58 protein-coding genes (2 of these 58 cut by a window edge) are annotated in these 53,495 nt (G+C 66.7%); 28 read left to right on the top strand and 30 right to left on the bottom strand.

The window, feature by feature from the left end; all coding sequences use genetic code 11:
• The 8 genes from ACTDI4_RS17570 to ACTDI4_RS17535 form a co-directional block, all read right to left on the bottom strand.
• Positions 1 to 755, bottom strand: partial view of a ribose-phosphate pyrophosphokinase gene (locus tag ACTDI4_RS17570; RefSeq protein ID WP_442842374.1) — the 5' portion only. It extends 181 nt beyond the left edge of the window; only the first 755 of its 936 coding nucleotides appear in the window; the start codon lies at positions 753 to 755; the stop codon falls past the left edge of the window.
• Between the two features lie 114 nt (positions 756 to 869).
• Complete coding sequence (locus ACTDI4_RS17565) at positions 870 to 1,418, bottom strand: hypothetical protein (RefSeq protein WP_442842373.1); 549 nt, start codon at positions 1,416 to 1,418, stop codon at positions 870 to 872.
• Between the two features lie 68 nt (positions 1,419 to 1,486).
• A complete protein-coding gene (locus tag ACTDI4_RS17560; RefSeq protein WP_442842372.1) occupies positions 1,487 to 2,638 on the bottom strand; it encodes a M24 family metallopeptidase in 1,152 nt (383 codons plus the stop codon).
• Complete coding sequence (pgeF, locus tag ACTDI4_RS17555; protein ID WP_442842371.1) at positions 2,638 to 3,435, bottom strand: peptidoglycan editing factor PgeF; 798 nt, start codon at positions 3,433 to 3,435, stop codon at positions 2,638 to 2,640. The genes ACTDI4_RS17560 and pgeF overlap by 1 nt, the downstream gene beginning before the upstream one ends.
• Positions 3,436 to 3,548: 113 nt before the next feature.
• On the bottom strand, positions 3,549 to 4,637 hold the full coding sequence (locus tag ACTDI4_RS17550) for a class I SAM-dependent methyltransferase (RefSeq protein ID WP_442842370.1): 1,089 nt from the start codon (positions 4,635 to 4,637) through the stop codon (positions 3,549 to 3,551).
• Positions 4,634 to 5,488 carry a prolipoprotein diacylglyceryl transferase gene (gene lgt / locus ACTDI4_RS17545; RefSeq protein WP_442842369.1) on the bottom strand — a complete coding sequence of 285 codons (855 nt, stop codon included), beginning with the start codon at positions 5,486 to 5,488 and terminating at the stop codon, positions 4,634 to 4,636. Before lgt ends, ACTDI4_RS17550 begins: the two co-directional genes overlap by 4 nt.
• A gap of 100 nt (positions 5,489 to 5,588) precedes the next feature.
• Positions 5,589 to 5,888: a type II toxin-antitoxin system RelE/ParE family toxin gene (locus tag ACTDI4_RS17540; RefSeq protein WP_442842368.1), complete on the bottom strand. Its 300-nt coding sequence runs from the start codon at positions 5,886 to 5,888 to the stop codon at positions 5,589 to 5,591.
• A complete protein-coding gene (locus ACTDI4_RS17535) occupies positions 5,885 to 6,151 on the bottom strand; it encodes a type II toxin-antitoxin system ParD family antitoxin (RefSeq protein ID WP_442842367.1) in 267 nt (88 codons plus the stop codon). The genes ACTDI4_RS17540 and ACTDI4_RS17535 overlap by 4 nt, the downstream gene beginning before the upstream one ends.
• A 142-nt stretch (positions 6,152 to 6,293) precedes the next feature.
• Here ACTDI4_RS17535 and ACTDI4_RS17530 point away from each other — a divergent pair, with 142 nt between their 5' ends.
• From ACTDI4_RS17530 to ACTDI4_RS17515, 4 genes are all read left to right on the top strand, one after another.
• Positions 6,294 to 6,602, top strand: coding sequence for an accessory factor UbiK family protein (locus ACTDI4_RS17530; RefSeq protein ID WP_442842366.1), 309 nt, complete (start codon positions 6,294 to 6,296; stop codon positions 6,600 to 6,602).
• 319 nt (positions 6,603 to 6,921) lie between these two features.
• Positions 6,922 to 7,422, top strand: coding sequence for a YbjN domain-containing protein (locus ACTDI4_RS17525; protein WP_442842365.1), 501 nt, complete (start codon positions 6,922 to 6,924; stop codon positions 7,420 to 7,422).
• Positions 7,423 to 7,436: 14 nt separating this feature from the next.
• Positions 7,437 to 7,796, top strand: coding sequence for a tRNA-binding protein (locus tag ACTDI4_RS17520; protein ID WP_442842364.1), 360 nt, complete (start codon positions 7,437 to 7,439; stop codon positions 7,794 to 7,796).
• A gap of 205 nt (positions 7,797 to 8,001) precedes the next feature.
• The gene (locus tag ACTDI4_RS17515) at positions 8,002 to 9,198 is read left to right on the top strand and encodes a TMEM43 family protein (protein ID WP_442842363.1); all 1,197 of its coding nucleotides are present in this window, start codon (positions 8,002 to 8,004) and stop codon (positions 9,196 to 9,198) included.
• Here the strand turns inward: ACTDI4_RS17515 and ACTDI4_RS17510 are convergent.
• From ACTDI4_RS17510 to ACTDI4_RS17500, 3 genes are read right to left on the bottom strand one after another with little or no spacing between them, the layout of a single operon-like run.
• Positions 9,182 to 10,594, bottom strand: a complete 1,413-nt coding sequence (locus ACTDI4_RS17510) for an ATP-binding protein (protein ID WP_442842362.1) — start codon at positions 10,592 to 10,594, stop codon at positions 9,182 to 9,184. The two genes, ACTDI4_RS17515 and ACTDI4_RS17510, sit on opposite strands and share 17 nt — an antisense overlap.
• Positions 10,595 to 10,649: 55 nt before the next feature.
• Positions 10,650 to 11,369 (bottom strand): response regulator, encoded by a 720-nt coding sequence (locus ACTDI4_RS17505; protein ID WP_442842361.1) that lies wholly within the window; start codon positions 11,367 to 11,369, stop codon positions 10,650 to 10,652.
• 16 nt (positions 11,370 to 11,385) lie between these two features.
• Positions 11,386 to 11,898: a MarR family winged helix-turn-helix transcriptional regulator gene (locus ACTDI4_RS17500; RefSeq protein ID WP_442842360.1), complete on the bottom strand. Its 513-nt coding sequence runs from the start codon at positions 11,896 to 11,898 to the stop codon at positions 11,386 to 11,388.
• Between the two features lie 257 nt (positions 11,899 to 12,155).
• Here ACTDI4_RS17500 and ACTDI4_RS17495 point away from each other — a divergent pair, with 257 nt between their 5' ends.
• From ACTDI4_RS17495 to ACTDI4_RS17485, 3 genes are all read left to right on the top strand, one after another.
• A complete protein-coding gene (locus ACTDI4_RS17495; RefSeq protein WP_442842359.1) occupies positions 12,156 to 13,049 on the top strand; it encodes a branched-chain amino acid aminotransferase in 894 nt (297 codons plus the stop codon).
• A 143-nt stretch (positions 13,050 to 13,192) separates the two neighbouring features.
• Positions 13,193 to 13,501 carry a hypothetical protein gene (locus ACTDI4_RS17490; RefSeq protein ID WP_442842358.1) on the top strand — a complete coding sequence of 103 codons (309 nt, stop codon included), beginning with the start codon at positions 13,193 to 13,195 and terminating at the stop codon, positions 13,499 to 13,501.
• 116 nt (positions 13,502 to 13,617) lie between these two features.
• Positions 13,618 to 14,259, top strand: a complete 642-nt coding sequence (locus ACTDI4_RS17485; RefSeq protein WP_442842357.1) for an MBL fold metallo-hydrolase — start codon at positions 13,618 to 13,620, stop codon at positions 14,257 to 14,259.
• Between the two features lie 97 nt (positions 14,260 to 14,356).
• Here the strand turns inward: ACTDI4_RS17485 and ACTDI4_RS17480 are convergent, their stop codons facing one another.
• From ACTDI4_RS17480 to ACTDI4_RS17470, 3 genes are all read right to left on the bottom strand, one after another.
• Positions 14,357 to 14,785 carry a BA14K family protein gene (locus ACTDI4_RS17480; protein ID WP_442842356.1) on the bottom strand — a complete coding sequence of 143 codons (429 nt, stop codon included), beginning with the start codon at positions 14,783 to 14,785 and terminating at the stop codon, positions 14,357 to 14,359.
• A 319-nt stretch (positions 14,786 to 15,104) separates the two neighbouring features.
• Positions 15,105 to 15,317 (bottom strand): cold-shock protein, encoded by a 213-nt coding sequence (locus tag ACTDI4_RS17475; RefSeq protein WP_006202521.1) that lies wholly within the window; start codon positions 15,315 to 15,317, stop codon positions 15,105 to 15,107.
• A 246-nt stretch (positions 15,318 to 15,563) separates the two neighbouring features.
• Positions 15,564 to 15,776 (bottom strand): cold-shock protein, encoded by a 213-nt coding sequence (locus ACTDI4_RS17470; RefSeq protein WP_442842355.1) that lies wholly within the window; start codon positions 15,774 to 15,776, stop codon positions 15,564 to 15,566.
• Between the two features lie 520 nt (positions 15,777 to 16,296).
• On the opposite strand from ACTDI4_RS17470, the gene ACTDI4_RS17465 reads away from it, so the two are divergent.
• From ACTDI4_RS17465 to ACTDI4_RS17455, 3 genes are all read left to right on the top strand, one after another.
• Positions 16,297 to 17,934, top strand: coding sequence for a tetratricopeptide repeat-containing sulfotransferase family protein (locus ACTDI4_RS17465; protein ID WP_442843387.1), 1,638 nt, complete (start codon positions 16,297 to 16,299; stop codon positions 17,932 to 17,934).
• Positions 17,935 to 18,104: 170 nt separating this feature from the next.
• Complete coding sequence (locus ACTDI4_RS17460) at positions 18,105 to 19,721, top strand: GMC family oxidoreductase (protein WP_442842354.1); 1,617 nt, start codon at positions 18,105 to 18,107, stop codon at positions 19,719 to 19,721.
• Entirely contained in the window at positions 19,718 to 20,929 is a 1,212-nt protein-coding gene (locus tag ACTDI4_RS17455; RefSeq protein ID WP_442842353.1) for a mandelate racemase/muconate lactonizing enzyme family protein, read from the top strand. Before ACTDI4_RS17460 ends, ACTDI4_RS17455 begins: the two co-directional genes overlap by 4 nt.
• 503 nt (positions 20,930 to 21,432) lie before the next feature.
• Here ACTDI4_RS17455 and ACTDI4_RS17450 read toward each other — a convergent pair.
• Positions 21,433 to 22,365, bottom strand: a complete 933-nt coding sequence (locus ACTDI4_RS17450; protein ID WP_442842352.1) for a diacylglycerol/lipid kinase family protein — start codon at positions 22,363 to 22,365, stop codon at positions 21,433 to 21,435.
• A gap of 216 nt (positions 22,366 to 22,581) precedes the next feature.
• Here ACTDI4_RS17450 and ACTDI4_RS17445 point away from each other — a divergent pair, with 216 nt between their 5' ends.
• The 5 genes from ACTDI4_RS17445 (at position 22,582) to ACTDI4_RS17425 (ending at position 27,569) form a co-directional block, all read left to right on the top strand.
• Positions 22,582 to 22,839 (top strand): SemiSWEET family sugar transporter, encoded by a 258-nt coding sequence (locus ACTDI4_RS17445; RefSeq protein WP_442842351.1) that lies wholly within the window; start codon positions 22,582 to 22,584, stop codon positions 22,837 to 22,839.
• A gap of 125 nt (positions 22,840 to 22,964) precedes the next feature.
• Entirely contained in the window at positions 22,965 to 26,162 is a 3,198-nt protein-coding gene (gene uvrB / locus ACTDI4_RS17440; protein WP_442842350.1) for an excinuclease ABC subunit UvrB, read from the top strand.
• Positions 26,163 to 26,259: 97 nt separating this feature from the next.
• Positions 26,260 to 26,685, top strand: coding sequence for a VOC family protein (locus ACTDI4_RS17435; RefSeq protein WP_442842349.1), 426 nt, complete (start codon positions 26,260 to 26,262; stop codon positions 26,683 to 26,685).
• Positions 26,686 to 26,696: 11 nt separating this feature from the next.
• Positions 26,697 to 27,050, top strand: a complete 354-nt coding sequence (locus tag ACTDI4_RS17430; RefSeq protein WP_442842348.1) for a DUF1428 domain-containing protein — start codon at positions 26,697 to 26,699, stop codon at positions 27,048 to 27,050.
• A gap of 123 nt (positions 27,051 to 27,173) precedes the next feature.
• Entirely contained in the window at positions 27,174 to 27,569 is a 396-nt protein-coding gene (locus tag ACTDI4_RS17425) for an acyl-CoA thioesterase (protein WP_442842347.1), read from the top strand.
• A gap of 8 nt (positions 27,570 to 27,577) precedes the next feature.
• On the opposite strand, the gene ACTDI4_RS17420 is transcribed toward ACTDI4_RS17425, so the two are convergent.
• Positions 27,578 to 27,949, bottom strand: a complete 372-nt coding sequence (locus ACTDI4_RS17420; protein WP_442842346.1) for a winged helix-turn-helix transcriptional regulator — start codon at positions 27,947 to 27,949, stop codon at positions 27,578 to 27,580.
• Positions 27,950 to 28,034: 85 nt separating this feature from the next.
• Between ACTDI4_RS17420 and ACTDI4_RS17415 the strand changes: the two genes are divergently transcribed.
• The gene (locus ACTDI4_RS17415; RefSeq protein WP_442842345.1) at positions 28,035 to 28,634 is read left to right on the top strand and encodes an NADPH-dependent FMN reductase; all 600 of its coding nucleotides are present in this window, start codon (positions 28,035 to 28,037) and stop codon (positions 28,632 to 28,634) included.
• 76 nt (positions 28,635 to 28,710) lie between these two features.
• On the opposite strand, the gene ACTDI4_RS17410 is transcribed toward ACTDI4_RS17415, so the two are convergent.
• From ACTDI4_RS17410 to ACTDI4_RS17395, 4 genes are all read right to left on the bottom strand, one after another.
• Positions 28,711 to 30,021: a hemolysin family protein gene (locus ACTDI4_RS17410; RefSeq protein ID WP_442842344.1), complete on the bottom strand. Its 1,311-nt coding sequence runs from the start codon at positions 30,019 to 30,021 to the stop codon at positions 28,711 to 28,713.
• Positions 30,022 to 30,090: 69 nt separating this feature from the next.
• Positions 30,091 to 30,792, bottom strand: a complete 702-nt coding sequence (locus tag ACTDI4_RS17405; RefSeq protein WP_442842343.1) for an LssY C-terminal domain-containing protein — start codon at positions 30,790 to 30,792, stop codon at positions 30,091 to 30,093.
• A gap of 41 nt (positions 30,793 to 30,833) precedes the next feature.
• Positions 30,834 to 31,805: an extensin-like domain-containing protein gene (locus ACTDI4_RS17400; RefSeq protein ID WP_442842342.1), complete on the bottom strand. Its 972-nt coding sequence runs from the start codon at positions 31,803 to 31,805 to the stop codon at positions 30,834 to 30,836.
• A gap of 100 nt (positions 31,806 to 31,905) precedes the next feature.
• Complete coding sequence (locus tag ACTDI4_RS17395) at positions 31,906 to 32,718, bottom strand: extensin-like domain-containing protein (protein WP_442842341.1); 813 nt, start codon at positions 32,716 to 32,718, stop codon at positions 31,906 to 31,908.
• Positions 32,719 to 32,897: 179 nt separating this feature from the next.
• Here ACTDI4_RS17395 and ACTDI4_RS17390 point away from each other — a divergent pair, with 179 nt between their 5' ends.
• Positions 32,898 to 33,248 (top strand): DMT family protein, encoded by a 351-nt coding sequence (locus ACTDI4_RS17390; protein ID WP_442842340.1) that lies wholly within the window; start codon positions 32,898 to 32,900, stop codon positions 33,246 to 33,248.
• A gap of 182 nt (positions 33,249 to 33,430) precedes the next feature.
• A complete protein-coding gene (gene greA / locus ACTDI4_RS17385; RefSeq protein ID WP_442842339.1) occupies positions 33,431 to 33,904 on the top strand; it encodes a transcription elongation factor GreA in 474 nt (157 codons plus the stop codon).
• On the opposite strand, the gene waaC is transcribed toward greA, so the two are convergent.
• From waaC to ACTDI4_RS17365, 4 genes are all read right to left on the bottom strand, one after another.
• Positions 33,897 to 34,865 (bottom strand): lipopolysaccharide heptosyltransferase I, encoded by a 969-nt coding sequence (gene waaC, locus ACTDI4_RS17380; RefSeq protein ID WP_442842338.1) that lies wholly within the window; start codon positions 34,863 to 34,865, stop codon positions 33,897 to 33,899. The genes greA and waaC overlap by 8 nt on opposite strands.
• The gene (gene waaF / locus ACTDI4_RS17375) at positions 34,862 to 35,869 is read right to left on the bottom strand and encodes a lipopolysaccharide heptosyltransferase II (protein ID WP_442842337.1); all 1,008 of its coding nucleotides are present in this window, start codon (positions 35,867 to 35,869) and stop codon (positions 34,862 to 34,864) included. Before waaF ends, waaC begins: the two co-directional genes overlap by 4 nt.
• Positions 35,842 to 36,792, bottom strand: a complete 951-nt coding sequence (rfaD, locus tag ACTDI4_RS17370; protein ID WP_442842336.1) for an ADP-glyceromanno-heptose 6-epimerase — start codon at positions 36,790 to 36,792, stop codon at positions 35,842 to 35,844. Before rfaD ends, waaF begins: the two co-directional genes overlap by 28 nt.
• A gap of 86 nt (positions 36,793 to 36,878) precedes the next feature.
• Entirely contained in the window at positions 36,879 to 37,760 is an 882-nt protein-coding gene (locus tag ACTDI4_RS17365) for an alpha/beta hydrolase (RefSeq protein ID WP_442842335.1), read from the bottom strand.
• A 283-nt stretch (positions 37,761 to 38,043) separates the two neighbouring features.
• On the opposite strand from ACTDI4_RS17365, the gene rfaE1 reads away from it, so the two are divergent.
• From rfaE1 to ACTDI4_RS17350, 3 genes are read left to right on the top strand one after another with little or no spacing between them, the layout of a single operon-like run.
• Entirely contained in the window at positions 38,044 to 39,537 is a 1,494-nt protein-coding gene (gene rfaE1, locus ACTDI4_RS17360) for a D-glycero-beta-D-manno-heptose-7-phosphate kinase (protein ID WP_442842334.1), read from the top strand.
• A 4-nt stretch (positions 39,538 to 39,541) separates the two neighbouring features.
• Positions 39,542 to 40,114, top strand: coding sequence for a D-sedoheptulose-7-phosphate isomerase (locus ACTDI4_RS17355; protein ID WP_442842333.1), 573 nt, complete (start codon positions 39,542 to 39,544; stop codon positions 40,112 to 40,114).
• A 16-nt stretch (positions 40,115 to 40,130) separates the two neighbouring features.
• A complete protein-coding gene (locus tag ACTDI4_RS17350) occupies positions 40,131 to 40,724 on the top strand; it encodes a D-glycero-alpha-D-manno-heptose-1,7-bisphosphate 7-phosphatase (RefSeq protein ID WP_442842332.1) in 594 nt (197 codons plus the stop codon).
• 25 nt (positions 40,725 to 40,749) lie between these two features.
• Here ACTDI4_RS17350 and ACTDI4_RS17345 read toward each other — a convergent pair whose 3' ends face one another.
• Positions 40,750 to 41,250: an Lrp/AsnC family transcriptional regulator gene (locus ACTDI4_RS17345; RefSeq protein ID WP_442842331.1), complete on the bottom strand. Its 501-nt coding sequence runs from the start codon at positions 41,248 to 41,250 to the stop codon at positions 40,750 to 40,752.
• Positions 41,251 to 41,485: 235 nt separating this feature from the next.
• Between ACTDI4_RS17345 and trxB the strand changes: the two genes are divergently transcribed.
• On the top strand, positions 41,486 to 42,460 hold the full coding sequence (gene trxB / locus ACTDI4_RS17340; RefSeq protein ID WP_442842330.1) for a thioredoxin-disulfide reductase: 975 nt from the start codon (positions 41,486 to 41,488) through the stop codon (positions 42,458 to 42,460).
• An 80-nt stretch (positions 42,461 to 42,540) separates the two neighbouring features.
• The gene (locus ACTDI4_RS17335) at positions 42,541 to 43,437 is read left to right on the top strand and encodes a LysR family transcriptional regulator (RefSeq protein ID WP_442842329.1); all 897 of its coding nucleotides are present in this window, start codon (positions 42,541 to 42,543) and stop codon (positions 43,435 to 43,437) included.
• Here the strand turns inward: ACTDI4_RS17335 and ACTDI4_RS17330 are convergent.
• Positions 43,431 to 43,940, bottom strand: coding sequence for a methyltransferase family protein (locus tag ACTDI4_RS17330; RefSeq protein WP_442842328.1), 510 nt, complete (start codon positions 43,938 to 43,940; stop codon positions 43,431 to 43,433). The genes ACTDI4_RS17335 and ACTDI4_RS17330 overlap by 7 nt on opposite strands.
• 684 nt (positions 43,941 to 44,624) lie before the next feature.
• Complete coding sequence (locus ACTDI4_RS17325; protein ID WP_442842327.1) at positions 44,625 to 46,676, bottom strand: elongation factor G; 2,052 nt, start codon at positions 46,674 to 46,676, stop codon at positions 44,625 to 44,627.
• 190 nt (positions 46,677 to 46,866) lie between these two features.
• Between ACTDI4_RS17325 and ACTDI4_RS17320 the strand changes: the two genes are divergently transcribed.
• A complete protein-coding gene (locus tag ACTDI4_RS17320) occupies positions 46,867 to 47,265 on the top strand; it encodes a (R)-mandelonitrile lyase (protein WP_442842326.1) in 399 nt (132 codons plus the stop codon).
• 20 nt (positions 47,266 to 47,285) lie between these two features.
• On the opposite strand, the gene chrA is transcribed toward ACTDI4_RS17320, so the two are convergent.
• Both chrA and ACTDI4_RS17310 read right to left on the bottom strand, forming a co-directional pair.
• On the bottom strand, positions 47,286 to 48,500 hold the full coding sequence (gene chrA, locus ACTDI4_RS17315) for a chromate efflux transporter (protein ID WP_442842325.1): 1,215 nt from the start codon (positions 48,498 to 48,500) through the stop codon (positions 47,286 to 47,288).
• Between the two features lie 168 nt (positions 48,501 to 48,668).
• The gene (locus ACTDI4_RS17310; RefSeq protein WP_442842324.1) at positions 48,669 to 49,871 is read right to left on the bottom strand and encodes a pyridoxal phosphate-dependent aminotransferase; all 1,203 of its coding nucleotides are present in this window, start codon (positions 49,869 to 49,871) and stop codon (positions 48,669 to 48,671) included.
• 200 nt (positions 49,872 to 50,071) lie between these two features.
• Between ACTDI4_RS17310 and ACTDI4_RS17305 the strand changes: the two genes are divergently transcribed.
• The 4 genes from ACTDI4_RS17305 to ACTDI4_RS17290 all read left to right on the top strand — a co-directional run bounded on the left by ACTDI4_RS17305 (position 50,072) and on the right by ACTDI4_RS17290 (position 53,226).
• Entirely contained in the window at positions 50,072 to 50,980 is a 909-nt protein-coding gene (locus tag ACTDI4_RS17305) for an EAL domain-containing protein (RefSeq protein ID WP_442842323.1), read from the top strand.
• Complete coding sequence (locus ACTDI4_RS17300; protein ID WP_442842322.1) at positions 50,977 to 51,849, top strand: EAL domain-containing protein; 873 nt, start codon at positions 50,977 to 50,979, stop codon at positions 51,847 to 51,849. The genes ACTDI4_RS17305 and ACTDI4_RS17300 overlap by 4 nt, the downstream gene beginning before the upstream one ends.
• Before the next feature lie 90 nt (positions 51,850 to 51,939).
• Positions 51,940 to 52,548: a glutathione S-transferase family protein gene (locus ACTDI4_RS17295; protein ID WP_442842321.1), complete on the top strand. Its 609-nt coding sequence runs from the start codon at positions 51,940 to 51,942 to the stop codon at positions 52,546 to 52,548.
• A 51-nt stretch (positions 52,549 to 52,599) separates the two neighbouring features.
• Positions 52,600 to 53,226 (top strand): glutathione S-transferase family protein, encoded by a 627-nt coding sequence (locus ACTDI4_RS17290; protein ID WP_442842320.1) that lies wholly within the window; start codon positions 52,600 to 52,602, stop codon positions 53,224 to 53,226.
• Positions 53,227 to 53,441: 215 nt separating this feature from the next.
• Here the strand turns inward: ACTDI4_RS17290 and ACTDI4_RS17285 are convergent, their stop codons facing one another.
• Positions 53,442 to 53,495, bottom strand: partial view of a cold-shock protein gene (locus tag ACTDI4_RS17285; protein ID WP_442842319.1) — the end only. Its footprint extends 159 nt past the window's final position; only the last 54 of its 213 coding nucleotides appear in the window; the start codon falls outside the window, past its right edge; its stop codon occupies positions 53,442 to 53,444.

Raw genomic sequence — 53,495 nt, 5'->3', positions numbered from 1 at the left:
CCCGACAGCACGCCGTGGGTTATGTAGGCGGTGACGCTGGTGGCGCCCTTTTCCAGCAGCGCCTCGGCGGCATTGCACAGCGTGCCGCCGGAATCGACGATGTCGTCGATCAGGATGCAATCCTTGCCGCTGACGTTGCCGATGACGTTCATGACCTCGGACTCGCCCGGACGCTCGCGGCGCTTGTCGACGATGGCGAGCTGGGCGTCGAGGCGCTTGGCCAGCGCGCGTGCGCGCACCACGCCGCCGACATCGGGCGAGACCACGGTGAGATTGGCCAGTTGCTTGTATTTGGCCTTCACGTCGCGGGCCATCACCGGCACCGAAAACAGGTTGTCGGTGGGGATGTCGAAGAAGCCCTGGATCTGGCCGGCATGCAAGTCGAGCGTCAGAACGCGGCTGGCGCCGGCGCGGGTGATCATGTTGGCGACCAGCTTGGCCGAGATCGGCGTGCGGCCGGAGGCGCGGCGATCCTGCCTGGCATAGCCGAAATAGGGGATCACCGCCGTGATGCGCCGGGCCGAGGAACGCATGAAGGCGTCGATCATGATGAGCAGTTCCATCAGGTGATCGTTGGTCGGGAAGGAGGTGGATTGCAGCACGAACACGTCCTCGCCGCGCACGTTCTCCTGGATCTCGACGAAAATCTCCTGATCGGCGAAGCGCCGGACGGTGGCCTTGCCCAGCGGAATGTTGAGATAGCGGGCGACCGCCTCTGCCAGCACCCGATTGGAATTGCCCGCGAAGAGTTTCATGCACCGATTGTCCGATGGAAGGAATTTGACGGCCTTTTAGCGGCCCTGAACGGTATTGCAAGCGCTCCGGTCACAAATCCACCTGCAAATCCCAATTAAACTCGGATCGAGAGCTTAGCCGGTGCTCCCAGCCAGCCATGTGGTGAACTGGTCGACGGTCGAATCGGCGATCGACTGCATCGTCGCCGGCGCCACCGCGGCCCAGCCTTCGGCGCCGTTGGCGGAGGCGGTCTTGGCCTGTCCGTTGATGCGATGCAGCCGGTTGCCCGACGGGTCGTAGACGTCCCAGACATAGATGACGGTGGTTTCCTTGCCTTCCGTCATGGTCGAGAAATAGCCCTTCAGCACATGCGTGGCGGCCGCCGCCGGGTCCGAGCTGCCCGCCAGCCTGATGCCGTGCTCGCGGGCGCGCAGGTTCAGCCGCTCGGTCAGCGGCGCCGCGGCCTCGACCGGCGCGCCGACGATCGGCGCGATCTGCAATCGCGTCCTGGCGGCGACGGCGGCGACCGTGGCGGCGGACGGCTTCGGAGTTTGCGCGACGGTGCCCGTCGCCACCTCGGCAGCGCCCGATGCGGCCGCGCCGGGCTGGGGCGCGATCGCCGAGGGCTCGAGCACGCTGGAACTGTTGCAGGCGGCCAGCGCCAGCGCTGCGAATAAAGACACACTCGTCGCAAGCGATCGGCTCGGCAACGCAAGAACTCCCTGGCGGCGATCGTCCTTCGTCACCGCATTCACCGCACGATCAAGTCGAGATCATGGCGCGACAGCGGCTTCGGTTCCGATTCGGTGGTGAGGTAGGTGCGACCGAGCGTCATGGCCGTTTCGGCCTCGGAATCCATGATGATCATATGCGCGAACAAGGTCATGTTGGGCGCGATCGGCTCGGCATTGCCCTGGTAGAACATCGGCGTGTCCATCCAGGACGGGCTGAAGCGCGCGCCCAGCGAATAGCCGCAGGCGTTCAGCCTGTTCTTGGTCAGGCCGTGAGCCTCCATGGTGCGGGCGTGCGCGTCGAAGACGTCGCCGAAAGTGTTGCCCGGCGTCATCACCTTCTCCACCGCCAGAAGCGCGGCGCGCGCCGCCTCGAACAGTTCCTGATGGCGCTTGGAGACCTTGCCGGTCAGCACCGTGCGCATCATCGCGGCGTGATAGTGGTGGTAGACGCCGGCCCATTCGAGCGTGAGCTGGTCGTTCTTGTTGAGCTTGCGCCGGCCCGCCTTGTAGCGGCACAGAAGCGCGTCGGCGCCCGAGCCGATGATGAATTCGTTGGCCGGGTAGTCGCCGCCGCCGGCCAGGATCGTGCCCTGCATGGCGGCCAGGATGGCGGACTCGTCGCCGCCCTGCTTGATGAGGGGAAGGGCCGCGTCCAGCGCGTCGTCGGCAAGGCTTGCCGCCTTTTCCGCCTTGGCGATCTCGGCCGGGCTCTTGAACAGGCGCAGCCGGTTGACGATGCGCGAGGCGTCCACGATCTGTCCGAAGGTCTGCAACTGCTCGTCCAGCCGCCGGCCGTCATAGGCCGTCAGGCCATGCGTGTCGTATTCCACCCCGATGCGCGCGCCCAGGAGGTCGAGGTCGTTGAGCAGGTTGCGCAGGTCGATCGCCGGGTTGGCGTCGGCGCGGTCGGTCCATACGACGATGTTTTCGATGGTCGAGGTGTGGCGGGCCTGGCGCAGGTCGGCCGAGCGGGTCAAAAGCACCATCGAGCCGTCCGCCTTCACCACCAGGCACTGGAAGAAGCAGAAGCCGAACGTGTCGTATCCGGTCAGCCAGTACATGCTTTCCTGCGCGAACAGCAGGATCGCGTCCAGCTTCTTCTCGGCCATGTCGATCATCAGCCGGTCGCGCCGGGCATCGAATTCCGAACGTTCAAAATGAAGCGCCATCAGCCCCGCTCCTCCAAAACTATCGCAGATATCTGTCGCCCGTAGTCCGGCTCGCCGCGATGCGTGCCGCGCCGATAGGAGTAGAAAAGGTCCTCCTCGGCATAGGTGCAGCGGTCGAGCTTTCCAGCCCGCACGCCGGCCTTGCGCAGGCGATCGACCGTGTAGAGGTTCAGGTCGAACATGGCATGGCCGTCCCTGGGCGAGGGGGCGAAATAGCGCTCGTTGGCCGCATCCGCCTCGACGAAGCGGGCCACGAATTCCGGGCCGACCTCGTAATTGGCCGGGCCGATCGAGGGGCCGAGCACGGCCATGATGCGATCCCGACTGGCGCCCAGGCTCACCATGGCGTCCACCGTATTTTCCAGAACGCCGGTCAAGGCGCCCTTCCAGCCGGCATGGGCGGCGCCCACCACGCGGGCGGCGGCGTCGGCGAACAGCACCGGCCCGCAATCGGCGGTCGAGGCGCAGACCGCGATGCCCGGCCGGTCCGTCACCAGGGCGTCGGCCTTCGGCCGGCTTCCGGGAAATGGCTCGCGCACGATCACCACGTCGGGAGAATGTACTTGGTGGGCGGTGAGCAGATGCGCCGCCGGCACGCCCATCCATTCGGCCACGCGGCGGCGGTTCTCCGCCACCAGCGCGGGATCGTCCGCAGAGCCGGGGCCGGTGTTCAAACCGCGATAGATGCCGCCGGAGACACCGCCGACGCGGGTGAAGTAGCCGTGGCGGATGCCCTCGGCCTTCGCCTCGTCAAGCAGGGGGGACCGGATCGGATCGGGCTTGAGGTGAGTCGACATGGCTGCGTTTTTGTCTCCGTAGCCCGTTTCGTCAAGCACAGTCTCGCCACGTTCTCGGCGGCGGCCCGATGCTGGCCGCGAGGCGGGAGAGTGCGGCATGGGGCTCGGAAAAGTCAATTGCCGCCGTCGAAGGGGGCCACGGCGACACCTTTCGGCAGCACGGCCATGACCTTGAAAAGATCGCCCATGGCCTGCGGGCCGGCCAGCCGCTCGACCGCATCGGATATGCGTTCGCGCCCGGCTTCGCCGGCAGTCCCGCCGAGCCTGCCCGCCCGTTCGAGCAGGCCCAAGGCGAGCAGGAAGGCGCCCTGCGTCGTCAGGCCGGCGTGAAGCCCTTGCGCGCGCGCGGCGGCCGCCAGTGCGGCAAAATCGACATGGGCGGTCAGGTCCGCCTCGCCGGGGCTTTGCAGAACGTCTTCGTGCCGATGCCGGCGGAGCGCCTGGAAGGTGTCGCCGACGCCCGGTTCCAGATAGCCGTAGTCGATGAACAGCCCGGCGCCGCCATGCCGCGCCAGGCGTTCGGCGATCGCCGCCATCAAGGCCGAGCGGGCGGGCGCCATTTCGGCCACCGCTCCTTCCGGCGCCTCGTCCGCGCCGGGCGGCAGAAGGGCAGGGTCGAGCGAAGCCGCGCCGGCGAAGAAGCGCAGGCCGCCGGTCTCGTCCAGGCCGACCACGCGCTCGCGCCAGCCTCCGCCCATGCGCACGAACTGGCGGATGGGGATGGCGTCGAACAATTCGTTGCCGACGATGAGCAGCGGCGCCTCGGGCAGCGTGGCGATCGTCTCATGCCAGCCTATCCCCGCGCCGGCTTCGGCAAGCGTCGCCTTCTGGACCTCGGCCAGGCGAGGGCTGGTCTCGATCATGGCAAAGGTCGCGCTGCCGGCGAAGCCGGGGTCCAGCCTCATCAGGGTGCGCAGCATGTCCTTCATCAGCGTGCCGCGGCCGGGGCCGATCTCGGCCAGCGTCACCGGGTTCGGCCGGCCGAGCGCCTGCCAGGCCTGGTAGAGCCACACCGCCACCAGTTCGCCGAACATCTGGCTGATCTCGGGCGCGGTGACGAAGTCGCCTTCGACGCCGAAGGGCTCGCGGGTGGTGTAGTAGCCGTCCTGCGGGTCGAACAGGCAGGTCGCCATATATTCGCTGACCGGGATGGGGCCGGTTCCGGCGATGAGTTCGGCGATGCGCGCCTGCAGCCGCGTCATGTCGGCTGGCGTTCTGCGGGCTGCCGTGCCGGGGCCACGGGCCGTGCCGTGGCCATCGCCCAGATGCCGAACAGCACCATCGGCACCGACAGCACCATGCCCATGGTCAGCCAGCCGGTGCCGAGCAGATAGCCGAGCTGGGCGTCGGGCTCGCGGAAGAATTCCACGAAGATGCGCGACAGGCCATAGCCGCAGACGAAGGCGCCGCCGACGAAGCGCGGCGTCTTCAGCCTCAGGCGCGAATGGGTGAGGAAGCGCAGCACCAGAAACAGCACCAGCCCCTCCAGCAGCGCCTCGTAGATCTGGCTGGGGTGACGGGGGAACGGCCCGCCATTGGGGAATATCACCGCCCACGGCACGTCGCTGACCCGGCCCCAGAGTTCCGAATTGATGAAATTGGCCAGCCGCACCAGGCCGAGCCCCACCGGCACGCCGGCGGCGACCACATCGATCAGCGACCAGGGGCGGATGCCGCGCGAACGGGCAAACAGCACCATGGCCAGGATGGTGCCGAGCAAGCCGCCATGGAAGGACATGCCGCCCTGCCAGACGGCGAATATGTCGAGCGGATTGGCCAGATAGCGCGGCAGATCGTAGAACAGCACATAGCCGGTGCGCCCGCCCACCACCACGCCCACGGCCGCCCAGACCACGAAGTCGTCGAGGTCCTGCGGCTTCATCGGCAGGGCGCCGTCCGGCCACAGGCGCGGGTTGGTGACGAGGCGCTTGCCATACCACCAGGCAAACAGGATGCCGACGATGTAGCCCACCCCATACCAATGGATGGCCAGCGGCCCGAGATGGACGATCACCGGGTCGATGTTGGGGAAGGGCAGGGCGGCGATCGGCACGGGCGGTTCTCCGGATCAGGGGGCGGGGCCGGCCTCCCCGCCGACGCATTTGCAACAAACCATGCGGCAGGGTGTCGGCAGGGTCAATGCGGCGGTTGCGTCAGTCCTCGGGAAAGAGCAGGCGCTCGTGCTCCATGGCGCCGTGCAGCACCCGCACGATCTCCACGGCCTCGGCGCCGATGCGGTAGAAGATCAGGTAGTTTCCATGCACCCGCCGACGGATGCCGGCGGATTCATGATTTTCGAGAAGCGGGAAGGCTTGCGGCATGTCCTGCAAGCCCAGGCATTTGGTCCGAATTTCTCGAACGAAGCTCACCGCGCGAAAGGGGTTGGACAGGGCGATATAGTCGCCGATCGTCTCGATATCGACCTCGGCCGCTTCGGAGAAGACGATCCTCATCCCGCCTTCTTTGCCTGGGCCAGGTTCAGATATTTCGCTTCAAGGCGGTCGAGCACCTCGCCGGCGGGCTTTACTCTGCCCGCATCGGCATCTGCGATGCCCTTGGCCAGCGCGGCGTCGAGCGCGGCAAGGCGTGCCTCGCGCTCCTGCACCAACCGCACGCCTTCGCGCAGCACCTCGCTCTTGGAATTGTAGCGGCCCGTGCTGACCAGTTCATTGACTACGCCTTCCAGATGGGCGCCCAGATCCGCGCTGATGGCCATGGTTCGGCTCTCCCTGCTTGCCAGTACCAATAATAGTTATTGCTTTGGCGGGCCCGTGCAAGTGCCGCGTCCGTCGTTCCGGTCGGCGCTTGCATTCCGTGCTCACGGCCACTACGTCATTTTGGTCAATCGAGGTCTTGCCATGTCCACCGGAACGAACCGCATTCTCGACGAATTCGCCAAGCTGGTGACCGATGCGGCGGGCGCCGCGCAAGGCGTGCGACGCGAGGTGGAGACCGCCTTCCGCGCCCAGGCCGAGCGGCTGCTCAATTCCATGGACCTCGTCCAGCGCGAGGAATTCGACGCGGCTCGCGACATGGCCGTCAAGGCGCGCGAGGAAAACGCGAAGCTTCTGGCACGCATCGAGGCGCTGGAGGCGCGACTGTCGGGTGCTTCCGAGGCCGCTTCGGATGGTTCGGCGGCTTCGCCGAAGCCGCGCGCAAAAAAATAATCGTTAACCTTTTCCACAAGGCCCGGCCACGAAAAGCGCTTTGGGGTGAATCGCTTACCCCTGATCGGACCTGCGCCGCCGCCGCGGCTGTCCACATGCGAATTGCGCCTCATCAAAAATTGGGCTGGTCACGCGACTCCCGATCAATAGACTGAATTTGCTGCATGATTCGGGGCACGGATAATGCAGCCGGGCGGTGGGGTCCGGTCATGGGGTGTAGCGTCGAGCAGTCCAGGCCGTCCGGGTTCTAGAAAAATCGGTTCGTTGTGCGTGCGTTTCTGGAGCGAGACGGCGCTCCGCGAACGACAGGAAGAATTCCATGGAACTCCTCGAACTCGAAATTGCGCGCGAGATCCATCCGGTGGATGTGATCGAACAGGTGGCGCATAACAACGACTGGTCCTTCGAGCGGGCCGGCGACGACGAGATTTCGGTCTCGGTGGCCGGAACCTGGACCGACTATCACGTGTCCTTCTCCTGGATGGAGGATTTCGAGGCGCTGCATCTGGCCTGCGCCTTCGACATCAAGGTGCCGGAGAACCGCGCCCTGGAAGTGATGCGGCTGCTTTCGCTCATCAACGAGCAGATGCTGTTCGGCCATTTCGACCTGTGGGAGCAGGAGGGCGCGATCATGTTCCGCCAGTCGCTGCTGCTCGCCGGCGGGGTGGAGCCCTCCAGCCAGCAGGTCGAGGTGCTGCTTTCCTCGGCGCTGGAAGCCTGCGAATGCTATTTCCAGGCGTTCCAGTTCGTGGTCTGGTCGGGCACGTCGGCCAAGGACGCGCTGGCCAGCGTTCTCTTCGAGACCTACGGCACGGCGTAAACGGATAATTGCAGATGAGTTCGGGCAGCGGGCGAAAGCCCGAAATCACCTATGCGGACTTCGACAAGGTCGACATCCGCGCCGGCACCATCGTGGAGGCCGAGCCCTATCCGGAAGCGCGCAAGCCGGCCATCAAGCTGAAGATCGACTTCGGCCCCGAGATCGGCGTGAAGAAGTCGTCGGCGCAGATCACGCGCTACTATTCGCTCGAGACCCTGGTCGGACGGCAGGTCTTCGCGGTGGTGAATTTCCCGCCGCGCCAGATCGGCAAGTTCATGTCCGAGGTGCTGACGCTGGGTTTCCCGGACGGCGAGGGCGAGGTGGTGCTGGGCGCCATCGAGCGGCGGGTGCCGGACGGCGGCCGGCTGTTCTGAGGTCCCAGGCTCTCCACGCTTCCTGCCGATATCGGGCAACTGCATGCCCTTTGATCCGGCCTTTTGCTGCGTAAAGGCCGGCCCGACCCTGCTCCATTCATACTTCCTAAAAAGCCTTGCGATAAGGCAGGCCAGATCGCCGGGCACGGCGACAGGGGGGAGAGCGCGGGCGTGGCTGCCCGCCTCGCAATGGGGGACGGCTCGGGTGAGCAACAGTTTCAGCAAGACGACATCCGTTTCGTGGATCGAGCGCATCAAGCAGTCGGTGATCGGCGTGCTGATCGGGTTCGTCCTCGTTGTGGGAGCGGTGGTGCTCCTGTTCTGGAACGAGGGCCGCGCGGTAACGACCGCCCGCTCGCTGGCGGAAGGCGCGGGCGTTGTCGTTTCGGTGTCGAGCGATGCCGTCGATCCCGCCAATGAAGGCCGGCTGGTTCATGCCAGCGGCAGGCTTTCCACACAAGAGATGGTGCAGGACGATGACTTCGGGGTGGAGGCCGAAGGCGTTCGCCTGTCGCGAACGGTCGAAATGTACCAGTGGCGCGAGAAGACCAGCAAGGACACCAGGAAGAAGCTCGGCGGCAGTGAGGAAACCGTCACCACCTATAGCTACGCCACCGAATGGTCGAGCCGGCCGCTCGAATCCTCGGAATTCGAGCAGGCCGAAGGCCACGAGAATCCGCCGATGGAATTCGAATCCGACACGTTCCAGGTGCGACAGGCCCAACTCGGCGCCTTCGCGCTGGGCAGGGCCGTGCTCGATGAGATCGGCGGCGGTCGGGCAATGAAGATCCCGTCCGCGTCGCTGTCCGACATCGAGGCGGTCTATGAAGGATCGCAGAGACTGTCGATCGACGACGGCGCGATCTATCTCGGCGACAACCCGAGGAAGCCGGCCGTCGGCGACTACAGGATACGCTACGACCTGGTTCCCCTGGATACCATCAGCGTTGCCGGGCGACAGGCCGGAAGCGGCTTTGCGCCGTACCGGACCACGGCCGGCGACGAGCTGCTGCTCGTGGAGAACGGAACCGCGTCCGCAAGCGAGATGTTCGCCCATGCGGCGCGTGACAACAATCTGCTCGGCTGGATCATCCGGGCCGCCGGCCTTTTTCTGCTGGCGGTCGGTTTCACCATGGTGATGGAGCCGATCGGCGTGATCGCGGACGTGGTTCCCCTGATGGGCGACATCGTGCGCCTGGGGACGGGGCTGGCGGCGCTCGTCTTCACCGTCCTCGTCGGCGGCGGCGTCATCGCCATCGCCTGGTTCTATTACAGGCCCGTGGTGGCGATCTGCGTGCTGGCCGGCGGCGCGGCGCTCGCGTTCGCGCTGGTCCGCTACCGCAAGGGCCGTGCCGGCGCACGCCCCGGCCCAAGCGTTCCTGACCCTATGCCGGCACCTTGATGACGGCTCTCAGCCCGCCCAGCGGGCTGTCTTCCAGCGTGATGTCGCCGCCATGGCTGCGGGCGATGTCGCGGGCGATCGAAAGGCCGAGGCCGGTGCCGCTGGCGTCGAGGTTGCGCGCCGCGTCCAGGCGCACGAAGGGCTTGAACACCTCCTCGCGCTTGGCCGGCGGAATGCCCGGTCCGTCGTCATCCACGGTCACCACCAGTGTGCCGTTGCCGTGGACCGCGCTGACCTCGACCGCCTTGGCATAGCGGAAGGCGTTGCCGGTCACGTTCGACAGCAGCCGCGCGAAGGCGTTCGGCCGCACCAGCACCTGGCTGTTGCCGGTGATGGTCGTGGCCAGCTTGCGCTTGCGCAGCCTTGCCTCCTCGCCCAGCTTGTCGAAATAGGCCCGCAGGTCGAAATGCTCGGCGTCTTCGGCATTGTCGCCGCGCGCGAAGGCGAGATAGCCTTCCAGCATGGACTGCATGTCCTGCACGTCCTGGTTCAGCGCCTCGATGTCGGCCTTGCCGCGAGCCAGCGCCAGTTGCAGCTTGAAGCGGGTCAGGATGGTTCTCAGGTCGTGGCTGACGCCGGTGAGCATGGCGGTGCGCTGCTCGATCTGGCGCTCGATGCGCTCGCGCATCTGCATGAAGGCGAAGCCGGCGCGCCGCACCTCCTCGGCGCCGCGCGGGCGGAAGTCGGGCGGCATGGGCCGGCCCTTGCCGAAGCTCTCAGCCGCCTCGGCCAGCGTCAGGATCGGTTTGATCTGGTTGCGCAGGAAAGGAATGGCGATCATCAGCAGCACCAGCGAGGTGCCCACCATCCAGATCAGGAAGATGTGGGTGTTGGAGGCGTAGGCCTGGCTGCGGCGGACGAAGACGCGCAGCACCTTGTTCTCCAACTGGATGCGCACTTCCACGATGTTGGAGTTGCCGACCGTGTCGATCCAGAACGGTCGGTTGATTTGGCGGGTGATCTCCGACGACAGCGTCTGGTCCAGGATGGAAAAGAATGGCCGGGGGCCGGGCGGGGGCAGCGGGTCGGGCGGCAGAAGGTCGACCTTGAGCAGCAGGCGGTCCTGGGCGATGCGGATGATGTTGGCGTAGTCGGCGTCGTGCGGATAGGTTTCCATCAGGTCGATGACGGCCGAGATGTCGCGCACCACGGCTTGCGATAGGCGCAGCGTCACGGTCTGCCAGTGGCGTTCCATGAAGACGAACGCGATCACCGATTGCAGCAGGAACATCGGCGCGATGACGATGATGAGCGAGCGGGCATAGAGCCGCTTGGGCATGTAGAGCGAGACGAGCCGCCAGAAACGCCGCCACATGCCGCGCGTGGCCGCTGCCCAGCGCATCAGGCGCGTGGCGCGGCCATTCGTCTGCTGGCCCTGCAATTGCGTGGTCGCCATCTGCCCGCCGGTCCGAGGAACATCGCGCGGATCGCCTGTGTCCGCTCCCCGCATCCTATTCCACGCTGAGCCGATACCCAATACCGCGCACGGTCTGGAGCCAGACCGGATTGGCCGGATCGCGCTCGATCTTGCGGCGCAGCCGGTTGATCTGCACGTCGATGGTGCGCTCGCCCACTTCCGAATCGTCGCCCACCAGTTCGTGGCGGGGGATCGTCTCGCCGGCGCGGGCGGCGAAGATCGCCAGGATATCCTGCTCGCGGTCGGTAAGCTTGAGCAGCTCGCCGCCGCGCTTCAGTTCCCGCTTGGCGATCTGGAAGGTGTAGGGGCCGAAGACGAGCAGCTCGACCTTGGGCGTGGTCGCCGGGCCGCCGCGCCGCAATATGTTGTTGATACGCAGGATCAGCTCGCGCGGGTCGAAGGGCTTGGGCAGATAGTCGTCGGCGCCCGCCTCCAGCCCGGTGATGCGATTGTCGGTTTCCGAAAGCGCCGTCAGCATCAGGATCGGGACGTCCTTCTCCTCGCGCAGCGACTTGGTCAGGTCGACACCGCTTTCGCCGGGCATCATCACGTCGAGCACCAGGAGGTCGAAGTCGAGGCCGCGCAGCTTGCGCCGGGCTTCGTCGGCGTTGCCCGCCACGGTGACGCGGAAGCCGTTCTCGGTGAGATACTGCTTCAGCAGATTGCGGATGCGGGTGTCGTCATCGACCACCAAAAGGTGCGGCGCGTCGTCGCCGATCGTGAATGGGTTGTCCATCTTCTCATTGCTTTCCATGGGCGTCTCCATGGCCTCAGGCCGGCTTCTTGGGCAGAATGTCGATCTGCGCCCTGAGTTCCGGATCCACCATAGCCTTGAGGAAGTGCTCGATCAGGGCGCGATCTGCAACACCGCTGTCCTGCAATGCCCCACGGATGCGGCGCGACTGTGGCCGCGCCAGCGCCAGCGCCAGCGCGCGCCCCCTGGCGGTGGGGTACAGCTCGCGCTGCCGGCGGTCGCGGGGCCCCTGCACCTGCACGATGTGGTCGGTGTCGATCAACTGCTTCAGCACCCTGGCCAGAGACTGCTTGGTGATCTTCAGCACGTCGAGCAATTCGGCAACCGTCAGGCCGGGCCGGCGGTTGACGAAGTGGAGGACCCGGTGATGGGCGCGGCCGAAGCCGTAATCGGCAAGAATCTGGTCCGGGTCGGACGTGAAATCGCGATAGGCGAAGAACAGCAGTTCGATCAGCGTGAAGTCGATGCCGTCCTCGTCGGCTACCGCCGTCCTGATCGGTTTTTCGTCCGCGATGCTGCTGTCCGTCATGATGTTCCCGGTATGGCGCCAATTAAGTCAGTATTGTTGACATAATTTGGGGGCGATGATAATTTCTGGCAAGCTTTAGGGCCGATTGCGACCGAAAAGGCAAGGTGGAGGCGGTTTTTCGGAACTTCCTGAGTTTGCCACGTTCCGGTGCGGGCCTACGCTTCGGAAGCCGGCCGCCCGGGTCCCGACCTCGCCGCGACTGAACAAACGCAACCCTGCAACGACATGCGGGCGGCCGCCCGCCCTGGGAGGTTATGATGGCATCCGTTCCCTTCGATCAGCTCGACGGCTTCATCTGGATGAACGGCGAATTCGTCCAATGGGGCGACGCCAAGATCCATGTACTCACCCATGGCCTGCACTATGCCAGCGCCGTGTTCGAGGGCGAGCGCGCCTATGGCGGTGAAATCTTCAAGCTGACCGAGCATACCGAGCGCCTGCATGAATCCGCGCGCATCCTCGGTTTCCGGATCCCTTATTCTGTGGCCGAGATCGACGACGCCTGCCGCGAACTCTTGAAAAGGCAGGGCTTTCAGGACGCCTATGTGCGGCCGATCGCCTGGCGCGGCAGCGAGCAGATGGGCGTTTCGGCGCAGAACAACCGCATCAACTGCGCCATCGCCATCTGGCAGTGGCCGAGCTATTTCGACCCGGCGCAGAAGCTCAAGGGCATCCGCCTCGACATCGCCGAATACCGCCGCCCCGATCCGCGCACGGCGCCGTCGAAGTCGAAGGCCGCCGGCCTCTACATGATCTGCACCATTTCCAAGCATGCCGCCGAGGCCAAGGGCTATGCGGACGCCATGATGCTGGACTGGCGCGGCCAGGTGGCCGAAGCCACCGGCGCCAACATCTTCTTCGTCAAGGGCGGCAAGATCCACACGCCGACGCCGGACTGCTTCCTCGACGGCATCACCCGCCGCACCGTGATCGGCTTGGCGCGCGACCGCGGCCTGGAAGTGATCGAGCGTGCGATCCAGCCGGAGGAACTGGAGGGCTTCGAGCAGTGCTTCCTCACCGGCACGGCTGCGGAAGTGACGCCCGTCTCGGAGATCGGCCCGTACCGATTCGAGGTCGGCGAGATCGCAAAGACGCTGATGAACGACTATTCGGCAGCCGTGGAGCCCCGGCACGCCATCGCGGCCGAATAGAAAAATCGAGCGATTTCAATAACAAGGGCGGCCCGCAGGCTGCTCTTTTCATTTGGGGCGGCGCGCAATTGACATTGCCTCCATTCGGCGTCTCATGATTGCGCCGGCCGCGGCAGGCCGGCGTCAACGGAGGGAACGGCGACATGGAAACACTTCTTCCAATCATCGTGCAGGTGGTGACAGGCATCATCGGCGGCCAGGCGGTCGGAGCCGCGCTCAAGCAGGCGGCGATGGGCCAGCTTGCCAAGGTCCTCAGCGGCGCCATCGGTGGCGTGGCCGGCGGTGCCATCCTGAACAGCATCCTCGGCGGCAGCATCGATCCGGCGGCGGTCGCCCAGGCTGCGCAGGGGCTGGGGGCTTCGCTCAATCTCAACAACATCGTGGGCGGCGTCGGCGGCGGCGCGATCCTGACGGCGATCGTCGGCGCGGTCATGAACTCGATGAAGAAATAGGCTGTCCGGCCTTCGGCACGCGAGTGGGCGGCTGCGGCCGCCCATTCGTTTTCTGGCATGGTGGACGCGGCGCCCGGCTCAACCTAAATGAGCCGAAACAAACAGGACATCGCCAAATGGGTCAGCTCAATGCCGGCATCGTGCCGGTCACGCCATTCCAGCAGAACTGTACGATCCTGTTCGACACCGACACCAGGGAGGGCGTCGTGGTCGACCCGGGCGGCGACGTGGGCCAGATACTCGCGGCCCTGAAGGACAACGACATCGAGGCGGGCGCGATCTGGATCACGCACGGCCATATCGACCATGCCGGCGGGGCCATGGAACTGAAGGAGGCGCTGGGCGGCGTCGAGATCGTCGGCCCGCATGAGGCGGACAAGCCGCTGCTGGCCAATCTGGAAGAGCAGGGCAGGCGCTATGGCATCGCCGGCGCCCGTAACTGCACGCCGGATCGCTTCCTCGCCGAGGGCGAGACCGTTTCCTTCGGCGACCACCTGTTCGAGGTGTTCCACTGCCCCGGCCATGCGCCCGGTCATGTCATCTACTATAACCGCGCCGCGAAGTTCGCTCATGTCGGCGACGTGCTGTTCCGCGGCTCCATCGGGCGCACCGACCTGCCGGGGGGCGATCATGCGGCGCTGATCCGCTCGATCAAGGAAAAGCTGCTGCCGCTCGGCGACGACATCGGCTTCCTGTGCGGACACGGTCCGGGCGGGCGGTTCGGCGAGGAGCGGCGCACCAATCCCTTCCTCGTCTGACGCCGCAAAAAGAAGACGCCATCCGAAGGGGATGGCGCCAGTTTGTCAGGGCAGGGGAGGATGCGGCCGGAGCGGTCTCGCCCCGGCGAAAAGCGGCTCAGTTGGCGACGCAGAAATGCTCCTGCCCGTCATAGCCGACGAAAGTGCCGGTACGGGCGTTGAAGCTGCGGTAGCGGTTCGAGCAATAGTCGTACCAGTCGCGGGTCCAGGGCTCGAGGCCTCCCGCATAATACTGGCGCACGACCCGCACCGGCGCGCGGCGCACCACATAGGCAGGCCGATCGTAATAGTCGTAGTCGTAGCCGACCGGGCCGTCATAATAGGGCGGCGGAGGCGGCGGCTGCGAGGCGAGCGCCCCGCCGATCAGCGCGCCGGCGGCCAGCCCGGCAATGCCGGCGGCAACGGCATCGCCGTTTGAATGGTGATGGCGCCAGCGCCAGTCGCCCGCATTGGCGGCCGGCAAAGCCGCCAGGCTCATGGCGCCCACGCCAGTGCAGACAATGGCGGTCTTGAGGAAGCGGTTCATGGCGGTCTCCTTCGCGCCGGGCCGCCTCGCGCTGCGTCTCCGCAGCGGCCGGCCTGGTCTTGAGGGCATTAATAGGAGTCCGTGGCTGAACGGTGGCTGAACGAAAAGGTTCCGGGGCGTGACGCGGCGCAAAGGTTGCACGCAAAGGCCGCTCGTCACGGCCGGGCAGGGGAGGAGCGTGCCCGATGCGATGCGGCGGCGCTTCGATCTCGAGCCTCGGGTCGGCAAGCCGCCCTTCGACTCACGCTCCAAAAAAAATCAGCGCGCCGGCTTCTTGCCGAAGCCGCCGCGCAATCTCGATCCGCAGATGGATCGGGTGTCAGCCGATCGAAAGATTGACCGCTTTGGGACCCTTGCCGCGCTTGTCCGGTTCGGTGTCGAATGTCACTTTCTGCCCATCCTCAAGCCCGGGGAGCCCGGACGCCTGCACGGCCGAAATGTGGACAAACACGTCCTTTGCCCCGTCGTCCGGTGTAATGAAGCCGAACCCCTTGGCGTGATTGAAGAATTTGACGGTGCCGGTCTGCGGCATGGGAAACTCCTTTGAACCCCATCAGTCCAGTTCCGGGCCGGCGGGTGCCCGGAATGGAAATTTGTCGTTTATTTTCCGACCATCGGCAAGAGAAACTTTTGCGCGGCGGCCGTGCCCGCCCAGGCCTTCCAAAGGACCGCGCCAAAGGCCGGCGACGCCCTTTCCCGACGGGCTGCGAACACAAAAAAAGCGCGGCGGAAACCGCCACGCCTGTGCATGCCGCCGCACATGCCCGGGGACGATCGATCAGTCCGCGCGGAGGTTGACCGCCTTGGGGCCCTTGCCCATGCGGTCGGGCTCGACGTCGAACGTCACCTTCTGGCCGTCGACGAGCGTGCGCAGGCCGGATGCCTCGATCGCGGAAATGTGGACGAACACGTCCTTGGCGCCGCCGTCAGGCGTGATAAAGCCGAAGCCCTTGGTGGCGTTGAAGAATTTTACGGTGCCGGTCTGGGACATGGGAGAACTCCTTCACCCGTTCAGTATCTGGTCCTGCCGCCGCTCGCGCCGGAAGGCAGGTTCCGGTGGTTGCTTCGGCGGCCGCACATTCGCGAACGGCAAAACCCCCGCCGAAACGGGGCCGTCAGAGATTCAGACTATCGGGGAAAGGGTCGCGCAAAACGTTCCAGTCTCCGGGTCGCAAATGCCCGAACCCCACATTTATCGCACGAAAACGTGAAGGTTGCAAGACTCAGGTGGTACTGCTGCTACTTCAGGCCCTGTACGCCGCAGCGCCAAGATTGGCATCGGCCAGATGGCATGACCCATAGGCACAGTGCCATGCCGCCCGCCAAATGCCATGAAATCCAGGCAGGACGCCCCGGAACGAAACTCTTGAAACTTAACGCCGGCTGGCCTACGCCGAGGCGAGGCTTCCGCAAGCTATGGCAGGTTTCCCATCAACAGGGCTTTGAGACGACGAGAAGGCGCCAGGGGCGGCGGGGCGCAACCGCCGCGCGGCGGCGGGCTCGACGCGGCGGTGCGGCAGGCGCTGGCGCTCCACCAGGCCCGGCGGTGGGCGCAGGCGGAAGAGCTTTACCGCCAGGTGCTCAAGGCCAGGCCCGATCACGCGGCGGCCGCCCATTTCCTCGGCCTGCTGCTGCACCAGACCGGCCGCAGCGGCGACGGGCTGGCGCTCATCGAGCAATCCGTGCGCGTCGAGCCGAAGAATGCGGACTTCCTGAACAATCTGGGCACGGTGCTGCGCGATCTCGGGCGGGCCGCCGCTGCCGCCGACCATTTCCGCCGGGCCGTGGCCGCCCGGCCCGACATGCTGGCCGCGCGCGACAATCTCGGCACCGTGCTGAAGCTGGAAGGCCGTTTCGAGGCGGCGGAAGAGGTGTTCCGCGGCACGATCGGCCGCAATCCGTTCCATGTGCGGGCGCGGCTGGGCCTTGGCGACACGCTGCAGGAGGCCGGGCGCCTCGATGCGGCGCTTGCCGTGTTCGAGGAGGCGCTGGCGATCCGGCCGAAGGATGCCGAGGTGCTGCACGCCTATGGCGTCGGGCTCATGGAGAAGGGCCGGCTGGCGGAGGCGGCGGAGATGTTCCGCCGCGCGCTGGCCGCCGATCCCGCAATGGCCAGGGCCTGGCAGATGCTTTCGCAGGTCAAGCGGCAGGAAAAGGCGGACGGGGAACTCGCCGCCATGGCGGCGCTGCACGCCAGGGCGCCTGAAAACAGCCTGGAGCGCATGCAGCTTTCCTTCGGGCTGGGCAAGGCGCATGACGACCTCAGGCAATATGAGCGCGCCTTCGACTATGTTGCCGAAGGCAACGCCATCCGCCGCAAGGGCATCGCCTATGATGGCGAGCGTACCCGCCGCGAATTCGAGGCGATGAAGGCGACGTTCAGCAAGGCGTTCTTCGAGCATCGCAGGCCGAGCGCGATCGACGACGACACGCCCATCTTCGTGGTCGGCATGCCGCGCTCGGGCACGACGCTGGTCGAGCAGATCATCGCCAGCCATCCCAAAGTGTTCGGCGCGGGCGAGCTGACCATCCTGAAGACGGCCGTGGGCAAGGGCTTTCCGCTCGACATGAAGGGCGGTTTCCCGGCCGGCATCGCCGACATGCCCGACAAGGCCTTCGCCGACGCCGGCCACGACTATCTGGACATGCTGCATGCCCGCTATCCGGGCTTCCGCCACGTCACCGACAAGATGCCGGGCAACTTCATGCTGATCGGCTTCCTGCACATGATGCTGCCGAAGGCGAAGATCGTGCATTGCGCGCGCAACGCGGTGGCCACCTGCCTGTCGATCTTCAAGACGAATTTCCGCGGTGACGGCCATCTCTACAGCTACGATCTCGGCGAATTGGCCGACTTCCACAACCTCTACACGGACATGATGGCGCATTGGCGCGACGTGCTTCCCGGCGTGGTGCACGATGTGCGCTACGAGGATTTCGTCGCCGACCAGGAAGGTCAGTCGCGGGCGCTGATCGAATATCTCGGCCTGCCGTGGGACGATGCGGTGCTTTCCTTCCACGAGAACCAGCGGCAGGTGCGCACGGCCTCGGCCGCGCAGGTGCGCCAGCCCATGTACAAGGGCTCGGTTGATCTGTGGACGCGCTACGGCGACAAGCTGAAGCCGCTGATCGAGAAGCTGGAGCTTTGACGGTGCGGTCTTTCCGCATGGGCGGAAGGACGCCATCGTCAAAGGGCGATCCCCGATAGGACGGCCCGGGCGTCCGTCGTTTTTTTCACAAGCGGTGCCGGAAGCCCGGATGACGGGGCCCCGGCTCTGCCGCTAGGCTTGCGGAAATTTCCGCTCGCCCCGGCAGGCCCATGCAGACTTACGACTTCGTCATCGTCGGCGCCGGTTCCGCCGGTTGCGTGCTGGCCGAACGGCTTTCGGCCTCGGGCCGTTTTTCCGTGCTGGTGCTGGAGGCCGGCGGCAGCGACCGCCGCTTCTACGTGCAGATGCCGCTGGGCTACGGCAAGACCTTCTTCGACCCCGCGGTCAACTGGAACTATAAGACCGAGCCCGATCCCGGCCTGGCCGGCAATGCCGACCACTGGCCGCGCGGCAGGCTGCTGGGCGGGTCCAGCTCGATCAACGCCATGGTGTGGGTGCGCGGCGCGCGCGCCGATTTCGACGCCTGGGCCGAGGCGGGCAATCCCGGCTGGGGCTATGACGACGTGCTGCCGGCCTTCAAGGCCATCGAGGACAACGAAGCCGGCGCCGATGAATGGCGCGGCACCGGCGGGCCGGTACATGTCACCGACAACCGCAAGAAAGTGCATCCGCTGACCGGGCGCTACCTTGCCGCCGCGCGCATGGCCGGCCTGCCGCTCAATCCGGATTTCAACGGCGAAAGCCAGGAAGGCGCCGGCGTCTACCAGATCACCACCAGGAACGGCCGGCGCATGTCGGCCGCCCGCGCCTTCCTGCGCCCGGCGATGCGCAGGAAAAACGTGCGTGTCGAGACCGATGCGCATGTGACGAAGATCCTGTTCGAGGGCACGCGCGCCGTCGGCGTGGAATATTCCCGGAACGGCAGGACGATGCAGGCGCGCGCCGGCCGCGAGGTCATCGTCTCGGCCGGTTCGGTGAACTCGCCGCAATTGCTCCAGCTTTCCGGCATAGGCCCCGCGGAACTGCTGTCGGGGCTCGGCATACCGATCGTCCATGCGCTGGAAAATGTCGGCCGCAACCTGCAGGACCATCAGGGCATCAACTACACCTGGAAGGGCAGGGTGCCGACGCTGAACCAGATCCTGCGCCCCTGGTGGGGCAAGGCGCTGGTCGGTGTGCGCTACCTGCTGCTGCGCTCGGGCCCGCTTTCGATGTCGATGAACCAGGGCGGCGGCTTCTTCCGCACCGATGCGGCGCAGCCGCGCCCCAACATGCAGCTCTATTTCCAGGCGTTTTCCACGGTGATCCCCAGGAGCGGCGAGCGGCCGATCCTGTCGCCGGACCCCTGGCCGGGCTTTTCCATCGGCCTGTCCAACTGCCGCCCGTCGAGCCGCGGCGAGATCATGATCCGCTCGGCCGATCCGTTCGAACAGCCGCGCATCTCGCCCAATGCCTATTCCACCAATGAGGACGTGTCTGAAATGCTCGACGCGGTAAAGTTCCTGCGCCGCATCGCGGCGCAGGCCCCGATGGCCGAGATCATCGAGGAAGAGGTCCTGCCCGGGCCGTCCATTACCTCCGACGACGATCTGATCCAGGATTTCAGGAAGCGTTCCGGCACGGTCTACCATCCCGTCTCCACCTGCCGCATGGGGCCGGACCCCGCGCGCGCCGTGGTCGATGCGCGGCTGCGCGTGCACGGCATGTCGGGCCTGCGCGTCGTCGACGCGTCGATCTTTCCCGACAACATCGCCGGCAACACCAACGCCGCATCGATCATGACGGGGTGGAAGGGCGCCGAAATGGTGCTAGAGGACCATTCATGAAAATCACGGACGTAAAGACCTTCGTCGTCGGCAATCCGCCGCCGGGCATCGGCGGCAAGTATTTCATCTTCGTGAAGCTGACGACCGACAGCAACGTGGTGGGCTATGGCGAGGCCTACAACGCCACCTTCTCCGCCCATGTCACGGCGAAGATGATCGAGGACATGGCCGAGCGCTATCTCGTCGGCCGCGACCCTCATGACTTCGAGACCCTGTTCCGCCGCTGCTATTCCTCCGGCTTCACCCAGCGCCCGGACGTTTCCGCCATGGGCTGCTTCTCGGCGCTGGAGATGGCCTGCTGGGACATCGTGGGCAAGGAAGCGGGCAAGCCGGTGTACAAGCTGCTCGGCGGGCAGGTGCATGAGAAGCTGCGCACCTACACCTATCTCTATCCGCACACCGGCAGCGTCCACACCGAGGACGTGCATGGCAGGAACGTCTACAACGATCCCGACATGGCGGCCGAATGCGCGGCGCAATATGTCGATCAGGGCTTCACCGCCGTGAAGCTCGACCCCGCCGGCCCCTACACCGCCTTCGACGGCCACCAGCCGCGCCTGACCGACATCGACCTGTCCGCCCGCATGCTGAAGGCGATCCGCGAGGCGGTGGGCACGAAAGCCGACATCCTGTTCGGCACGCATGGCCAGTTCACGGCGTCGGGCGCGCTGCGCATGGCGGCTGCCATCGAGCCCTACGATCCGCTCTGGTTCGAGGAGCCGGTGCCGCCCGACATGCCGGAGGTGATGGCCGAAGTGGCGCGCGGGACGAGGATTCCCATCGCCACCGGCGAGCGGCTGGCGACGAAGTTCGAGTTCGCCCGCGTCATCGAGAACCGCGCGGCAGGCATCCTGCAGCCCGACCTCGGCCGCTCCGGCGGAATATTGGAGACGAAGAAGATCGCCGCCATGGCGGAAGCCTGGCACATCCAGATCGCCCCACACTGCTATTGCGGGCCGATCGTCGGCGCGGCCAATATCCAGCTCGCGGTGACGCTGCCCAACTTCCTGATCCTGGAATCGCTCAAGCAGTGGGACGGTTTCCACGAGACATTGTTGAAGAAGAAGATCGAATGGCAGGACGGCTACGTCATTCCGTCGAAGGAGGCCGGGCTCGGGGTCGAACTGGACGAGGCGGTGTGCGAGGCCCATCCCTATGACGGCACGGCGCTGCATCTGGAAATGGCGCAGGACCCGCTGATGCCGTGACGGCTAGGTCAGCGTCTCCGTAGCGAAGAACGGCTGTCCGGTATCGGTCAAATGTTCCGGAATGGATCCCGGCTCGCGGTCGCTATCGCTCCCTTGGCCGGGATGACGCGGTGTTGGCGTCACCCCGGAAGCGAGCCGAACGAAGTGAAGGCGATGCTATCCGGGATTCATTCCGGAACCTCTCCAAGCACTCCATGGCCGTCAGCATATACCGTTTCCCCCTCGTGCCTGCCTGAACTAGGGTCAGGACCTGTTAATTCGGTTGGAATGGTCGGAGCGGATTTGTGCGGATGCGCGAAGCAGGGCCGCAGGAAGGCTTGAGCCTTTCAAGGCCTTGCGACAAAGCAGCCCGTGCAAATCCGCCCGATCCGAAGGACGATCGAGCTGGCGTCGATCTGCCGCGTCAAAGTCCTCGACCGGGGGAACCACCCCGCTCTTCGGACTTTTCCTCGCATCTCTTGCCATCTCGAACGCCATTCCAACCAAATTAACAGGTCCTGACCCTAGTATCGCAGCGTCAGCGCGCCGGGCAGCATCTCGAACATGGCCGGGATGCGGCCGGGCGATTCCCCGTCTATGTCGACCAGCGCGGCATCGTCGTCGCTCATCGGCTCCACCGTCACCTTGCGGCCGCGCAGGATGGTGATGGCCGGATGGTTGCGGTGCTGGCCGCCATAGACGAGGCGGATGTCGCGGATCAGCCCCAGCTTGCCGGCGGCCCGCAGGATGACGACCTCGAACTGGCCGTCGTCGAGCACCGCGTCGGGCGCCACCATCATGCCGCCGCCGAAGAACCTGCCGTTGGCCACCGCCACCAGCGCCATGCGCGCCTCCACCGGCTCGCCGTCGTCTATGGAAATGCGCACATGCTGGAAGCGGTAGCGCATGAACTCGGCCACCGTGCGCCAGTAGAACAGCGCCTTGGCCGAGACCCTGCCCTTGCGCCTGTCGGCATTCACCGCCCGGTCGGTCGCGCCGGAAAGACCGAGGCTGGCAATGTTGATGAAATGGCGGCTGGCCAGCGCGCCGTGATCGTCCACATAGGAGATGCGGCCGGCATCGATCTTCCTGCCCTTCGCCTCCGCGATGCGCGCCACCAGCGCGTCCATGTCATGCGGAAGGCCCAGCCCGCGCGCGAAGTCGATGGCCGTGCCGTAAGGGATCAGCGCCAGCTCGGCGGTCCCGCAGCCTTCGTCCGCCGCCTGCAACAGCCCGTCGGCCACCTCGCTGGCGGTGCCGTCGCCGCCGGCCGCGATGACCAGGCCGAACCCGTCGGCGGCGAAATCCAGCGCCAGCCGCTCGGCGTCGCCGCCGACCTGCGTCTGGCGCAGTTCTGTGTCGCCGAAATGCCGGCGCAAGGCAGCGGCCATCCGCGGCCAGTCGCGCTTCAGCCGGCCGCCGCCGGCAACGGGATTGAGGATCACCCCCACTTTCAAGCGCGTCCTCCCCGGCTTGTGTCGAGCCTAGACATTGAAGCGCCTTCGGCCTGCGGCCGGCAAGGGCAAAAACCGTGGTTCCCTGCAAGGGCGCTGCCGGATGCGACCCCTCGACGCGGCCGGTCGCGCCGGTTCGCTGGCCGCTTCACAGCAATCGGCAAATCTGGCATAGAGACCGCGCGCCGGCCGACCGGCGTCTTTCGAAAGTTCCCGACCTTGCATCCCGCTATTGAAATCATTGGCGCGGTCGCCGCGCTTGCCACCACGCTCGGCTGGGTTCCGCAGGTGAGGAAGGTTGCGCGCGAGCGCAAGGCCGATAACATTTCGCTGGCTGCCACCGGCGTCATCGCCTTCGGCGTTCTTATGTGGACGATCTACGGCACGCTGATCGGCTCCTGGCCGGTGATCGCCGCAAACGGCGTCACTTTCCTCTTCATCATCGCCATCGTGGGCATGAAGCTGCGCTTCGGCTAGGGACAGTTCCCGAAGCCCGCATCCCGCATCCCTGCTGACACCTGCCTGTCAGGAAGCTCGGCCGAATCCGCCTTGCCGCGGCGGCCACCCTTTCCATTTGGCCTGACTCCGCCCATATTCGGGCCATGGCCAGTCCTCCCGGAAAGAAGATGCCCTCGCGGGCAGATGGAAACCTTTCTGCGCCGCGCCGGCGCGGCAATGCCGTGACCGACTATCTCGACGCGTCGGAGCCTCTCTACCGCAGCGGCTTTTCCGAAGCGCCGCAGGCGGAATTCGCGGGGGCGCCGCTGGGCGGCTCGATTTCGGATTGGGCAGAGCAGATTTCGATGGAGGCGGAGCGCCCGATCTCCCACCTCGAGGGGGAGATGCCCGGGAAGCGGGCAGAGGGGGTGGCCTCGGAAGGCACCGCCAATACGCCAAGCGCTGCCGCGGCGACCCCGCCCGGCCCTTCGGGCCACCCTTCCCTCAAGGGGGAGGGGAAGGCCGGCGCCAAGCCCTCAAAAAAAATCCCGGAGAAAAGTTCTTCACCCACCCGCACGGCACGCGGCACCTCCATGGGTGGCGCGGCCTCGGCCAAGGAGCGCGCGGCTGCCGGCCTGAATCCTGTGGCGGGGCTGGACATCAGCCTGGAAGACGCCGAGACCATATCCAACACCGGCGTGACCGCCACGGTGCAGGCGCTGGCGAGCCTGATCGAGAGCGGCAACCCGCTGCACAAGAACGGCCAGATCTGGACGCCGCACCGCCCCGCCCGCCCGGAAAAGTCCGAAGGCGGCATCGCCATCCGCATGGAATCGGAGTTCGAGCCGCGCGGCGACCAGCCCACCGCCATCAAGGACCTCGTCGAAGGCGTGGCCAACGAGGACCGCACCCAGGTGCTGCTCGGCGTCACCGGCTCCGGCAAGACCTTCACCATGGCCAAGGTGATCGAGGAGACGCAGCGCCCCGCCCTGATCCTCGCGCCCAACAAGACGCTGGCCGCGCAGCTCTATTCCGAGTTCAAGAAATTCTTCCCGAACAACGCGGTGGAGTATTTCGTCTCCTACTACGATTATTACCAGCCCGAGGCGTATGTGCCTCGGACGGACACCTATATCGAGAAGGAAAGCTCGATCAACGAGCAGATCGACCGCATGCGCCACTCGGCCACGCGCTCGCTGCTGGAGCGCGACGACGTCATCATCGTCGCTTCCGTATCCTGCATCTACGGTATCGGCTCGGTCGAGACCTATACGGCCATGACCTTCCAGATGACGATCGGCGACCGGCTGGACCAGCGCCAGCTACTCGCCGACCTCGTCGCCCAGCAATACAAGCGCCAGGACGCCAATTTCGTGCGCGGCTCGTTCCGCGTGCGCGGCGACACGATCGAAATCTTCCCCGCCCACCTGGAAGACCGCGCCTGGCGCATATCGCTGTTCGGCGACGAGATCGAGGCCATCATCGAGTTCGACCCGCTGACCGGCCACAAGACCGGCGAGCTGAAGAGCGTCAAGATCTACGCCAACTCGCACTATGTGACGCCGCGCCCGACCCTGAACCAGGCCATCAAGTCCATCAAGGAAGAGCTGCAGCACCGCCTGCAAGAGCTTGAAAAGGCCGGCCGGCTGTTGGAGGCGCAGCGGCTGGAGCAGCGCACGCGCTTCGACCTGGAGATGCTGGAAGCGACCGGCTCCTGCGCCGGCATCGAGAACTATTCGCGCTATCTCACCGGCCGCGCGCCCGGCGAGCCGCCGCCGACGCTCTTCGAATATGTCCCCGACAACGCGCTGATCTTCATCGACGAGAGCCACGTCACCGTCCCGCAGATCGGCGGCATGTATCGCGGCGACTTCCGCCGCAAGGCCACGCTTGCCGAATATGGTTTCCGCCTGCCGTCCTGCATGGACAACCGGCCGCTGCGCTTCGAGGAATGGGACGCCATGCGCCCGCTCACCGTGGCGGTTTCGGCAACGCCCGGCGGCTGGGAACTGGAGCAGTCCGGCGGCGTGTTCGCCGAGCAGGTCATCCGCCCGACCGGCCTGATCGATCCGCCGGTCGAGGTGCGGCCGGCCAAGAGCCAGGTGGACGACGTGGTCGGCGAGATCCGCGAGACGACGGCCAAGGGCTACCGCACGCTGGTGACGGTGCTGACCAAGCGCATGGCCGAGGACCTGACCGAGTACCTGCACGAGCAGGGCATCCGCGTGCGCTACATGCATTCCGACATCGATACGCTGGAGCGCATCGAGATCCTGCGGGACCTTCGTCTGGGCGCTTTCGACGTGCTTGTGGGCATCAACCTGCTGCGCGAGGGCCTCGACATTCCCGAATGCGGCTTCGTCGCCATCCTCGACGCCGACAAGGAAGGCTTCCTGCGCTCCGAAACCTCGCTGATCCAGACGATCGGGCGCGCCGCGAGAAACGTCGACGGCAAGGTCATCCTCTATGCCGACCAGATCACCGGCTCGATGGAGCGGGCGACGGCCGAGACCAACCGCCGCCGCGAAAAGCAGCTCGAATACAACGAGGCCAACGGCATCACGCCGGAATCGGTCAAGTCGCGCATCGCCGACATCCTCGATTCGGTCTACGAGAAGGACCATGTGCGGGCCGACATCTCGCAGTTCACCGACGATGCCGGCGCCATGATGGGCAACAACCTCAAGGCCCATCTGGAGGGCCTGGAAAGGCAGATGCGCGACGCCGCCGCCAACCTCGAATTCGAGAAGGCGGCCCGCATCCGCGACGAGATCAAGCGCCTGACCGAGCTGGAGCTTGCCGTCTCCGACGATCCGCTGGCGAAATATGCCGATATGGAAAGCCCGGTCTCCGGCCGCGAGAAGGGCAGGCACAACAAGGGCCGCGCGCTGCACAGAGCGGTGGACGATGCCGCGCCTGAAAAGAGCCTGTTCGCGAAGCCTTCGCTGGACGACATGGGGCCCGGAACCGACACGGCCACGCCGGCCGGCGCCGTCTCGCGCTCGCTGTTCAAGAAGCAGTCGGCGCGTGAGGCGCATGGGTCGGATTTCGGCGTGCCGGGCGATTCCCGGCGCAGCCCGAGCGGCCGACAGGCCGCCGCCGACCGTTCGGCGCCCTCGCGGAGCGAGCCGCGCAGCGGCGACAGCGTGAGCGAAAACAAACCTTCCCTGTTCCGCAAGAACACGCTGGACGAGATGACCGTGCGGCGCACGGAAAAGCCGGTCGAGGGCGTAAAGCCGGCCCAGCCGGAGGACGCCAAGCCGATCAAGCGCGAGCGTGCCGGCATCGGCTCTTACGAGGATGCGGCGGATGCGGCCCGCCAGAAGCGGCGGCCGGCCAAGACCGGCAGGCCAGGGCGGTAGGTTTTCAGGCGCGCGGAAGAATTTTTCGCCGGCGCTGTCGGACCGGCGTTTCGGTCGACGTCCTTCGGGGGCTTGCAACGCCATACAGGAGAACCGCATGACCGACACCAGCGCTCAGGCCGCCCCGAAAGTTCTGGGTGGTCTCACGCCCTATCTGCAGCTCGACGGCGCGCTGAAAGCTGCCGAATTCTACGGCAAGGCCTTCGGCGCGGAGCAGGTGGGCGCCTATCCGCCGGACGAGAAGGGCCGCACCATGCACGTCCATCTCCACATCAACGGCTCCAGCCTGATGATCTCGGACGCCTTTCCGGAGCATGGCCATCCGCACCGGCCCATCCAAGGCTGCACCATGCAACTCCATTTGGAGAACGACAACATCGACCGCTGGTGGCAGCGCGCCGTGGACGCCGGCTGCGAGGTGGCGGTGCCGCTGGACGTGATGTTCTGGGGCGACCGCTGGGGGCTGCTGCGCGACCCGTTCGGCGTGGAATGGGGCATGAACGCACCCGTGAAGCAGGCATAGAGGAGGCGGCGATGTCCTATGTCGATGGTTTCGTGCTCGCCGTGCCCAAGGCGAGGCTGGAGGACTACAAGGAACTGGCCGGGCTGGCCGGAAAGGTTTGGCTGGAGCACGGCGCGTTGTCCTATGTCGAATGTATCGGCGACGACGTGCCCTATGGCGAACTGACGTCGTTTCCGCGCGCCGTGCAGGCTAAGGACGACGAGATCGTCATCTTCTCATGGGTGGTCTACGAATCGCGCGAAAGCCGCGACGCGGTGATGGCCAAGGTGATGGCCGATCCGCGTTTCCAGCCCGACTGGGAAAAACTGCCGTTCGACGGCAAGCGCATGATCTTCGGCGGGTTCCAGCCCTTCATGGGGCTTTAGAAGCGACGTCCTTGCCAGCCACGCGTCCCCCTCCGGTTTGCGGAGCAAGCCAGAGGGGCCGTTGACGGCCTGTCGCGTCAAGGCTACGGCATCCTCGTCGGGCCGGCTGGAGGGAATTCATCGATGGCGCATTACGCGGACGGAAAGCCGCTGGGGGAACTGACGCTGAGGACGCTCGCCATGCCGGCGGACGCCAATGCGGCCGGCGACATATTCGGCGGCTGGGTGATGGCGCAGATGGACCTCGCCTGCGGCATCCGCGCCGCCGAGCGCGCCAAGGGGCGCGTGGTGACGGCGGCGGTGAAGGAGATGTCCTTCGCCAAGCCGATGAAGGTGGGCGACACGCTGTGCATCTATTCGCATATCGAGCGCGTCGGCCGCACCTCCATGGTGCTCAAGGTGGAGGCCTGGGCGCAGCGCTACCTCTCCGACGTGATGGAAAAGGTCACCCATGCCGATTTCATCATGGTGGCGCTGGACGAGAACGGCAAGCCGAAGCCCATACCTTCCGAAGCCTGAGCCGCCGGTCAGGCCGCGAGGTCGCCGTCGAAGCGCTGCCGGGCCTCGTTGACGCGGCCCATATTGGTCATGGCCCATTCCGCCAGGCCCTTCACCGGGATCAGCAGTTCCCGTCCGAGGTCGGTCAGCTCGTAGTCGACGCGCGGCGGAATGGTCGCAAAGACGGTGCGGGTGACGAAGCCGTCGCGTTCCAGCGAGCGCAGCGTCGTCGTCAGCATTTTCTGCGAGATGCCGCCGACGGCGTGCCGCAACTCGTTGAAGCGCATCGAGCCGTCGCCCAGCCGGCGCACGACCAGCAGGGACCATTTGTCGCCTATGCGCTGCAGGATCTCCGAGACGGCCCGGCAGTCCTCGGTGTTGTGAAGGTGCGCAGGTTTCAAAAAAGTGCCTCCTTGCGCTGGGGATCGATAGTCTCCCATATAGCTCAGGTATCCAAAGGATACCAGAGTTTTGAAAGGAGCCCCAATGTCAAAGCCGAAAATCGGCATCATCGTCGGTTCGACCCGCGCTGCCCGGTTCGCCGACAAGCCTACCGAGTGGATCGCCAGGATCGCCGCCGAATACAGCGATCTCGCATTCGAGGTCGTGGACCTGCGCGACTATCCCATGCCGTTCTTCGAAGAGGCTGCATCTCCCGCCTGGGCGCCTTCGCAGAATGAGGTCGCCCAGCGCTGGCAGAAGAAGATCGACGAACTCGACGGCTACATCTTCATTACCGCCGAATACAACCGCGCGCCGACCGGCGTGCTCAAGAACGCCATCGACTACGCCTACAACGAGTGGAACAAGAAGCCGGCCGCTTTCGTGGGCTATGGCGGCGTGGGCGGGGCGCGCGCCGTCGAGCAGCTTCGCCTGATCGCCGTCGAGATGCAGATGTCGCCCATCCGCGCCGGCGTGCATATCCTCATGCCCGATTTCGCCGCCGTGCTGAAGGGCGAGAAGAAGCTGGAAGATCTCGAGCACCTCAACCAGAGCGCCCGGCAGATGCTGGATCAGCTTTCCTGGTGGACCTTTGCGCTGAAGAAGGCGCGCGACGCCGATGCGCTGACGGCGCAGGCCGCCTGAGCCTCGACTTCGGGCAGAGATTTCCTCCCAAAAAAATTCCGGGCGGCAGCGATGCCGCCCTTTTTTTATGTCCGCGTCAGAACATGACCTCGCGCTGGCCGGGCACCAGGCGCGTGGCAATGACCTTGTCGATGCGGCGCCCGTCCATGTCCACCACCTCGAAGCGCCAGCCGCCCGCATCCACCGTCTCGCCGGTATTGGGCAGGTGATGCAGGTAGGACAGAACATGGCCGGCGACCGTCTCGTAGTCGCGGTCCTCGGGCAGGTCGATGCCGAGCAGGTCGGCCATTTCGTCGGCCGGCATGTAGCCGGCCAGCAGCCAGGAGCCGTCCTCGCGCCTGACCGCGTTTTCTTCCTCTTCGCCGGCGTCGAGATCGGAGCGGAACACGCCGGTAATCGCTTCCAATATGTCGGCCGGCGTGACGATGCCTTCGAAATGGCCGTATTCGTCGTGGACCAGCGCCATCGGCACGTCCGATTCCTTGAGCTTGGCCAGCACGTCCAGCGCGTCGGCCTGGTCGTGCACGATCGGGGCGGCGCGCACATATTTGCGGATGTCGAGCGTGCGGCCGGCAAGCAGAGCGGCCAGCATGTCGCGGGTCTGGACGACGCCGACCATCGCGTCCACACCTTCCCCGGCTGGCAGGCGCGAATGCTGGGTCTCCATCAGGAGCTTGCGGATAGCGGCGTCTTCGGCCAGCAGGTTGATCCAGTCCACCTCGGTGCGCGGCGTCATCACCCCGCGCACGGCCCGGTCGCCGAGGCGCATCACGCCGGCGATCATGCGGCGCTCGTCCGATTCGATGGTGCCGTGATGCTCGGCCTCGGCCACCAGCATCTTGATCTCGTCGTCCGTCACCTTCTCCTCGCCGCCGCCGCTCTGGCCGAGCAGCCACAGCAGGCCGCGGCTGGAGATGTCGAGCAGGAACACCAGCGGCGCGGCGATCCTGGCCAGAAGGCGCATGGCGGGCGCGGCCCTTACCGCCACGCGCTCGGGATTGCGCAGCGCGACCTGCTTGGGAACCAGTTCGCCCGCCACCAGCGAGAAATAGGTGATGAGCGCAACCACCACGCCGACGCCAACGGGGTCGGCAAGGCGCGCGCTCACGCCGGTCGAAACCAGGAAGGCCGAGAGCCGGCTGCCGAGCGTGGCGCCGGAAAAGGCGCCGGACAGGATGCCCACCAGCGTGATGCCGATCTGCACCGACGACAGGAACTTGCCGGGGTCCGCGCCCAGGTCGAGCGCGGTGGCGGCGCCGCGCACGCCTCGGTCGATCATCGCCTTGAGGCGGGCCGGCCGGGCCGAAACGATGGCGAGTTCGGACATCGACAATAGGCCGTTCACGCAGATGAGGACGACCACGATGGCAATTTCGATGTAGATCATGACGGATGCTCATTAGCATCCCGGATGCGGGATCGGGAAGGCTCGATGCGAACGACCTGCGCCGGCGGTTCAGGGCTGCGGGCGCAGCACGCCGATCCTGGCCATGCCGTCGGTGGAATAGGGGTCGCCCTCGCCGTTGCGCCCGTTCTTCGTGGCGCCTATGCCGTCCACCTCGATGGTGTCGGAAAGCATGCCCGCCCTAGCCAGGTCGTCCATCAGCAGGTCGCGCTCGGCATCGATGTCCGGGCCGATATGATGGGTCACCGCACCGGTGTCGCGGCTGAGGCCGACGCCTCGGTCGAAGCTGGCCGAGCCGAGCCACAGGGGCTGCCCGCCTATCGCGACGTTCGTCCGCCACAGGCGCACATGATGGCGCCGGTCGGCGCTGGTGCCCACGGGCTTCTCGAAGGCGAGGTCCTGCGGCCGGCCCTCGAACAGCAGCCGGCTGACCGGGGCGTCGGGGTAGGGGCGGTCGAACAGCACGCTTTCGCCGATCTCGACCGCCGTCCTCAACGTCACGGCGTCGGCTGTATCCCAACCGGCCGCGCCGAAGGCATGGACAATCTGTTTCTCGGTGCCGACCAGCCCGATATTGATCGGATCGCCGGCTATGCCCTGCGGCGTCCTCGTCACCATCTCCGGCAGGTCGAGCCTGCGGTCGCGCAGGGTCCAGAATTCAGGCGCAGCGAAATAGGCGAGGCCGAGATAGAGGCCGCATACCAGCGCGAACCAGTTGGCGGCATGGCGCGCGAAGCTTCGTGGCTTGTTCATTGGAGCACCCTGCAGGCGGCCGGCGCCCAAGCTTTATCCGCTCAGCGGCAGGCGCGGTAGCCGTTCCTGCGGCTCTTGATGTCGAAATGGAAGTGGTTGCGGTGGTCGTAATTGTAGCCGGGGCCGAGCACCGTGGTGAAATACTGGCAGCCGTCGGCGCGCACCGTGTTCAGGAAGCCGCGCGTGCGGAAGGCGAACAGGCCTGGCTTGCGCACGTCGATGTTGTCGCCGTTGGTCAGTTCGATGCTCATCACGTCCAGCGCGTTGCCCTTGCCGTGCTCCGACAGGGTGCGCTCGCCCGCGATGTTGCGGCACGAGTAGCTGCCGCCCTGGTGGATGGCCCTGACGCCTGACCAGTAGCGCCAGCGCGCGGCCGGCACCAGGTCGCGCTTCGTCCAGGCGGCGAAGGTGGCGGCCATGTTGCAGGTCAGCGTGGCGGCGGGCTTCATCTGGATGGAACCGATCGCGCTGATCTTGACGGGATGGTCTATGCCGCACTGGCCCCGTCCCTGGATGGCGGGGATGTCGGTGTAGGTCACGCCCAGCCGCTTCAGTTCCCTGCGGCAGTCGACCTCGTCGGCCGGAAGCCGGTCGGCCTGGATCGCCGGGCGGTCGAGGCGCGGATAGGCGACCGTGGTCACCGGCGCGGGCATGGCCGGAGCCGGTGCCGCAGGCATGACCGAAGCCGCCGCGTCCGGCTCTTCCGGCAGCGTGGGCTGCACGATGTCTTCGTAGACCGGATCGGCAGGCGGCGCCATGGACTGGTCGACGGCGGCGGGGGGCGGCTGGTCCGGGGTCTGCGGCGGCAATTGCCGGCGTATTTCGGGATAGGGGGCCACGGCGGCGGTCTGCGTGCCGACATCGACGGCCGGCGTCAGGTTGAAGACGTCGCCGGTGGTGCAGGCGGAGACTCCCGCCATCATGGCGGCCGCCGCCAGCCCGGCCCGGGCAGGCCGCCATCGCCGCAATTTCCGGGCCGCGAGCGTCGCCGCGGCGCATGATCTGTTCGCCATCGTCGGTTCCCGTCCCCTCGGACAGCGATTCTAGGCGGCAAGGGTAAAGGAAAGATCAGCGCCGGAATTCACGGCTGCGGCCAAATTGCGGCCGGCACCCCTACTGGCAGAAGGTGCCGCCGTTGCGGCGCGGCTCCAGATCGAGGTGAAGATGCAGTTCGTGGTCGGCATCGGCGCCGGGTCCCAGCACCGTCCGGAACGGGCCGCAGGCTGCCTCTCGCACCGTGTCAAGGAATTTCTTCTGCTTTTCGGGCGGCGCAGGTTTCACGTCCACCTCCGTGCCGTCCGCCAGGGTGAAGCGGGCTATGTCGAGCGCGTTGCCGAAGGCGTGTTCCGAAATCTTGCCGCCGCCATGGCGTGGCCGGCAGACATAGGCGGACGCCTGCCCGACCGATTTCAGCGAGGAGCCGAAATCGGCGCTGGCGGCCGGGGAGACCACGTCGGCGGCAAAGCGCGCGGCAGCCTCGGCCATGGCGCAGTTCATCTGCGCATCGGGCGTAATCTCTATGGCGCCCCCGAGCTTCCTCACCACCAGCGGGTAGGGGACGGCACAACCGATTTCGGCGTCTTGCTCGGCCTCATGCTCCTCGAAGACAACGCCCAGCGCCTTAAGGCGGTCGCGGCAGGCCAGTTCGCCGGCCGGCATTCTTTCGGCTGGCCGCTCGGAAGAGCGGGGATCGGCAACGACGGGCTTCGGGGCGGGCGTCGATTGGAGCGTCTCGGCTTCCTTCGGCCTTTCGGACGGCACGGGCACCTGCTCCGGTGCCGGGCGCGCTTCGGGCAGCGGCGCGGCGACGGGCAGGCGCGGCCGGGGATGCCGGTGCGATCCGGCCCATGATGGGTCTGCCGCCGTGGCCAGGACCGCCAGCGACAGGAAAAAGCCGGCCGTCTTGCAAAGGGTGCTTGCCGTCATGCGGCGTAAACGGCGGCGGCATCCCGAGGTTGCCGCCGGAGCAATCGCCTTCGATCACAATGGGTTACCGCTTCGTCACGCTTCAGTGCGGCAGGCGCGCCGTTTGCGGAAATCCGATTGACTGGCAGGGCCGCGGGCGGGAAAAGGCGGTTCCCGCCCTCTTTCAACGGTTTTCCCCGATGACCTTGCTGCTTTCGCCACGGGTTCTGCCCATCCTGATGCTCATCGGCTCCAACGTGTTCATGACGTTTGCCTGGTACGGGCATCTGCGCTTCAAGGCCTCGCCGATCTGGATCGCCGTGATCGGAAGCTGGATGATCGCCTTCTTCGAATACTGGCTGGCGGTGCCGGCCAACCGCATCGGCAGCCAGGCCTATTCGGCGGCCGAGCTGAAGACGATCCAGGAGGTGGTGACGCTCTCGGTCTTCGCCGTGTTTTCGGTGTTCTACCTGAAGGAAGCGCTCACCTGGAATCATGCATTCGGCTTCGCGCTGATCGCCATCGGCGCGGCCTTCATCTTCCGTAGCTGACTTCCGGCAAAAATCGCCAAGTGAATTTTAGGGCGTGAAAAGCGCGCGAAGATCGCTATATTTGAAGAATCTGTGGTGAGACGGTTCCGTCAGTTCGACCTGCCGGGCCGTTTTCTTTTTGTACCTATCTGCAAAAAGCCGCCCCCGCAAAGGACGGAGCTGGACGGCAGGAAAGGAGAGCCATGAACAAGGTCCCGATGACCGGCGGGGGATTTGCGAGCCTGAAGGAGGAGCTGCGCTGGCGCCAGCAGGAGGAGCGGCCGCGCATTATCGAGGCGATCTCCGAGGCGCGCTCGCATGGCGACCTTTCCGAGAACGCCGAGTACCATGCCGCCAAGGAGGCGCAGAGCCTGAATGAGGGCCGCGTCGCCGAGCTGGAGGACCTGATCGCGCGCGCCGAGGTGATCGACGTGTCGAAGCTCTCGGGCGACAAGGTCAAGTTCGGCGCCACGGTGGTCCTCGTCGACGAGGACACCGAGGAGCAGAAGACCTACCAGATCGTCGGTGACCAGGAGGCGGACGTGAAGGCGGGCCGTATCTCCATCTCCTCGCCCATCGCGCGCGCGCTGATCGGCAAGGAAGTGGGTGATGCCGTCGAGGTCAACGCGCCCGGCGGCGCGCGCGGCTACGAGATCGTCGAGGTCCAGTTCATCTGACCGATGCCAGGCCGAGCAGCCGCTCGGCCTCATCCACCACCGCGGCGGGCGTGATGCGCCCGCCCTGCTCCACCGACAGCGTCGAGGAAAACGGCCCCAGCGGACCGGTGAGGCCGGGCCGCGTGGTCAGGAACACGGCAATCGTCGGCAGGCCGTAGGCGCTGGCCAGATGCGTCAGGCCGGTGTCGGCGCCGATCACCAGCGCCGCGCGCCCGAGCGCGCCGGCGATGTCGGCCAGCGGCGATCTTGGGATCACGAAGGTTTCGGGAACGGCAGCGGCGATGGCTTGCGCCACGGCCCTTTCGCGGTCGTTCGACCAGGTGGTGACGGGCTTCAGGCCCTTTGCAACCAGCAGGCGCGCGGTCTCGGCCCAGTCGGAGGCCGGCCATTTCTTGTCCTCGCGGCTGGTGCCGTGCAGCAGGAAGGCGCAGCGTCCTTCCGGCAGGGCGGGGGCCTGCGCCGGCGCGACGATGCCGGATTCGAGACCCGAAAGGTCGGGCTCGTAGCCCAGCGCCAGGCCGAACAGCCGGCGGGTGCGCTCGATGGCGTGCAGGTTGCGGGATACGGCGAGGCGCCGGTCGTAGAAGCGCGATGCCGCCGGCTCGCGGATGCTGCCGCGGTCGTAGCCGGCGATCGGCGCGCGGGCGAGCCTGGCCACCAGCGCCGATTTCAGCAGCCCCTGCGCGTCGATGACGAGGTCGTAGCGGGCCTCGCGCAGGGCGCGGCGCAGGCCTGCGGCCTCGCGCCATGTTCCGCCGGCGAGCAGCGCCTTGCGCCAGCGCCGCAGCGCAACCCTGTGGATCGTGCCGACGCCCGGATGCAGCGCCACGATGCCGGCGAAGGCCTCCTCCACGCACCAGTCGAAGGAAACGTCCGGCCGCGCGCGCAGCGCGTCCTGCAGTGCCGGGAAGGTGTGGATGACATCGCCCATGGACGATGTCTTGAGGATCAGCACCTTCATGCGGCGGCCTTGGCCAGCAGCCGCTCCGCCGCGGCGGCCACCAGCGACACGTCCAGCGTCCTGAGGCAGTTCAGGTGGCCGAGCGGGCATTCCTTCTGGTGGCAGGGTGAGCAGGACAGGCCCAGCCAGATCAGCTCGCGGTCTTCGGTGAGCGGCGGGGTGTTTTCCGGCGAGGTCGAGCCGTAGACGGCGATGATGGGCGTGCCGACGGCGGCCGCCACATGCATCAGGCCGCTGTCGTTGGAAACTCCCAGCCGCGCCCCTGCGATCAGGTCGATGGCGTCCTCCAGCCGCGTCTGGCCGGCCAGGTCGAGCGCGCCCGGCGCCAGGGCCGCGATCTCGGCGGTGACCGGCTGATCGTTCTTCGAGCCGAACAGCACGACGCCGAGGCCAAAGCCCATCATGCGGCGGGCGAAGACGGCGTAGCTTTCGCCCGGCCAGCGCTTGGCGGGGCCGAACTCCGCCCCCGGCATCAGCGCGACGTATTTTTTCGCTTCGAGGCCGTAGCGTGCCATCAGTCCGTCCTGGTTGGCGGCATCGACCGTGAGGTGCGGGGCGCGGAACGTGCCGCCGCGGGCAAGGCTGAAGAAGGCCTCGGCCGTGCGGCGCTTGGCCTTGTCGGCCAGCGGCACGATGTCGGTGAGCAGGCCGTAGCGCATCTCGCGCAGATGGCCGACCCGGCGCGGGATGCGCGCGAAGAACGGCACCAGCGCCGATTTCCAGCTTCCCGGCAGCACGTAGGCGCGGGCATAGTCCTGCCCGCGCAGCGCGCGGCCGAGGCGCCAGCGGGCGCCAAGGTCGAAGCGGCCGTGGGAAAAGGGCAGGTCGATGCGCCGGCGTATTTCGGGCATGCGCGCCACCAGCGGTGCCGCCCATGCAGGCGCCATCACGTCGATCGGCGCCTCCGGATCCTTTTCCTTCAGCGCCGAGAACAGGCATTGCGCCATGACCATGTCGCCCACCCAGGTGGGGCCGATCACGAGGGTTGGCGGGCCTTCAGCCATTCGACATAGTCCCTGACGCCGGTTTCCACGTCGCGGAAGCGGCCATTGTAGCCGGCGCCGCGCAGCCGCGACATGTCGGCCTGGGTGAAGCTCTGGTAGCTGCCCTTCAGATGGTCGGGGAAGTCGACATATTCGATCTCGCCCGTGCCGAGCGCGTCGATCACTGTCTCCGCCACCGTGCGGAAGGGCTGGGCGCGGCCGGTGCCGCAGTTGAAGATGCCGCTCACGCCGCACTTCCACAGCCACAGGTTTACATCCGCCACGTCGCCGACATGGACGAAGTCGCGGCTCTGCTCGCCCGGGCCGAAGCCGCCATAGGCGCCGAACAGCTTCGGGTTCTCGCCGCGGCCGAGCTGGTTGAACAGATGGAAGGCGACGGACGCCATCGTGCCCTTGTGCTGCTCGCGCGGGCCGTAGACGTTGAAATAGCGCAGGCCCGCCACCTGCGAATGCCCGGTGCCGAACACGTTGCGGCGCACATAGTCGTCGAACAGCTTCTTCGACCAGGCATAGACGTTGAGCGGGCGCTCGAACTCGGGCTCCTCGCGGAACTCCGAGCCGCCGCCATAGACGGAGGCCGAGGAGGCGTAGAGGAAGGGAACGCGGGCCGACAGGCAGGCCGCCAGCAGCCGCTTGGAGTAGGCGTAGTTCACGTCCATCATGAACCTGCCGTCCCACTCCGTGGTGGCGGAGCAGGCGCCCTGGTGGAACACCACCTCGATCTCGCCCAGACGGCCGGCCTCGAAGGCGGGCAGGAACTCGTCCTTGTCGAGATAGTCGGCGACCGCCAGATCGGCCAGGTTGAAGATCTTGCGGCCGTCGGTCAGGTCGTCCACGACGATGATGTCGTCGCGGCCCTCGGCATTGAGGGCGGCGACGATGTTGGAGCCGATCATGCCGGCGCCGCCGGTAACGACGATCATCGGAGCCTCAAATCTTCCTGCGGATCGCGGCCCTTATAGGGGAGCCTGCGAATGCTGTCGAGGAAGCGACGCAGCCCTGGCCGCCGTCAGGCGAGGCTTTCCACGCCGCTGCGCCAGGCGCCGGGCAGATGTGTCTCGATCCAGCCCTTGATGTCGGCCATCACCTCTTCCTTGCCGATGTCGTTCAACAGGTCGTGGTAGTGGCCTTCGTAGAGCTTCAGCGTTTTGTCGGAGGAGCCCGCATTGTCGAGGAAGAACCGGCTGCCGCTCGGCCGGGTGGCCTTGTCGGCGGTGCCGTGCAGGATGAGCAGCGGCAGGGTGATGTCTGGAAACTCCTTCTTCAGCCGGTCGTCGGCGCGGGCGAGTTCCGCCACCGTCCGGGTCGGCTGGGTTTCGTTGGCGATCAGCGTGTCCTCGTCCATTGCCTTGACGACGGCTGGATCGCGCGAAAAATCCGCGTTCTTGAGGTGCAGCACATGGGCATGCGGGGCGATGTGGCTCAGGCCCTTCAGCGCGGCGATGGCGAAATCCGGCGCCGGCACCTGGAAGGCGAAGCTCTCGCAGATAAGCCCGGCCAGCCCGGACTGGTGTTCGAGGGCGTAGAGGCAGGCCACGACGCCTCCGGCGCTGTGTCCGAGCAGGTAGACCGGCAGCCCGGGCTCGCGCGCCTTGGCGATCTTCACAAGATCGTCCACATCGCCGACATAGTCCCCGATGCTTTCGATATAGAAGCGCTCGCCGTCCGATCGGCCGCGCCCGCGCAGGTCTACCGCGTAGACGGCAAGGCCGATGGCGGCCAACTGGTCGGCCACCCACAGATAGTAGCCGCTGTGTGAATTGAAGCCGGGAACGATGACGACCACGCCACGCGGCGGGTTTTCAGGACGTCTGGTGCGGAAGGCGATCGACAGGCCGCCCGCCCCTTCGAATTTCTCCTCGACTGTACTGTTGTCGGAAAGCTCGGCCATGGATTTCCCCTCCGGTTAAGCGGACCGGCATGGACCGGCCCGGCACGATAGAAGGCGATGCAGGCACTGCTATGGTTTTCGGGAACGCGGCGACGCCGGCAAGGCACCCGCCGGACTGCCGCTGGCACTTGCCGTGCCGGAAAGCGGGGCGTCGTGCTCCCGACGGCAGACAATAATACTTTGCCCGCGGCGCGCAACGGGCAGTTGGCGGCCGCCACGGAGCCGGTGGCGGGGTCGCGCTGCCCCGTTGCGCGGCCATGAATTGCGGTATATCGCCTTGCCCATGAGCCAAGCGCACCCGCCGTCCCCGCAAAGCCTGCACCGCGCCGTGGCGGCCTTTCCGGGCGTCACGGTGCTGGTCTGCGGCGATCTCATCCTCGACCGGTTCGTCAACGGCGTCATCGAGCGCATCTCGCCGGAAGCACCTATACCCGTGCTGCACGGGCGTGGCGAAACCGTAGCGCTTGGCGGTGCGGGCAATGTCGTGGCCAATATCGTCTCGCTGGGCGCGGCCGCCATTCCCGTCTCGGCGGTGGGCGAAGACGCGGCAGGCCGCACGGTGGCGCGCCTCGTCGCCGAACTGGGCGCCGGCGGCGAAGGCATCGTTGCGACGCCGGGGCGCATGACCTCGAGCAAGAGCCGCTTCAGCGCGCTGAACCAGCAGGTGCTGCGCTTCGACGAGGAGGAGGTGCGCGCGCTGGACGCGGCCGAACGCGCCGAGCTGATCGGCCGCTTCCGCACCGCGCTGGAGCGTTCGGACATCGTCATCCTGTCCGACTACGGCAAGGGCGTGCTGCTCGACGGCGTCGCGGGGGAACTGATCTCGATCTGTCGCGCGGCCGGCAAGCTGGTGCTGGTCGACCCCAAGGGGCGCGACTATCGCCGCTACAAGGGCGCCACCGCCGTCACGCCCAACCGCAAGGAGCTTGGCGAGGCTATCGGCCGCATGGTGTTCACCGGCGACGAGGTGGCCGCCGCGGCGCGTGAACTGATCGATGCCTGCGGCTTCGACTTCGTCGTCGCCACCCGCAGCGAGAAGGGCATGAGCGTGGTGGACGCCGCGCAGGCGCATCACATCGCCACCCAGGCGCGCGAGGTGTTCGACGTGTCGGGCGCGGGCGACACGGTCATCGCCTCCTTCGCGCTCGCGCTCGCCGCAGGTGCCGGTCGCGTCGATGCGGCGGCGATCGCCAATGCCGCCGCCGGCGTGGTGGTGGGCAAGCGCGGCACGGCGCGCCTGACGGCGGAGGAACTGACCGGCGCGCTGCTGCGCTCGCAGGGCGCGTCCGCGCATCGCGACGCCATCCTCGACCGGGCGGGAGCCGAGCGGCTGGTCGCGGGCTGGAAGCGGGAGGGGCTGGCGGTCGGCTTCACCAATGGCTGCTTCGACATCCTCCATGCCGGCCATGTCAGCCTGCTGCACGCCGCGCGCGCGCAATGCGACCGGCTGGTGCTGGGCCTCAATTCCGACGCCTCGGTGCGGCGGCTGAAAGGGCCGGGCCGGCCCGTCAACGACCAGCACGACCGCGCCTGCGTGCTGGCGGCGCTTGCCTCCGTCGACGCAGTGGTGGTGTTCGAGGAGGACACGCCGCTTGCGCTGATCGAGGCATTGAAGCCCGACATCCTGGTCAAGGGCGCGGACTACACGATCGAGCAGGTGGTCGGTGCGGTCGAGGTGCAGGCCTATGGCGGACGCGTGGTGCTGGTCGATCTCGTCGCCGGCAAGAGCACCACCGGCACGATCGGCCGGCTGCGCGCCGGCGGCGAGGGGAAATAGGCTCATGTCCAAGCTGAACGATTATCTGGCGCGCTCCGCCGCCGCCATCACGGCCATGGTCGAGCGCGACCTGACGGGCGAGATGGACCGCGCCGCCGACGCGGTGGTGACGGCGTTGTCGCAGGGCAAGGCGCTGCTGGTGTGCGGCAATGGCGGTTCGGCCAGCGATGCCATCCACATCGCCGGCGAACTGGTCGGGCGCTTCCTCAAGGAGCGCAAGGCCTACAATGTCATCGCCCTGCCGGCCAACGCGGCCGTGCTGACGGCCTGGGGCAACGATTACGGCTACGGCACCGTGTTCTCACGGCAGGTCGAGGCGCATGGCGCGCCCGGCGCCGTGCTGCTGGCCATTTCGACCAGCGGCAATTCGCCCAGCATCCTGGCCGCCGCCGAGCAGGCCCGCGCCATGGACATGACGGTGATCGCCATGACCGGAGACACAGGCGGCAAGCTGGCGCCGCTGGCCGACATCCTGCTGAACGTGCCGTCCACCTCCACCCCGATCATCCAGCAGGGGCATCTGTGCCTCTACCATCATCTGTGCGAGGTGGTGGAAGCGCGGCTTTGCGATGGCTGAATGGGGTGATGGCTGAATGGGCGGAACGGCCGATCATCCGCTGGAGGGGCCGGGACTCTGGGTCGAGCGCGTAGGGACAAGAAACTTTGCGCCGGGCCGGCCGGCGCTGTTCCTCGACCGCGACGGCACCATCAATGTCGATACCGGCTACCCGTCCGACCCGGCCGCGATCTTGCTGCGCGCGGAAATGCTGCCGGCGATCCATGCCGCCAATCGCGCCGGCCTGCCGGTAGTGGTGGTGACCAACCAGTCCGGCATCGCGCGCGGCTTCTTCGGCTGGGACGAATTCGCGGCGGTCAACGCCCGCGTGCTGGCGCTTCTGGCCGAGCGGGGCTGCGGCGTGGACATGGTGCTGGCCTGCGCCTACCACGAGGCCGGGAAAGGGGCGCTCGGCATCGCCGATCATCCCATGCGCAAGCCCAATCCAGGCATGCTTCTGCGGGCTGCGGAAATGCTTGGCCTGGATCTGTCCCGCTCGATCATGGCCGGCGACAAGCCCGACGATCTGGAAGCCGGCCGCCGCGCCGGGCTGCCGCATCTGTTCCTCGCCGGCGGGGCCGCGACCGGGCAGGGCGCGCCGATCGCGGACGCGATCGCAGCCGTCGCCTGAGGTGTCGCGGCGGCAGCCTGCCGCGTCAAACGCTGCGTGACGTCTGCATGGCGGGGCCGATCTCCACCAGCCCCTCGCTCTTGACCTGGCGGATGGTCAGCGCCGTGCGCACCGTGTCGACATTGGGCGCCGAGGTCAGTTCCTCGATGACGAAGCTCTGGAAAGCGCCGAGATCGCGCGCCACGCAATGCAGCATGAAATCGGATTCCCCCGACACCATCCAGGCGTCGCGCACGATCGGCCAGCCGCGCGTGCGTTCGGCGAAGGTGCGCAGTTCGGCGTCGGACTGGTGCTTGAGGCCGACCATGCAGAAGGCCACCACGTCCATGCCCAGCGCCGGCGCATTCAGCAATGCGCGATAGCCGCGGATGATGCCCGTCTCCTCCAGCCGCTTGACCCGGCGCAGGCAGGGCGGCGCCGAAATGCCGACACGGCGCGACAGCTCCACATTGGTCATGCGGCCGTCTTCCTGCAATTCGCGCAGGATCTTCCAGTCGATGGCATCGAGATCCGCTCTGATCGGCATTCGCGTCCCCTTTGCTCGCGCGAACGGCATCGCGCAAGAATCTGTCGCGATTTTGTACTAAAACGACTTTTCGCGCCGCGCCAGCCCCGCAGCGCAACAAGCCGGCGCAAGCGAGGAAGCGCAAGCTTTCCGGGGACATGCGCTTGTGTCGCCTTGCTGGCATGGCGGGCAGACCTTACATTACGCGCGACCATTTCCGGCCGCGCGTGGCGGCCCCGCTCGCAGAGGCCGCTTCATGACCGTCAAGCACGCGCCAGTCCTTATCATCGGCTCCGGCCCGGCTGGCTACACGGCCGCCATCTATGCCGCCCGCGCCATGCTGAAGCCGGTGCTGGTGGCCGGCCTGCAGCAGGGCGGGCAACTGATGATCACCACCGATGTCGAGAATTATCCGGGCTTCGCCGATCCCATCCAGGGCCCATGGCTGATGGAAGAGATGGCCAAGCAGGCGGCGAATGTCGGCGCCGAGATCGTCAGCGACATCATCGTGGAGGTCGATCTCGACGTGCGGCCCTTCGTGGCCAGGGGCGATTCGGGCAGGGTCTACACGGCCGACGCGCTCATCGTCGCCACCGGCGCGCAGGCGAAATGGCTGGGCATCCCGTCCGAGCGGACCTTCATGGGCTTCGGCGTTTCGGCCTGCGCCACCTGCGACGGCTTCTTCTATCGCGGCAGGGACGTGGCCGTCGTCGGCGGCGGCAACACGGCGGTCGAGGAGGCGCTCTATCTGGCCAATCTCGCCCGCAGCGTCACTGTCATCCACCGGCGCAGCGAATTCCGCGCCGAGCGCATCCTGCGCGAGCGGCTGGCGGCGCTGGAGAATGTGCGCGTCGTCTGGGACAGCGTGGTGGACGAGATCAGCGGCCGCCCCGGCAAGGCGCCGCTGCCGCCCTCGGTGGAGGGGCTGAAGCTGCGCAACGTCGTGACCGGGCAGGAAAGCCACCTGAAGGTGGACGGCGTGTTCGTGGCGATCGGCCATGCGCCTTCGGTGGAGCTTTTCGTCGGCAAGCTGAAGCAGAAGCCCAACGGCTATCTGTGGACGGCGCCCGATTCGACCCGCACCGACGTTCCCGGCGTGTTTGCCGCCGGCGACGTCACCGACGACGTCTATCGCCAGGCCGTGACCGCGGCGGGGCTCGGCTGCATGGCGGCGCTGGAGGCGGAAAAATATCTGGCGGGCCTGGAAACGCATAGGGAGGCGGCGGAGTAGAGCCTTCAGGCCGGGCTTTTCGGGCTTGGCCGCAAAATCTCCGAATTCTTCCTTCAGACGCCAACACAACGAGGGGAATCATGGCGCTGGATTGGGACAAGTTACGCGTGTTTCACGCCGCGGCGGAGGCCGGTTCATTCACGCATGCGGCCGAGACGCTGCATCTGTCGCAATCGGCCATCTCGCGCCAAGTCAGCGCGCTGGAACACGATGTCGGCGTGCCGCTGTTCCATCGCCATGCGCGCGGTCTGGTGCTGACCGAGCAGGGCGAGATGCTGTTCCGCACGGCGCACGAGATGCTGATGAAGCTGGAGTCGATCAAGACCCGGCTGAGCGAGACCAAGGACCGCCCGTCCGGCATACTGCGCGTCACGACGACGGTGGGGCTCGGCGCCGGCTGGCTGACCGACCGCCTGCAGCAGTTCATCGACCTCTATCCCGACATCCATGTGCAGCTCATCCTTGCCAATGAGGAGCTGGACCTGACCATGCGCCAGGCCGATTGCGCCATCCGCCTGCGCCAGCCGCAGCAGCCCGACCTGATCCAACGGCGCCTGTTCACCGTGCATTTCCACCTTTATGCCGCACCCGGCTACATCGCCCGGTTCGGCAAGCCGGCTTCCATCGCGGATCTCAAGAACCATCGCATCGTCACCTTCGGCGTGCCGGTGCCGTCGCATCTGTCGGAGCTGAACTGGCTGGAGACGATCGGCGACTTCGAGGGCGGGCAGCGGGTGCCGACGCTCCAGATCAACGACATCTTGTCCATCAAGCGCGCCGTGCAAGGCGGCGCCGGCATCGCCATGCTGCCGGACTACATGATCGACAAGGATACCGATCTGGTGAAGGTGCTGCCGGAAACCGAGGTGCCGTCCTTCGATACCTATTTCGCCTATCCCGACGCGATGAAGAACCAGGCCAAGCTGCACGTCTTCCGCGACTTCGTCATCGCCAAGGCGCGCAACTGGTCCTACTGAGCCGTGCCTCCGCGCCGGCGCCCGATCCGGGGCAGCCAGCCGGGGACCGTGCGGCGATAGGTTTCGTAGTCCGCGCCGTAGCGGCGGGCGAGCGTCGGCTCCTCGTGGAAGCGGACGAAGGCGACCATGGCCGCGGCGGCGGCGGCGCAATAGAGGGCAAGCGGCCAGCTCGCGAAGATCAGCGCCTGCCCGGCGATGACCGACAGCACCGCGAGATACATGGGATTGCGCACGTGACCGTAAAGGCCGCCGACAACGAGCTTTTCGGTCGGCGCCACCGGGGCAGGGGTGCCGCGCCCTTCCAGCACGAAGCGGGCGAAAGCCGGGACCAGCACGGCAAGCCCCGCCAGGACGAGGATCGTTCCCAGCACGATGAAGATCGGGCGGTCCGCCACGGGCTGGCGATAGCGGTCGGTCAGCCCCCACGGCACCAGCCCTGCCACCACGCCGGGCGCTGCGGCGAAAAAGGCGATGCTGCCCGCCACCGCCGAAAATCTGCGCATGCAAGCCTCCCCGCGGGCCGGGAAAACCGATCCGGATGGTCCTGGCCCGGCCGCCCATTGGACCACAGCCGTCCCTTTTTTGCATGTGTGCGTTGCAAAATAGGTGCTTGTTTCCCGGGTAGGAAGCGGCCATATAACGAACATCTCCGGGGCGCGTTCTCCTCCCATTAGCGCCCCCGAGTGTTCCCCTCTGGAGGTTTAGCCTTAATCGGCACTTCCAACCAAACTTAGCCGGGTCATTCTTGATCCGGCTTTTTTGTTTCTGCGAATCATCTTCCGATTTCTGCGGCCATATCGATCCCGACGTCTCGCGCCGGCGGATTTCCATCCGCGCGAACGTGTAACCTTTGCGTGCGCGTTGGCGCCGAAGTCCTTGCATCGTCTGCTTCCGCGCCATGTAACGGCGCGTGTAACGCCGGGTAACTTGTTGGGCCCGCCGCGGGCCGCGTAATCAAGACGAAGGGCGCGGTGCGGTTCGTCGGGCGATGGGGGCATCTCCCGGCGGTCAGGCTCAGGCAGTGACCGCGCCCGGTTTCTTTGTCGGGCGGATACATGCGGCGGACCTGCCGTTTCACCTCCCGCGGGAACGGTCCGCACGAAGCGGCGCCCGGTTCGTCCGGGCGCCGCTTTGTGCGCGCAGGAACCTTGCCGCCTCAGGCCCCTTCAAGCAGCCTTCATGGCCCCTCACGCCGCCTTGCCGTTGGCGCTCATCGCCTGGTCGGCCAACCGGCCGGTCAGCTCAGCCATATGGTCGAAGCCGGTGCGATAGCTAGCCACGCCCGCCGTGGCCGACCTCAGCTCGATGATCAGGTCGCCTATCTCGGCCTGCGGCATGGTGGCCTCCACCACGTCCCAGCCCGGCCAGTCCGCCCGCGCGTCATAGCCGAGGATCTGGCCGCGCCGCTGCGGCACCAGCGCGATGATCCTGGCGGTGGCATCGGAAGGGGTGACGATCTCCACCTTCATGATCGGCTCCAGCAGCACGGGCGAGCATTGCGCCATGCCTTCCTTCATGGCGAGCCTGGCCGCCATCTGGAAAGCCATGTCGGAGGAATCGACCGAGTGGTAGGAGCCGTCGGACAGGTTGACCGCGACATCGACAACCGGAAAGCCCAGCGGGCCGGATTTCAGATAGTCGCGCACGCCGGTCTCGACCGACTGGATGTAGGTCTTGGGCACGACGCCGCCGGTGATGGTGTCGGTGAACTGGAAGCCGGAGCCGCGCGGCAGCGGCTTGATCTGCAGCACCACGTCGCCGAACTGGCCGTGCCCGCCGGACTGCTTCTTGTGGCGGCCGCGCTGCTCGATAGGCTTGCGGATGGTCTCGCGATAGGGCACGGCCGGGGCATGGCCGTCGACCGGAATCTGGTTCTTGCCCTCCAGCCGCTCGCGCACCACGCGCAGGTGCATCTCGCCATGGCCCGACAGCACGGTCTCGGCCGAATCCTGGTTGCGGGTGAGGGTGAGCGAAGGGTCCTCCTCGGCTAGCCGCTGGATCGCGGCCGACATCTTGACGTCGTCCTTGCGCTCCTTGGGCCGGAGCGCGAAGGCATAGACCGGCTCCGGCGGCGTCAGCGTTACCAGCGGCGCCATGCCGGCCTTGGCCGAGGTCAGCGTCTGGCCGGTCCTGGCCGCGTCCAGCTTGCCGAGCGCCACCGTGTCGCCCGGGCCGGCGGAGGCCAGCTTGGTCTGGTCCTTGCCCAGCATCCGGTAGATGCCGGACACCTTGGCCACCTCGCCGCCTTGCAGGTAAAGCTCCGCGCCGTCGCTCACCTGGCCGGAAAGGATGCGCGACACCGAAAGCTTGCCGCCATGGGCAGTGTGAATGGTCTTCATCACCTGCGCGACCGTGGCGTCGCCGTCGGCCAGGCCGAGCCGCCTGGCTGTGGTTTCGACGTCAGGCACGTCGTGGCGGATGGCCTTCAGGAGCCGCAGCACGCCGTTGCCCTTTTCCGCCGTTCCGATCAGCACCGGGGTCACGGCCCCGGCGCGAAGGTCGGCGGCCAGATTGTCGAACACCGCATCCTTCGGCGGCTCGATCTCCTCCAGGAGCTGTTCCATCAGCGCGTCGTCGTGGTCGGCCAGGGTCTCCAGCATGGAAAAGCGAGCCTCGATCTCGCGCGCCTTGTCGTCGCCGGGAATCTCGGCCACCTCGCTCTCGGCATATTCGCGGTAGACATAGGCGCGCTCCAGCGCCAGGTCGATCGAGCCGATCACGACCCCGTCCTTGCGCAGCGGGATCTGGCGCAGGAGCAGCGGCACCGAACTGGTCGGCTGCAGCATCTTCAGCGTCTCGCGCACGCCGGTGACGGCCCTGTCGACCTTGTTGAGGAACAGGATGCGCGGCAGGCCGATCTCGTCCAGGCGGCGCATGATGAGCTGCAGGGCCGGCATCTTCTTCTCGTCGGCCTCGGCCACCACGATGGCCGCGTCGCAGGCGGCCAGCACAGGCTCGGCCTCGAAGGCGAACTCGATGGAGCCGGGGCAGTCGACGAAGGTGAGGCTGTCGCCCATGAATTCGGTGGTGGCGAAGGTGGCTTCCACGCTCATGGCGTGCGCGCGGGCCTCGGGCGAGTGGTCGGAAACGGTGTTGCCCGACGCCACCGTGTTCTGGCGGACAATGGCGCCCGTGCGGGCGAGAATGGCTTCGAGAAGCGTTGTCTTACCGCTTGAGAAGGGACCGACGATGGCGATGCATTTCGGTCCCGAACGTCGTCCTCCGGCGCGATTTCCCATGGCTGACCTCCACTCGCGTTTTTTTTCGTGAGCGGCGGCCGGCCTGCGGCCGTCGCGGGCGGGCTTCGAGCCGCCCGCCTGGGAAGCATCGTCACACGGGTTTACGGCAGGGGCAAGCGGAATAGCTGCCGCAGGTGGCGCTTGCCGGCCGCCACCGATTGGAGTGAACTGGCGGCAAAGGAGATATCCCATGAAGATCATCGCCTGCGGCAGCGTGCCGACCATCATTGCCTCGGACAGCTATTTCACCGGGCGTGTCACCCAGAACCCCATCGTCGAGGCCGAGGCGCCGGCAAGGCTGCGTGCCGCGTCCGTCAGCTTCGAGCCCGCCGCGCGCACCCATTGGCACACCCATCCGCTCGGCCAGACGCTGTTCGTCGTCTCCGGCGCCGGCCTGGTGCAGAGCTGGGGCGGGCCGGTCCGCGAGATCCGGGCCGGCGACACGATCTGGTTTTCGCCGGGCGAAAAGCACTGGCACGGTGCCGGGCCGGAAACGGCCATGATCCATATCGCCATGCAGGAAGCGCTGGACGGCTCGCCCGTGGACTGGCTGGAGCCGGTCAGCGACGCGCAATATGGCGGGGCGTGAGGGCAGGGCTGCAGCCGCTCTTACAGCAGGTGCAGAAGCATGCCGCCCGCAGCCAGCGCCAGGACGACGATCCACGGCTGGACCTTCCAGACGCTCAGCAGCAGGAAACCCGCCAGCGCCAATGCGAAGTCCGGCGGCGAGAGAACGGAGTTCGTCCAGACCGGATCGTAGAGCGCCGCTGCGAGAATGCCGACGACGGCGGCATTGGCCCCGCGCATGGCCGCTTGCGCGGCCGGCCTCAGCCTCAATGCATCCCAAAAGGGCAGCATTCCATAGACCAGCAGCAGCCCCGGCAGGAAAATCGCGACAAGCGCGATGATCGCGCCGGCAAGTCCGTTGGGGGCCGGCCCCATCACGGCGCCCAGATAGGCTGCGAAGGTGAAGAGCGGTCCGGGCACGGCCTGCGCCAGGCCGTAGCCGGCGAGGAAGGTTTCGTTCGCAGCCCATCCCGGCGCCACCACCTCGGCCTGCAGCAAGGGCAGAACCACATGCCCGCCGCCGAACACAAGCGCGCCGGAGCGGTAGAAGGCGTCGAAGAGCGCCAGCGCATGAAAGCCCGTCGTGCCGGCCGCCAGGGGTGGAAGGGCGAAGAAGGCGGCAAACAGGACCAGGGCGATCGCGCCGCTTCGACGCGAGACCGGGAAACGCAGGTTTCCCGGCCGTGCGGACGCCTCGCCCCGGCACAAGCCCAGCCCGGCGACGGCACCGAGCGCGATGGCGCCGATCTGTCCCGATGATCCGCCGGCGAACACCACGACCGCCACCGCGGCCAAGGCGATGCCGGCGCGTGTCCGATCCGGGGTGAGGCTTTTTGCCATGCCGCGGATCGCATCCGCGATGACGGCGACCGCAACCAGCTTCAGACCGTGGAGGATGCCTTGCGCGCCGGAACCCGTGAAGGCGGAAGCGCCGAGCGCGAACGAAAACAGGATGACGGCCGAGGGCATGGTGAAGCCAAGCCAGGCCGCCAGCCCGCCGATAAGGCCGTTGCCGCGCAGCACGCCCAGCGAGAAGCCGACCTGGCTCGACGCCGGCCCGGGCAGAAACTGGCACAATGCGACGAGATCGGCGAAGCCGGCGTCGTCGATCCATTTTCGGCGTCCGACCGCTTCGTCGCGAAAATAGCCCAGATGCGCGATCGGGCCGCCGAACGAAGTCAGGCCGAGCTTCAGGAAGACGAGAAAGACTTCGAGGGGCGAGCCCCTGGCGACGCCTGGCACCGACCCTGTAGCCATTCGTGCCCACTCCTCGATCGCAGGCCGATCACGGACCCTGCCGGGATTCGGTATCGGCAGGGGCATATAGCAGGATCATTCCCCGCCGGGCCAGTTCCGCGTGTCGGCGAGGGGCGCGAAGCCCGGCGCGAGGCCGGGCTTGCGAGTCTTTCCAGCAGGTTGAGCCGGTCAGCTCAGGCTGGCGGTGAAGCGCTGGATGCGCGTGCAGGCTTCCTCAAGCAGCGCCTCCGACGTGGCGTAGGAGATGCGGAAATTGGGGCCGAGCCCGAAAGCCGTGCCGAACACCACTGCCACGCCCTCGGCCTCCAGCAGTTCGGAAGCGAAGATTTCGTCGTTCTCGATGACCTTGCCGGCCTGCGTCTTCTTGCCGATCAGGCCGGCGCAGGACGGGTAGACGTAGAACGCGCCTTCCGGCGACGGGCAGGTGATGCCGCGCGCCTGGTTCAGCATCGACACGACGAGGTCGCGGCGCGCCTGGAAGATCGCCTTGTTCTTCTGGATGAAATCCTGCGGGCCGTTCAGCGCTTCCACCGACGCCCATTGCGCGATGGTGCAGGCGCCCGACGTCTGCTGACCCTGGATCATGTCCATCGCCTTGATGAGATGAACCGGGCCGGCCGCATAGCCGATACGCCAGCCGGTCATGGCATAGGCCTTCGACACGCCGTTCATGGTCAGCGTGCGCTCGTAGAGGGAGGGCTCCACCTCGGCGATGGTCTTGAAGACGAAATCGCCATAGGTCAGGTGCTCGTACATGTCGTCGGTCAGCGTCCAGACATGCGGGTGCCTGAGCAGAACGTCCGCCAGCGCGCGCAGCTCGGCCTCGGTATAGGCCGCGCCCGAGGGGTTGGAAGGCGAGTTCATCAGCAGCCACTTGGTCTTCGGCGTGATCGCCTTTTCAAGCACTTCGGCGGTCAGCTTGAAGCCGTTGTCGATGGAGGTGTCGGCGAAGACGGAGGTGCCGCCGCAGATCGCCACCATTTCCGGGTAGCTCACCCAATAGGGGCGGGGGATGATGACCTCGTCGCCGGGGTTCAGCGTGGCCATGAAGGCGTTGAACAGGATCTGCTTGCCGCCGGTGCCGACGATGGTCTGCTCGGGCTTGTAGTCGAGATTGTTCTCGCGCTTGAATTTCTTGGCGATCGCCTCGCGCAGCGGCGCGATGCCCGAAACCGGCGGGTATTTCGTTTCGCCGCGGCGGATCGCTTCGATCGCCGCGTTCTTGACGTTGTCGGGCGTATCGAAATCCGGCTCGCCGGCACCCAGGCCGATCACGTCGCGGCCGGCGTTTTTCAGCTCGCGCGCCTTCTGCGTCACCGCGATGGTCGCGGAAGGCTTTACGCGGGAAAGGGCGTCGGCGAGGAAGGCCATGAGTGTCATCTCCACAGGAACACTGCCAGCTTCGGCAGCGGGCTTCTATTGTCGCATCGCGGCGCCGAGCGCAAGGGCGAGCCGGCCGTGGACGCGCGGCCGGCGGCCATTAACGCCGGATCAAGCCTTGGCGGTATAGACTGGCGGGCCAAATCTTGCCGAACCCGAGGGCCGCACCACAGGCCGAAGCAGAGGAAGCCTTGTCGCGGAGCGTCGCGCTTTCCCACCTCATCCGCCACGACGACGGGACTTCGACCGGCGTGTGGGGGCTCTATACGTTCAAGAGCGCGTTCCAGCCGATCTTCGCCTTTCGCGAAGGCAAGCTGGCGGTGACCGCCTTCGAAGGGCTGCTGCGCCCCTTCCGCGACGGCAAGGCGGAGTCGCCGGCGGCCTTTTTCGGGACCTGCCAGGGCCTGGACCGGCTGCATGTCGAAACGCTGACGCGCACATTGCACCTGCTCAATGCCGGGGCCTGTCTGCCGCTTGAAGCCTCGATCTTCGTCAATTTCGACCCGTCCGTGTTCGTGGACCAGGCAATCTGCGACAATGCGCTGCGCGAGATGCGGCTGGTGCTGCACGAAGCCGGCATCGATGCCGGCCGCGTCGTATGCGAGCTGACCGAGCAGCCTTCCGCTTCGCAGGAAGCCCTGCACACCTTCGTGGCCGCCTTGCGCGCCCACGGCCTGGGCATCGCGGTGGACGATTACGGCGCCGACGATTCCGACATCAACCGCATCAAGGAACTGAGGCCGGACATCGTGAAGTTCGACGCCCACTGGATCGGCCATCTGATGGAGTCGGGAACCGGCTTCGTGCTCCTGACCACCATGGTGGAGAGCTTCGAGCGCCAGGGCATCCGCACCGTTTTCGAGGGCATCGAGGAGAACTGGCAGCTCGAGCTGGCGGAAAAGTCCGGCGCTTCCATGGTCCAGGGCTTTGCGCTGGCCCGGCCGGAACTGGCGCCCACCAGCTATGCCAGGTCGCGCGCGGAGCCGGAGGCAACGTCCGGCGCGCCCGGCGAGGCCGGTATGCAGCCGGCACCTCACCAGCCGTCCCCGCGAGGCGCGGGTCGCCCGGTGCGCACGTTCGGCCGGCGGGGCACGCAATGACGGACCTGCGCGGGCAGTGGCGCGATGTCGGCGCGGCGTTGTTTGCCGACGAGGTCGGCATCGAATACGGCATCTATGGCGCCTACCGGCTCAAAAGCGCCTACCAGCCCATCTTCGCGCCGCAGGAGGGGCATCTCGCGCCCGTGGCGGTCGAGGCTGTCGCGCAGCCGCAGCTTCGCGGCCGGCCGGCGCGGCTCGACGCCTTTTTCGAAAGCGTTGCCCCCGGCGACCGGCCGTTCGTGGAGCGGCTGCTGCTGCGGCTGCATCTCGGCAACTACCGCAATCTCGACGTCGCAGGCCTCGGCCTGTTCTTCACCTACGGGCCCACGGCCGGCGAAGACCAGCTGCGGGCGCTGGCGGAGATACGGCTGATGGCGCGCCATCGTGACGAACTGGAGCTGGACACCGCCGACATACTGGTGTGCGAGATCGCCGACCCGGCCCAACCCGAAGACCGGCTGCGGGCGAGGATTGCGCGCGAGATGCGGCGCAACGGCCTTGCGGTTGCCCTCGGCGGTTTCGGTGCCGACCTCGCCGCGCAGGAGCGGCTTGCCCTGCTCAAGCCCGACATCGTCAGGATCGATGGCAGCTGGTTCGCCGAATTGTGCCGATACGCGGCGGCCGCACGGCTTTTCCGACCGCTGCTCGACCTCCTGCACGGGCAAGGTGCCAATGTGCTCGTGGAGGGCATCGAGGCGCCGCCGCAGCTTCGGCTGGCGCTGGAAAGCGGTGCCGACTTCGTCCAGGGGCCGCTGCTGGCGCCGCCGGCGCTGGCCGGAACGCGGTTTGGCCGCCAGCCGCTGGACATCGAAAGGCTGCTGGGCGCGGGCCGCAAGGTCATTCCGCTCTTCGGGCGCGCGCCGGGCTGATCCATAAGCGCCGTCGATCCTGCCTGCAAAACAAATCACTGGATGAACGCCCGCGACTGCGCGATTGTTCTGCGCGAAAGGCGGCGCGCGATGAAACTCTACAGCATGATCGACAGCGGCAATTGCTACAAGCCGCGGCTCCTGATGGCCAAGCTGGGCATTGCCTTCACCAATGTCGAGGTCAGCTCCCATTCCGGCGAGACGCGCAAGGCGGATTATGTGGCGAAAAATCCCAACGCCATGGTGCCGCTGCTGGAGCTGGACGACGGACGCCGCATCGCCGAATCCAACGCCATCCTGCTCTATCTCGCCGAGGGCACCCGGTTCCTCTCCGAGGACCGCTACGAGCGGGCGCTCGCCTATCAGTGGCTGTTCTTCGAGCAGTACAGCCACGAGCCCTATATCGCCGTGCGCAAGGCGCTGCTGACCTTTCCCGAGCGGGCTAAGGACGCCACGCCGGAGCGGCTGGCGCTGACGCTGGAACGCGGCAACAAGGCGCTCGGCGTCATGAACCTGTGGCTGGCGCAACACGCCTTCTTCGCCGGCGGTGCCTTCAGCGTGGCCGACATCGCGCTTTATGCCTACACGCACACAGCCGAGCAGGGCGGCTTCCAGATCGACGCCTATCCGGCGGTGGCCGCCTGGCTGAAGCGGGTGGAGGCCGACCCCGGCCACGTGCCGATTGCCTGGCTGCCCTGACCGGCGGGCACGGCCGGGTTTCGATTTTCCGTTTGCGCAGGAGCTTCGCACATGATTCTCATCGGCCAGTACGACTCGCCTTTCGTGCGCCGCGTCGGCATCGCCATGACGCTCTACGGCCTGCCTTTCGAGCACAGGCCCTGGTCGACCTTCGGCGACGCCGACAAGATCCGCCCCTACAACCCGCTTACCCGCGTGCCGACATTGGTGCTGGACGACGGCGACGTGCTCATCGAAAGCCATGTCATCATCGATTATCTCGACAGCCTCGTTCCCGCCGAGCAGGCCATGTTTGCGCGCGCCGAGCCGGCGCGGCACCGGGAGCTGAAGGTGGCGGCGCTGGCGACCGGCCTTTCCGACAAGGCGGTCAGCCTGTTCTACGAGCAGCGGCTGCACACGCAAATTTCCTCGGCATGGGTGGAGCGCTGCCGTGCGCAGATCGGCGGCGTGCTCGCCGTGCTGGAGGCCGACCGGGCGGCCCGCGGCGGCGGCTTCTGGTTCGGGGACCGCATCGGCCATGCCGACATCGCCGTGGCGGCCATGCTGCGGCATCTCAACGAATCCCAGCCCGGCCTGGCCGAGATGGCCCGCTTTCCGGCACTGGCCGCGCATTCCGAACGGCTGGAGGCGATGCCCGCCTTCCGCGCCGTCTATCAGCCCTTCATCGCGCCGGCCTGAGGCGGGCGGGGAGGGCCGGACGCAAAAAAGGCGGGACAATGCCCGCCTTCCATGCTCGGTAGCCTGACCGGGAGCGTTCCGTCCGAGGCCGGCAGCAATCCGCTGCGTCGGCTTTCCTTCAGGTCCGCTCCGGCGCGCTTCTCGCGCGGCCGCCAGTACATCCGTGACTTGCCGTGCGCCCCGAACCGATTGTCCGGCGCGCGCCTTGGGCTAGATCAGGCTGCCTTGCTCAGAGATCCAGCCGAGGACTTGCCGGTGCGGCGGTCCTG

Source organism: Mesorhizobium sp. PUT5 (genome assembly GCF_052216645.1).
In the GTDB taxonomy this organism is placed as follows: domain Bacteria; phylum Pseudomonadota; class Alphaproteobacteria; order Rhizobiales; family Rhizobiaceae; genus Mesorhizobium.
This window is presented reverse-complemented; position numbering and strand designations above follow the sequence as displayed.

Bases quoted from the DNA above. Each gene is read 5' to 3' on its own strand.
- ACTDI4_RS17455 (WP_442842353.1), top strand. From the start codon at position 19,718: ATGAAAATCACGGACGTAAAGACCTTCGTCGTCGGCAATCCGCCGCCG.
- rfaE1 (WP_442842334.1), top strand. From the start codon at position 38,044: ATGAGCCAAGCGCACCCGCCGTCCCCGCAAAGCCTGCACCGCGCCGTG.
- ACTDI4_RS17530 (WP_442842366.1), top strand. From the start codon at position 6,294: ATGTCCACCGGAACGAACCGCATTCTCGACGAATTCGCCAAGCTGGTG.
- ACTDI4_RS17485 (WP_442842357.1), top strand. From the start codon at position 13,618: ATGGGTCAGCTCAATGCCGGCATCGTGCCGGTCACGCCATTCCAGCAG.
- ACTDI4_RS17345 (WP_442842331.1), bottom strand. From the start codon at position 41,250: ATGCCGATCAGAGCGGATCTCGATGCCATCGACTGGAAGATCCTGCGC.
- ACTDI4_RS17350 (WP_442842332.1), top strand. From the start codon at position 40,131: ATGGGCGGAACGGCCGATCATCCGCTGGAGGGGCCGGGACTCTGGGTC.
- trxB (WP_442842330.1), top strand. From the start codon at position 41,486: ATGACCGTCAAGCACGCGCCAGTCCTTATCATCGGCTCCGGCCCGGCT.
- ACTDI4_RS17395 (WP_442842341.1), bottom strand. From the start codon at position 32,718: ATGACGGCAAGCACCCTTTGCAAGACGGCCGGCTTTTTCCTGTCGCTG.
- ACTDI4_RS17540 (WP_442842368.1), bottom strand. From the start codon at position 5,888: ATGAGGATCGTCTTCTCCGAAGCGGCCGAGGTCGATATCGAGACGATC.
- ACTDI4_RS17535 (WP_442842367.1), bottom strand. From the start codon at position 6,151: ATGGCCATCAGCGCGGATCTGGGCGCCCATCTGGAAGGCGTAGTCAAT.
- waaC (WP_442842338.1), bottom strand. From the start codon at position 34,865: ATGAAGGTGCTGATCCTCAAGACATCGTCCATGGGCGATGTCATCCAC.
- ACTDI4_RS17355 (WP_442842333.1), top strand. From the start codon at position 39,542: ATGTCCAAGCTGAACGATTATCTGGCGCGCTCCGCCGCCGCCATCACG.
- ACTDI4_RS17490 (WP_442842358.1), top strand. From the start codon at position 13,193: ATGGAAACACTTCTTCCAATCATCGTGCAGGTGGTGACAGGCATCATC.
- ACTDI4_RS17405 (WP_442842343.1), bottom strand. From the start codon at position 30,792: ATGAACAAGCCACGAAGCTTCGCGCGCCATGCCGCCAACTGGTTCGCG.
- ACTDI4_RS17475 (WP_006202521.1), bottom strand. From the start codon at position 15,317: ATGCCGCAGACCGGCACCGTCAAATTCTTCAATCACGCCAAGGGGTTC.
- ACTDI4_RS17335 (WP_442842329.1), top strand. From the start codon at position 42,541: ATGGCGCTGGATTGGGACAAGTTACGCGTGTTTCACGCCGCGGCGGAG.
- ACTDI4_RS17510 (WP_442842362.1), bottom strand. From the start codon at position 10,594: ATGGCGACCACGCAATTGCAGGGCCAGCAGACGAATGGCCGCGCCACG.
- rfaD (WP_442842336.1), bottom strand. From the start codon at position 36,792: ATGATCGTCGTTACCGGCGGCGCCGGCATGATCGGCTCCAACATCGTC.
- chrA (WP_442842325.1), bottom strand. From the start codon at position 48,500: ATGGCTACAGGGTCGGTGCCAGGCGTCGCCAGGGGCTCGCCCCTCGAA.
- ACTDI4_RS17495 (WP_442842359.1), top strand. From the start codon at position 12,156: ATGGCATCCGTTCCCTTCGATCAGCTCGACGGCTTCATCTGGATGAAC.
- ACTDI4_RS17560 (WP_442842372.1), bottom strand. From the start codon at position 2,638: ATGGCGCTTCATTTTGAACGTTCGGAATTCGATGCCCGGCGCGACCGG.
- ACTDI4_RS17460 (WP_442842354.1), top strand. From the start codon at position 18,105: ATGCAGACTTACGACTTCGTCATCGTCGGCGCCGGTTCCGCCGGTTGC.
- ACTDI4_RS17300 (WP_442842322.1), top strand. From the start codon at position 50,977: ATGACGGACCTGCGCGGGCAGTGGCGCGATGTCGGCGCGGCGTTGTTT.
- ACTDI4_RS17325 (WP_442842327.1), bottom strand. From the start codon at position 46,676: ATGGGAAATCGCGCCGGAGGACGACGTTCGGGACCGAAATGCATCGCC.
- ACTDI4_RS17365 (WP_442842335.1), bottom strand. From the start codon at position 37,760: ATGGCCGAGCTTTCCGACAACAGTACAGTCGAGGAGAAATTCGAAGGG.
- waaF (WP_442842337.1), bottom strand. From the start codon at position 35,869: ATGGCTGAAGGCCCGCCAACCCTCGTGATCGGCCCCACCTGGGTGGGC.
- ACTDI4_RS17435 (WP_442842349.1), top strand. From the start codon at position 26,260: ATGACCGACACCAGCGCTCAGGCCGCCCCGAAAGTTCTGGGTGGTCTC.
- pgeF (WP_442842371.1), bottom strand. From the start codon at position 3,435: ATGTCGACTCACCTCAAGCCCGATCCGATCCGGTCCCCCCTGCTTGAC.
- ACTDI4_RS17390 (WP_442842340.1), top strand. From the start codon at position 32,898: ATGACCTTGCTGCTTTCGCCACGGGTTCTGCCCATCCTGATGCTCATC.
- ACTDI4_RS17400 (WP_442842342.1), bottom strand. From the start codon at position 31,805: ATGGCGAACAGATCATGCGCCGCGGCGACGCTCGCGGCCCGGAAATTG.
- greA (WP_442842339.1), top strand. From the start codon at position 33,431: ATGAACAAGGTCCCGATGACCGGCGGGGGATTTGCGAGCCTGAAGGAG.
- ACTDI4_RS17550 (WP_442842370.1), bottom strand. From the start codon at position 4,637: ATGACGCGGCTGCAGGCGCGCATCGCCGAACTCATCGCCGGAACCGGC.
- ACTDI4_RS17320 (WP_442842326.1), top strand. From the start codon at position 46,867: ATGAAGATCATCGCCTGCGGCAGCGTGCCGACCATCATTGCCTCGGAC.
- ACTDI4_RS17430 (WP_442842348.1), top strand. From the start codon at position 26,697: ATGTCCTATGTCGATGGTTTCGTGCTCGCCGTGCCCAAGGCGAGGCTG.
- ACTDI4_RS17290 (WP_442842320.1), top strand. From the start codon at position 52,600: ATGATTCTCATCGGCCAGTACGACTCGCCTTTCGTGCGCCGCGTCGGC.
- uvrB (WP_442842350.1), top strand. From the start codon at position 22,965: ATGGCCAGTCCTCCCGGAAAGAAGATGCCCTCGCGGGCAGATGGAAAC.
- ACTDI4_RS17415 (WP_442842345.1), top strand. From the start codon at position 28,035: ATGTCAAAGCCGAAAATCGGCATCATCGTCGGTTCGACCCGCGCTGCC.
- ACTDI4_RS17330 (WP_442842328.1), bottom strand. From the start codon at position 43,940: ATGCGCAGATTTTCGGCGGTGGCGGGCAGCATCGCCTTTTTCGCCGCA.
- ACTDI4_RS17310 (WP_442842324.1), bottom strand. From the start codon at position 49,871: ATGGCCTTCCTCGCCGACGCCCTTTCCCGCGTAAAGCCTTCCGCGACC.
- ACTDI4_RS17520 (WP_442842364.1), top strand. From the start codon at position 7,437: ATGAGTTCGGGCAGCGGGCGAAAGCCCGAAATCACCTATGCGGACTTC.
- ACTDI4_RS17425 (WP_442842347.1), top strand. From the start codon at position 27,174: ATGGCGCATTACGCGGACGGAAAGCCGCTGGGGGAACTGACGCTGAGG.
- ACTDI4_RS17505 (WP_442842361.1), bottom strand. From the start codon at position 11,369: ATGGAAAGCAATGAGAAGATGGACAACCCATTCACGATCGGCGACGAC.
- ACTDI4_RS17480 (WP_442842356.1), bottom strand. From the start codon at position 14,785: ATGAACCGCTTCCTCAAGACCGCCATTGTCTGCACTGGCGTGGGCGCC.
- ACTDI4_RS17470 (WP_442842355.1), bottom strand. From the start codon at position 15,776: ATGTCCCAGACCGGCACCGTAAAATTCTTCAACGCCACCAAGGGCTTC.
- ACTDI4_RS17295 (WP_442842321.1), top strand. From the start codon at position 51,940: ATGAAACTCTACAGCATGATCGACAGCGGCAATTGCTACAAGCCGCGG.
- ACTDI4_RS17525 (WP_442842365.1), top strand. From the start codon at position 6,922: ATGGAACTCCTCGAACTCGAAATTGCGCGCGAGATCCATCCGGTGGAT.
- ACTDI4_RS17410 (WP_442842344.1), bottom strand. From the start codon at position 30,021: ATGATCTACATCGAAATTGCCATCGTGGTCGTCCTCATCTGCGTGAAC.
- ACTDI4_RS17500 (WP_442842360.1), bottom strand. From the start codon at position 11,898: ATGACGGACAGCAGCATCGCGGACGAAAAACCGATCAGGACGGCGGTA.